Source organism: Pseudomonas segetis (assembly GCF_900188155.1).
Lineage (GTDB): Bacteria > Pseudomonadota > Gammaproteobacteria > Pseudomonadales > Pseudomonadaceae > Aquipseudomonas > Aquipseudomonas segetis.
On record NZ_FZOG01000006.1, the window covers coordinates 228869 to 286539 of the forward strand.

50 protein-coding genes, 1 tRNA gene and 2 pseudogenes (2 of these 53 running past the window's edge) are annotated in these 57671 nt (G+C 56.1%); 23 read left to right on the forward strand and 30 right to left on the reverse strand.

Going from position 1 to position 57671, the window contains the following annotated elements; genetic code table 11:
* From CHB79_RS18425 to CHB79_RS18440, 4 genes are all read left to right on the forward strand, one after another.
* Positions 1-534, forward strand: partial view of an aspartate aminotransferase family protein gene (locus CHB79_RS18425; protein WP_089360958.1) — the 3' end only. Its footprint begins 849 nt before the window's first position; the window shows 534 of its 1383 coding nt (coding positions 850-1383); the start codon falls outside the window, past its left edge; its stop codon occupies positions 532-534.
* Between the two features lie 137 nt (positions 535-671).
* Entirely contained in the window at positions 672-1655 is a 984-nt protein-coding gene (locus CHB79_RS18430; protein ID WP_089360959.1) for an ABC transporter substrate-binding protein, read from the forward strand.
* A gap of 70 nt (positions 1656-1725) precedes the next feature.
* Positions 1726-2529, forward strand: a complete 804-nt coding sequence (locus CHB79_RS18435; RefSeq protein WP_089360960.1) for an ABC transporter permease — start codon at positions 1726-1728, stop codon at positions 2527-2529.
* Positions 2517-3353, forward strand: coding sequence for an ABC transporter ATP-binding protein (locus tag CHB79_RS18440; protein WP_089360961.1), 837 nt, complete (start codon positions 2517-2519; stop codon positions 3351-3353). The genes CHB79_RS18435 and CHB79_RS18440 overlap by 13 nt, the downstream gene beginning before the upstream one ends.
* A 60-nt stretch (positions 3354-3413) precedes the next feature.
* Here CHB79_RS18440 and CHB79_RS22450 read toward each other — a convergent pair.
* From CHB79_RS22450 to CHB79_RS18495, 10 genes and pseudogenes are all read right to left on the reverse strand, one after another.
* Positions 3414-3767 (reverse strand): annotated as a pseudogene (locus CHB79_RS22450) (methyl-accepting chemotaxis protein); the annotation flags it as partial.
* Between the two features lie 186 nt (positions 3768-3953).
* Positions 3954-4733, reverse strand: a pseudogene (locus tag CHB79_RS22455) (PAS domain-containing protein); the annotation flags it as partial.
* A gap of 392 nt (positions 4734-5125) precedes the next feature.
* Positions 5126-6004 carry an ABC transporter permease subunit gene (locus tag CHB79_RS18450; RefSeq protein ID WP_089360963.1) on the reverse strand — a complete coding sequence of 293 codons (879 nt, stop codon included), beginning with the start codon at positions 6002-6004 and terminating at the stop codon, positions 5126-5128.
* Positions 6001-6882, reverse strand: coding sequence for an ABC transporter permease subunit (locus tag CHB79_RS18455; protein WP_176443225.1), 882 nt, complete (start codon positions 6880-6882; stop codon positions 6001-6003). Before CHB79_RS18455 ends, CHB79_RS18450 begins: the two co-directional genes overlap by 4 nt.
* Positions 6883-6908: 26 nt before the next feature.
* Positions 6909-8051, reverse strand: coding sequence for a polyamine ABC transporter ATP-binding protein (gene potA, locus CHB79_RS18460; RefSeq protein WP_010485552.1), 1143 nt, complete (start codon positions 8049-8051; stop codon positions 6909-6911).
* 54 nt (positions 8052-8105) lie between these two features.
* Positions 8106-9203 carry a polyamine ABC transporter substrate-binding protein gene (locus tag CHB79_RS18465; RefSeq protein ID WP_245851564.1) on the reverse strand — a complete coding sequence of 366 codons (1098 nt, stop codon included), beginning with the start codon at positions 9201-9203 and terminating at the stop codon, positions 8106-8108.
* Positions 9204-9692: 489 nt separating this feature from the next.
* Positions 9693-10787: a polyamine ABC transporter substrate-binding protein gene (locus CHB79_RS18480; protein ID WP_010485546.1), complete on the reverse strand. Its 1095-nt coding sequence runs from the start codon at positions 10785-10787 to the stop codon at positions 9693-9695.
* 162 nt (positions 10788-10949) lie between these two features.
* The gene (locus CHB79_RS18485; RefSeq protein ID WP_089360966.1) at positions 10950-12323 is read right to left on the reverse strand and encodes an aspartate aminotransferase family protein; all 1374 of its coding nucleotides are present in this window, start codon (positions 12321-12323) and stop codon (positions 10950-10952) included.
* Positions 12324-12382: 59 nt separating this feature from the next.
* A complete protein-coding gene (locus CHB79_RS18490; protein WP_010485543.1) occupies positions 12383-13741 on the reverse strand; it encodes a glutamine synthetase family protein in 1359 nt (452 codons plus the stop codon).
* A 44-nt stretch (positions 13742-13785) separates the two neighbouring features.
* Positions 13786-14538, reverse strand: a complete 753-nt coding sequence (locus CHB79_RS18495) for a gamma-glutamyl-gamma-aminobutyrate hydrolase family protein (RefSeq protein ID WP_089360967.1) — start codon at positions 14536-14538, stop codon at positions 13786-13788.
* Between the two features lie 277 nt (positions 14539-14815).
* Here CHB79_RS18495 and CHB79_RS18505 point away from each other — a divergent pair, with 277 nt between their 5' ends.
* From CHB79_RS18505 to aguA, 8 genes are all read left to right on the forward strand, one after another.
* Positions 14816-16195 (forward strand): glutamine synthetase family protein, encoded by a 1380-nt coding sequence (locus tag CHB79_RS18505; protein WP_089360969.1) that lies wholly within the window; start codon positions 14816-14818, stop codon positions 16193-16195.
* A gap of 299 nt (positions 16196-16494) precedes the next feature.
* Complete coding sequence (locus tag CHB79_RS18510; protein ID WP_089360970.1) at positions 16495-17550, forward strand: polyamine ABC transporter substrate-binding protein; 1056 nt, start codon at positions 16495-16497, stop codon at positions 17548-17550.
* A 141-nt stretch (positions 17551-17691) separates the two neighbouring features.
* Positions 17692-18303, forward strand: coding sequence for a LemA family protein (locus CHB79_RS18515; protein ID WP_089360971.1), 612 nt, complete (start codon positions 17692-17694; stop codon positions 18301-18303).
* A 1-nt stretch (position 18304) separates the two neighbouring features.
* A complete protein-coding gene (locus tag CHB79_RS22315) occupies positions 18305-19195 on the forward strand; it encodes a TPM domain-containing protein (protein WP_089360972.1) in 891 nt (296 codons plus the stop codon).
* The gene (locus CHB79_RS18525) at positions 19195-19698 is read left to right on the forward strand and encodes a TPM domain-containing protein (protein ID WP_089360973.1); all 504 of its coding nucleotides are present in this window, start codon (positions 19195-19197) and stop codon (positions 19696-19698) included. Before CHB79_RS22315 ends, CHB79_RS18525 begins: the two co-directional genes overlap by 1 nt.
* 52 nt (positions 19699-19750) lie before the next feature.
* A complete protein-coding gene (locus tag CHB79_RS18530) occupies positions 19751-20389 on the forward strand; it encodes a TetR/AcrR family transcriptional regulator (RefSeq protein WP_089360974.1) in 639 nt (212 codons plus the stop codon).
* 239 nt (positions 20390-20628) lie between these two features.
* Positions 20629-21507 (forward strand): N-carbamoylputrescine amidase, encoded by an 879-nt coding sequence (gene aguB / locus CHB79_RS18535; protein ID WP_089360975.1) that lies wholly within the window; start codon positions 20629-20631, stop codon positions 21505-21507.
* Positions 21508-21586: 79 nt separating this feature from the next.
* The gene (gene aguA / locus CHB79_RS18540) at positions 21587-22693 is read left to right on the forward strand and encodes an agmatine deiminase (protein WP_010485523.1); all 1107 of its coding nucleotides are present in this window, start codon (positions 21587-21589) and stop codon (positions 22691-22693) included.
* 84 nt (positions 22694-22777) lie between these two features.
* Here the strand turns inward: aguA and CHB79_RS18545 are convergent, their stop codons facing one another.
* The 7 genes from CHB79_RS18545 to CHB79_RS18575 form a co-directional block, all read right to left on the reverse strand.
* Positions 22778-24040 carry an OprD family porin gene (locus CHB79_RS18545; RefSeq protein ID WP_089360976.1) on the reverse strand — a complete coding sequence of 421 codons (1263 nt, stop codon included), beginning with the start codon at positions 24038-24040 and terminating at the stop codon, positions 22778-22780.
* 479 nt (positions 24041-24519) lie between these two features.
* On the reverse strand, positions 24520-25491 hold the full coding sequence (locus tag CHB79_RS18550) for a GGDEF domain-containing protein (RefSeq protein WP_089360977.1): 972 nt from the start codon (positions 25489-25491) through the stop codon (positions 24520-24522).
* Positions 25492-25613: 122 nt separating this feature from the next.
* A complete protein-coding gene (desA, locus tag CHB79_RS18555) occupies positions 25614-26798 on the reverse strand; it encodes a delta-9 fatty acid desaturase DesA (protein ID WP_089360978.1) in 1185 nt (394 codons plus the stop codon).
* Positions 26799-27109: 311 nt separating this feature from the next.
* Entirely contained in the window at positions 27110-27646 is a 537-nt protein-coding gene (locus CHB79_RS18560; RefSeq protein ID WP_089360979.1) for a chalcone isomerase family protein, read from the reverse strand.
* 86 nt (positions 27647-27732) lie between these two features.
* Entirely contained in the window at positions 27733-29085 is a 1353-nt protein-coding gene (gene chrA, locus CHB79_RS18565; RefSeq protein WP_089360980.1) for a chromate efflux transporter, read from the reverse strand.
* 63 nt (positions 29086-29148) lie between these two features.
* Positions 29149-30072 carry a polyphosphate kinase 2 gene (gene ppk2 / locus CHB79_RS18570; protein ID WP_089360981.1) on the reverse strand — a complete coding sequence of 308 codons (924 nt, stop codon included), beginning with the start codon at positions 30070-30072 and terminating at the stop codon, positions 29149-29151.
* Between the two features lie 25 nt (positions 30073-30097).
* On the reverse strand, positions 30098-31702 hold the full coding sequence (locus CHB79_RS18575) for an inorganic phosphate transporter (RefSeq protein WP_089360982.1): 1605 nt from the start codon (positions 31700-31702) through the stop codon (positions 30098-30100).
* Between the two features lie 387 nt (positions 31703-32089).
* On the opposite strand from CHB79_RS18575, the gene modA reads away from it, so the two are divergent.
* The 8 genes from modA to CHB79_RS18615 all read left to right on the forward strand — a co-directional run bounded on the left by modA (position 32090) and on the right by CHB79_RS18615 (position 39747).
* Positions 32090-32848, forward strand: a complete 759-nt coding sequence (modA, locus tag CHB79_RS18580; RefSeq protein WP_089360983.1) for a molybdate ABC transporter substrate-binding protein — start codon at positions 32090-32092, stop codon at positions 32846-32848.
* Between the two features lie 15 nt (positions 32849-32863).
* A complete protein-coding gene (modB, locus tag CHB79_RS18585) occupies positions 32864-33547 on the forward strand; it encodes a molybdate ABC transporter permease subunit (RefSeq protein WP_089360984.1) in 684 nt (227 codons plus the stop codon).
* On the forward strand, positions 33544-34677 hold the full coding sequence (modC, locus tag CHB79_RS18590; protein ID WP_425439613.1) for a molybdenum ABC transporter ATP-binding protein: 1134 nt from the start codon (positions 33544-33546) through the stop codon (positions 34675-34677). The genes modB and modC overlap by 4 nt, the downstream gene beginning before the upstream one ends.
* A 284-nt stretch (positions 34678-34961) precedes the next feature.
* Positions 34962-36938, forward strand: a complete 1977-nt coding sequence (gene siaA, locus CHB79_RS18595) for a biofilm regulation protein phosphatase SiaA (protein ID WP_089360985.1) — start codon at positions 34962-34964, stop codon at positions 36936-36938.
* 84 nt (positions 36939-37022) lie between these two features.
* The gene (gene siaB, locus CHB79_RS18600; protein WP_089360986.1) at positions 37023-37565 is read left to right on the forward strand and encodes a biofilm regulation protein kinase SiaB; all 543 of its coding nucleotides are present in this window, start codon (positions 37023-37025) and stop codon (positions 37563-37565) included.
* 24 nt (positions 37566-37589) lie between these two features.
* Positions 37590-37970 carry a biofilm regulation phosphoprotein SiaC gene (gene siaC / locus CHB79_RS18605; protein ID WP_010485501.1) on the forward strand — a complete coding sequence of 127 codons (381 nt, stop codon included), beginning with the start codon at positions 37590-37592 and terminating at the stop codon, positions 37968-37970.
* Between the two features lie 3 nt (positions 37971-37973).
* A complete protein-coding gene (gene siaD, locus CHB79_RS18610) occupies positions 37974-38798 on the forward strand; it encodes a biofilm regulation diguanylate cyclase SiaD (protein ID WP_089360987.1) in 825 nt (274 codons plus the stop codon).
* Between the two features lie 178 nt (positions 38799-38976).
* Complete coding sequence (locus tag CHB79_RS18615; RefSeq protein WP_089360988.1) at positions 38977-39747, forward strand: hypothetical protein; 771 nt, start codon at positions 38977-38979, stop codon at positions 39745-39747.
* 17 nt (positions 39748-39764) lie between these two features.
* Here CHB79_RS18615 and CHB79_RS18620 read toward each other — a convergent pair whose 3' ends face one another.
* The 5 genes from CHB79_RS18620 to CHB79_RS18640 form a co-directional block, all read right to left on the reverse strand.
* Positions 39765-40289 (reverse strand): Mpo1 family 2-hydroxy fatty acid dioxygenase, encoded by a 525-nt coding sequence (locus CHB79_RS18620; RefSeq protein ID WP_089360989.1) that lies wholly within the window; start codon positions 40287-40289, stop codon positions 39765-39767.
* Positions 40290-40346: 57 nt separating this feature from the next.
* Positions 40347-41660, reverse strand: a complete 1314-nt coding sequence (locus CHB79_RS18625) for an NAD(P)/FAD-dependent oxidoreductase (protein ID WP_089361026.1) — start codon at positions 41658-41660, stop codon at positions 40347-40349.
* 101 nt (positions 41661-41761) lie between these two features.
* Entirely contained in the window at positions 41762-43126 is a 1365-nt protein-coding gene (locus CHB79_RS18630; protein ID WP_089361027.1) for a glutamine synthetase family protein, read from the reverse strand.
* A gap of 389 nt (positions 43127-43515) precedes the next feature.
* Positions 43516-44592 (reverse strand): FAD-dependent oxidoreductase, encoded by a 1077-nt coding sequence (locus CHB79_RS18635; protein ID WP_089360990.1) that lies wholly within the window; start codon positions 44590-44592, stop codon positions 43516-43518.
* Between the two features lie 8 nt (positions 44593-44600).
* Positions 44601-45614: an AraC family transcriptional regulator gene (locus CHB79_RS18640; protein ID WP_089360991.1), complete on the reverse strand. Its 1014-nt coding sequence runs from the start codon at positions 45612-45614 to the stop codon at positions 44601-44603.
* A 120-nt stretch (positions 45615-45734) separates the two neighbouring features.
* Here CHB79_RS18640 and CHB79_RS18645 point away from each other — a divergent pair, with 120 nt between their 5' ends.
* Positions 45735-46805 (forward strand): fatty acid desaturase, encoded by a 1071-nt coding sequence (locus CHB79_RS18645; RefSeq protein ID WP_089360992.1) that lies wholly within the window; start codon positions 45735-45737, stop codon positions 46803-46805.
* A gap of 40 nt (positions 46806-46845) precedes the next feature.
* Here the strand turns inward: CHB79_RS18645 and CHB79_RS18650 are convergent, their stop codons facing one another.
* From CHB79_RS18650 to arsS, 6 genes are read right to left on the reverse strand one after another with little or no spacing between them, the layout of a single operon-like run.
* A complete protein-coding gene (locus tag CHB79_RS18650) occupies positions 46846-47574 on the reverse strand; it encodes a DUF3047 domain-containing protein (protein WP_089360993.1) in 729 nt (242 codons plus the stop codon).
* Positions 47571-49712: an FAD-dependent oxidoreductase gene (locus tag CHB79_RS18655; RefSeq protein ID WP_089360994.1), complete on the reverse strand. Its 2142-nt coding sequence runs from the start codon at positions 49710-49712 to the stop codon at positions 47571-47573. The genes CHB79_RS18650 and CHB79_RS18655 overlap by 4 nt, the downstream gene beginning before the upstream one ends.
* The gene (locus CHB79_RS18660) at positions 49712-50680 is read right to left on the reverse strand and encodes a hypothetical protein (protein WP_089360995.1); all 969 of its coding nucleotides are present in this window, start codon (positions 50678-50680) and stop codon (positions 49712-49714) included. The genes CHB79_RS18655 and CHB79_RS18660 overlap by 1 nt, the downstream gene beginning before the upstream one ends.
* Complete coding sequence (locus tag CHB79_RS18665; RefSeq protein WP_089360996.1) at positions 50680-51198, reverse strand: peroxiredoxin-like family protein; 519 nt, start codon at positions 51196-51198, stop codon at positions 50680-50682. The genes CHB79_RS18660 and CHB79_RS18665 overlap by 1 nt, the downstream gene beginning before the upstream one ends.
* Before the next feature lie 9 nt (positions 51199-51207).
* On the reverse strand, positions 51208-52608 hold the full coding sequence (locus CHB79_RS18670) for an SLC5/6 family protein (protein ID WP_089360997.1): 1401 nt from the start codon (positions 52606-52608) through the stop codon (positions 51208-51210).
* Positions 52609-52619: 11 nt separating this feature from the next.
* Positions 52620-53588, reverse strand: coding sequence for an arsenosugar biosynthesis radical SAM (seleno)protein ArsS (gene arsS, locus CHB79_RS18675; protein ID WP_217898873.1), 969 nt, complete (start codon positions 53586-53588; stop codon positions 52620-52622).
* 153 nt (positions 53589-53741) lie between these two features.
* On the opposite strand from arsS, the gene CHB79_RS18680 reads away from it, so the two are divergent.
* Entirely contained in the window at positions 53742-54158 is a 417-nt protein-coding gene (locus CHB79_RS18680; protein WP_089360999.1) for a hypothetical protein, read from the forward strand.
* Positions 54159-54315: 157 nt separating this feature from the next.
* Here the strand turns inward: CHB79_RS18680 and gabT are convergent, their stop codons facing one another.
* Both gabT and gabD read right to left on the reverse strand, forming a co-directional pair.
* The gene (gabT, locus tag CHB79_RS18685; protein ID WP_089361000.1) at positions 54316-55596 is read right to left on the reverse strand and encodes a 4-aminobutyrate--2-oxoglutarate transaminase; all 1281 of its coding nucleotides are present in this window, start codon (positions 55594-55596) and stop codon (positions 54316-54318) included.
* A gap of 192 nt (positions 55597-55788) precedes the next feature.
* The gene (gabD, locus tag CHB79_RS18690; RefSeq protein WP_089361001.1) at positions 55789-57237 is read right to left on the reverse strand and encodes an NADP-dependent succinate-semialdehyde dehydrogenase; all 1449 of its coding nucleotides are present in this window, start codon (positions 57235-57237) and stop codon (positions 55789-55791) included.
* 368 nt (positions 57238-57605) lie between these two features.
* Here gabD and CHB79_RS18695 point away from each other — a divergent pair.
* A tRNA-Arg gene (locus CHB79_RS18695) sits at positions 57606-57671 on the forward strand; it runs 11 nt beyond the window's last position.

The window sequence follows — 57671 nt, forward strand, 5'->3', positions numbered from 1 at the left end:
CCAGACACCCTGAGCATCGCCAAGGGCCTGACCTCGGGCTATATCCCGATGGGCGGCTTGGTGCTGAGCAAGCGCATGGCTGAAGTCCTGGTCGAGCAAGGCGGGGTTTTCGCCCATGGCCTGACCTACTCTGGGCACCCGGTTGCAGCCGCGGTGGCCATCGCCAACCTCAAGGCGCTGCGCGATGAGCAGATTGTCAGCCAGGTCAAGAACGACACCGGCCCCTATTTGCAAAACGCCTTGCGTGAAGTCTTTGCCGACCACCCGCTGATCGGTGAAATCCAAGGCACGGGCCTGGTCGCAGCGCTGCAGTTTTGCGAAGACAAAGCCACGCGCAAACGCTTTGCCAACGAAAGCGATATCACTTGGCAATGCCGCACATTCGGCTTTGAAGAGGGCGTCATCATTCGCTCGACCCTTGGCCGCATGATCATGGCGCCAGCACTGGTTGCCGATCACGCAACCCTGGATGAACTGGTCGAGAAAACCCGCCGCGCAGTGGATCGAACCGCGCAGCAACTGGGTTTGCTTTAACAAATAAAAGCCCCGAAGAGGGCCAGGAAATACTCCAGTGCCAGCTTCAATAGCTGGCGCAACGGACGCTTATTGGTCGCTGACCAGCCCTGCCACTAATAAACCAACAACAAGCCGACAGGCTGTGGGAGTGCTCCATGAACAAGTCCTTGCGCAATTACCTGACCCCAACCTTGCTCTGCGCTGCCTTGGCAGCCGGAGCCACAACCGCTCAGGCCGGCACCTTATCGATTGGGCACACCACCTGGGTCGGCTACGGCACCCTTTATCTGGCCCGTGACCTTGGTTACTTCAAGGAACAAGGCCTGGATGTTGAGCTGACCACCATCGAGGAAGCAGCCATGTACATGGCGGCGCAGGCTTCTGGCCAGTTGTCTGGTTCGGCTTCGACCATCGATGAAGTGCTCAAGTATCGCTCCAAGGATTTCTGCTTCAAGGCAGTTGCGGCACTCGATGAAAGCGCCGGCGGCGATGGCGTGCTCGTCGGCAATGAGGTGTCGAGCCTAAGCGACCTCAAAGGTAAGTCAGTTGCAGTCAATGATGGCTCGGTTTCACAGTTCTGGCTGTCGTATCTGCTCAAGCAACAAGGTATGAAAATGGCTGATCTGGATATCCAGAACATGACCGCTGACGACGCCGCCACCGCATTTATTGCCGGAAGAATCCCTGCTGCAGTGACCTGGGAACCTCATTTGTCGATGGTTCGCGCCAAGAAGCAAGGCAAGGTTCTGGTCGACAGCAGCCAGACGCCGGGCGTGATTGTCGATGTGGTTGCGTTGAGCTGCGATGTCATCGACAAGCAGCCTGACGACGTCAAGGCCCTGGTCAGCGGCCTGTACAAAGCCGTTGAGTACACCAAGACGCACCCAGCTGAAGCCTACAAGATCATGGCCAAAGGCGTTGGCGGTTATCTTTCCGACCCCAAGGAGCTCGCGGAAGCCGCCAAAGGGGTGCGTTTCTATGACCAGGCCATGAGTGAAAAACTGCTCGGCACCCCTGAAACCAAAGGCGACATTGCCAACATCATTACCTTGGCCAATGAAACCTGGAGCGAACTGCAAGGCAAACCGTACAACGTCAGCTATGGCGATCTGGTCGATACCCGTTTCGTCAAGCCATAGCCTCTTTACCCGCCTTTGTTAAGGCAAAGACGGGCCTTCTGACATTTGTCTATTGCTCCGGAGACGCCGAATGGCTACTCAAAAATCTACCTTGCAACGATGCCTGACGCCCAAGGTCGAGCTTCCTGCAACCCTTACCCTGACCGCCAGCATCGCCTGCTGGGTCCTGGTCTTTGGCTTGTGGGCTGCGCTCTCGTATGGCGGTGTGGTTCCTACCATGTTCTTACCTACGCCCGGCGCTGTACTCGACGCCGCAATGCGCCTCAGCACCGACGGCACACTGGGCAAGCACGTACTGGCCAGCGTCGAGGTCGTGGTCATAGGTTTTGTTGTTTCATCATTGGTTGCCGTCCCATTGGGATTGCTGATGGGCAGCTTTCGCATCGTCCAGGCATTGCTTGAACCGCTGGTGAATTTCATCCGGTATTTGCCGGTGACCTCTTTTGTACCTTTGTTCATCTTGTGGATCGGGATCGGCCTGGAACAGCGCGTCACCGTGATCATATTCGGGGTGTTCTTCCAACAGTTGGTGATGATCGCCGATGTGTCAAAAGGCATATCCAAGGACCTGATCAATGCCAGCTATACCCTCGGCTCCAGCCGCCGCGATGTGGTGATGCACGTGCTGGGGCCAGCCTCGCTGCCGGGCATACTCGACACCTTGCGCGTAACCATGGGCTGGGCCTGGACTTATCTTGTGGTTGCAGAACTGGTGGCCGCATCCAGCGGCTTGGGCTACATGAGCCTGAAAGCCATGCGCGGCTTTCAGGTCGACGTAATTTTTCTGGCGATCGCAATCATAGGCCTGCTTGGCTTGATGACCGATCAATTGTTCCGACTCTTACGCTTAAAGGTGGCTTCATGGGCGCAGTAGCTGCGGTGCGACGCGACATTCAGGTACCAGTAACAGAACCAGGAAATCCAACCGCCCGGCTGCGGGTGGATAACGTCAGCCTGCGTTACGACACACCTTCAGGTGGCGTTTTTACGGCACTTGACTCCGTTTCACTGGAAGTGCCGGACCAGCAATTTGCAGTAATCGTCGGCCCTTCGGGATGTGGCAAGTCCAGCCTGCTGTACCTCACTGCAGGGCTGGCCGAGCCAAGCAGCGGTGAAATCTATGTAGGGGGCCAGCGGGTTGACGGCCCCGGCGCCGACCGCGGCATGGTTTTCCAAAGCTACACCCTGTTTCCCTGGCTGACCGTACGCCAGAACATCGAGTTCGGTCTCAAACGCAAAGGCATGCCGGCCAGCGAACGTAAAGAGGTGGTGGATTTCTACCTCAACGAGGTTGGCCTGACGCCCTTTGCGGATAACTATCCCAAGCAGTTATCCGGCGGCATGATGCAGCGCGTGGCCATTGCACGGGCACTGGCCAACGATCCGCAAATATTGTTGATGGATGAACCCTTTGGCGCGCTCGACAGCCAAACTCGCATGCAAATGCAAAAGCTGCTGTTGCGAATCTGGGAGCACAGCAAGAAGACCGTGGTGTTTGTCACGCACGACATTGACGAAGCCATCCTGCTTGGTGACCGGGTTTATGTGATGGGCGCGCGGCCAGGCCGGATCAAGCAAACCCTGGATGTCCCCATCCAGCGCCCCCGTGACCTCGACATGGTTATGGATCATCAGTTCATCGACATGAAACGCCAGATCCTCGGCCTGCTGCACGACGAACTCGAAGACGCTCACTGATCAAGCGCTGCATCCATCGCGGCTGTACTGGCGATGGATGCAGCGGCTCATAGTTGCGTGCTATTGCAGCCGCAATGAGTTACTGAAGTGACTGATGGCATCGACCACATGCCGTGAGCCTTGCTGGATTTCGACAATCGCCTCGCCGGCTTCGTTGGCCAGCTCAACACCTTGCCCGGTCCTGCCAAGGCTCGACCGCATACTTTCCACCGCACTGAGCGATAGCTCATGGTTCTGCCGCACCACTTCGACGATCTCCAGGGTCGCCTGGCTGGTACGCGCGGCGAGGCTTCTGACTTCATCGGCGACGACCGCAAAACCACGGCCATGCTCACCCGCCCGTGCGGCCTCTATGGCAGCATTGAGGGCAAGCAAGTTGGTTTGATCGGCAATGCCACGAATGGTCTGCACAATATTGCCAATCAGTTCGGACTGCTGGTTGACCGCATCGATACTCTTGGCCGCATCATTCAAGTCATTTGAGATCGCCTCAATCACCTTGACCGTTTGCTGTATCACCGACGAACCTTTTTGCGCACAGGTATCGGTTTGCACCGAGGTGGCATGGGCAGCCTCAGCAGCACTTTGCTGGCTAATGACTTGCTCAGTGATATCGCTGGCGAACTTGACCACTTTGTAGAGGCGATTGTTCGCATCAAAGAGCGGATTGTAGGAAGCCTCAAGGTAGATTCGCTGACCACGACTGTCGACTCGTTGAAAACGTCCGGAGTGAAATTCCCCCCGGTTCAGCGAGGCCCAGAAGTTCTTGTACTCAAGCGACTCGCTTTCACTGCGGTCACAGAAAATCCGGTGATGCTGGCCCTTGACCTGGTCGAGGCTGTAGTGGGTGGTTTTCAGGAAGTTTTCGTTGGCATTGAGGATGTGTCCATCCGGGGAGAACTCGATCACCGCCATCGAGCGGCTCAGCGCATTTATCATGCTCTTGCCCTCACGCTCCCGGTGGATTTGCTGGGTGACATCGGAGGCAATCTTGATCACGCTCACGACTTGATTGTCAGCGTTCTTAACCGGCATGTAGCTGGCTTCCAGCCAAAGTTCACGACCCGATTTGTCCAGGCGCATGAAGGTATCGCTGATCGCCTCGCCCCGTGCCAAGTCGGCCCAGAGCTTGGCATAGGCCTCACTGCGGTAATAAGACTCTTCACAGAAGATGCGATGGTGCTTGCCGCGGACTTCCTCTGCGCTATAACCCATGGCCTCGCAGAAATTCTGATTGGCATCGAGAATGATGCCGTCAGGGCGAAATTCAATCATCACCATGGAACGGCTGATGGCGGCCAACTTGGCGTTGACCTCAGCCAATGCAAAGGTGGCGCGTTCTTGTTCTAGACGATCTGTTTTACGCAATGAATTAAACATGAAAAGCCCCTCACCGGCCCCGCATTAAATTAAAAGTTACAGCACCCTGTTACTGCATCACTGCGTGCACACTACTTTTGAATTAACACGTTTTAGTTAATCCTTTAATGACCTCATCAAAACAGAATTTGACGCGAACAAAACAGGCACATTCACAGCATCAAAACCTGTACAGCCTGTATAACCAAGGCTTCCAGTCAAGTGCTACTGTTTAGCCATTACCGACTATTCAACTATGCGACCTGAATTAACTTTCGTCAGCAGTACAATAGTATTAATCCAGTCAAATATTGACCAACCCCTGATGTATTGATCGACACTCAAGAACAAAGCTTTATATACAGGCATAAAAAACGGGCCCAGAAGGCCCGCTTAAATCCAGCAATTAACGATCAGCTTTTAGCACTGCTTGGTGCTTGCTGCCAGGTCGCTTTTGCCCCTTCGTCAACGGCTTGTTGAATTGCTTTCTTGCGCGCGTTTTCAGCACGTCGGGTCAGCGCCCAGGCGATGAAGGTCACCAGCGATACCGACAACAGGATCAAACTGGCAATAGCATTGATCTCAGGCTTGACCCCAAGACGCACGGCCGAGAACACTTCCATCGGCAAGGTTGTTGAACCCGGCCCGGAAACGAAGCTGGCCAGTACCAAGTCATCCAGCGACAACGCGAAGGACATCATGGCACCTGCGGCCAGCGATGGCGCAATCATCGGAATGGTGATCAAGCAGAACACCTTCAATGGTCGTGCGCCCAGGTCCATGGCCGCTTCTTCGATCGACAGGTCCAGCTCACGCAACCGCGATGACACCACCACCGCCACATAGGCAGTACAGAAGGTGGTGTGGGCAATCCAGATCGTGGCAATGCCACGCTCTGACGGCCAACCGAGCAACTGCGCCATGGCCACGAACAGCAGCAATAGCGACAGACCAGTAATCACCTCCGGCATGACCAATGGTGCGGTGACCAGGCCACCGAACATGGTGCGGCCCTTGAAGCGTGTGACGCGAGTCAGCACAAAGGCAGCCATGGTTCCCAGTATCACCGCAGAGATTGCAGTGTAGAAGGCGATTTCCAGCGAGCGCAGCACGGCATTGATCAACTGCGTGTTGTCGAGCAAGCCGACATACCACTTGACCGACCAGCCACCCCAAACGGTCACCAGGCGCGAGCTGTTGAACGAGTAGATAACCAGGATGACCATCGGCAGGTAGATGAACAAGAAGCCGAGCCACAGCATGATGTTGGAGAAACTAAAGCGCTTATTCATGCCCTGCCCTCCATTTCCTTGGCCTGGTTACGGTTGAACAGAATGATTGGCACGATCAGCAACGCCAACATCACCACAGCCAACGCAGAGGCTACCGGCCAGTCACGGTTGTTGAAGAACTCTTGCCAGAGCACTTTACCGATCATCAGGGTTTCCGGGCCGCCCAGCAGCTCTGGAATCACGAACTCGCCTACCGCCGGAATAAATACCAGCATACAGCCTGCAATGATGCCGTTCTTGGACAATGGCACGGTAATTTTCCAGAAGCTGTTGAAGGTGCTTGAACCAAGATCCGAGGCAGCTTCGAGCAGGCTATGGTCGTGTTTAACCAAGTTGGCGAACAGCGGCAGGATCATAAATGGCAAGTACGAATAGACAATACCGATATACACCGCAAAGTTGGTATTGAGTATTTGCAGCGGCTCACTGATTACACCGATAGACATCAGGAAACCATTGAGAATGCCGTTGTTGCTGAGAATCCCCATCCAGGCATAAACCCGAATCAGAATCGCAGTCCAGGTTGGCATCATCACCAACAACAAGTAGACCGTCTGCATTTCCTTATTGGCACGGGCAATGGCATATGCCATCGGATAGCCAATCAGCAGGCAGATCAGCGTACTGATAAAGGCCATCTTCAGCGAGCCCAGGTAGGCTGCCAAGTACAGCTCATCTTCCGTCAGGAAGATGTAGTTACCCAGGTTGAGGATGATCGACAACTGGCCTTCAGCCCAGGTGTAGATCTCGGTATAGGGCGGAATCGCGACATCTGCTTCGGCAAAGCTGATCTTCATCACGATGATGAAAGGCAGCAGGAAGAACAGAAATAGCCAAATGAACGGGATGCCGATTACGACATGCCGGCCCTTGGGCATCCGGCGACTGATGCTTCGGGATATGTTCATGAGCGCAATGCCACCCCGCTATCGTCCTCCCACCAGACGAAGACCTGATCGTCCCAGGTTGGCCGTGCGCCGCGACGCTCGGCGTTGGCAACGAAGGACTGGACGATCTTGCCGCTTGGTAATTGAACGTGGAAAACCGAGTGGCCACCAAGGTAGGCGATATCGTGGACAGTACCGCGTGACCAGTTGTATTCGAACGATGGCTGTTCGGTGGTCACCAGCAGTTTTTCCGGACGAATCGCATAGGTAATGCTCTTGTCCTGGACCGAAGTGCTGACACCGTGGCCGACAAATATATTGCGCTCAAGGTCCGGACTGTCGATCAGGGCATGGGCCTCATGATCTTCAACCACCTGGCCTTCGAACAGGTTGACGTTACCAATGAATTCGCAAACCAGGCGGCTGGTCGGGGTTTCATAGATATCAATCGGGCTGCCGATCTGCGCGATCCAACCCAAGTGCATGATCGCGATGCGCTGGGCCATGGTCATGGCCTCTTCCTGATCGTGGGTTACCATTACGCAGGTCACGCCTACGCGCTCGATAATCTCGACCAGCTCCAGTTGCATTTCCGAGCGCAGCTTTTTATCCAGTGCGCCCATGGGCTCATCAAGCAGCAGCAACTTCGGGCTTTTCGCAAGCGAGCGGGCCAGGGCAACACGCTGGCGCTGACCACCCGACAACTGGTGCGGCTTGCGCTTGGCATACTGGGTCATATGCACCAGCTTGAGCATCTCGGCAACACGCGTTTCGATATCAGCCTTTGGCATTTTGTCTTGCTTGAGGCCGAAGGCGATGTTTTCAGCCACTGTCATATGCGGGAACAATGCATAAGACTGAAACATCATGTTGATCGGGCGCTCGTAGGGCGGCATGTCGGTGATGTCTTCACCGTCGAGATAGATGCGCCCCTCGGTTGGTCGTTCAAAACCTGCAAGCATGCGCAGCAGGGTTGACTTACCCGAGCCAGAGCCGCCCAGCAAGGCAAAGATCTCGCCTTTATTGATAGTAAGAGAGACGTCATCAACGGCAACCGTTTCATCAAACTTCTTGGTTACACGCTCGATTTTAACCAGCACCTCTTTCGGTTGCTGATCGCCCTCAAGAACCCGTTTATAGGTACTAGAAGCAACTGCCATTACCAAAACTCCCGCAAAATCGCGCCCGCCGTCTTGACGACGGGCCGCTTAAAATTATTGTCCTGACTTGATCTTCGTCCAGCTGCGTGTCATCAGACGCTGGATCTTACGAGGCATTTCCTGCTGGATGTACAACCGATCCAGTACTTCCTGAGGAGGGTAAACCGACGGGTTGGTGCTGACCTCCTGGTCCATGAACTTGGCGGACTTGAGGTTGGGGTTGGCGTAACCCACGTAATCACTTACCCCGGCAATGACTTCAGGTTGCAGCAAGTAATTGATAAAGGCATGGGCTTGTTTGACATTCTTCGAATCCGCCGGGATTGCCATCATGTCGAACCACAGGTTGCCACCTTCCTTGGGAATCGCATAAGCGATATCAATGCCCTTGCCTGCTTCTTCTGCACGATCTGCAGCCTGCAGTACGTCTCCGGAGAAGCCGGCCGCCACGCAGATATTGCCATTGGCCAAGTCACTGATGAACTTGGAAGAGTGGAAATAGGTCACGTATGGCCGTACCGCCAAAAGCTTCTCTTCGGCTTTCTTGTAGTCATCCGGGTTCTTGCTGTTTGGATCAAGGCCCATGTAGTTGAGCACCGCTGGAATCATTTCATCGGCCGAATCCAGGAATGACACACCACAGGTGGTGAGCTTCTTCATGTTCTCAGGCTCAAACAGCACCGCCCAGGAATCAATATGGTCGACGCCCAGCACTTCCTTGACCTTCTCGACGTTATAGCCGATGCCGTTGGTACCCCACAGATAAGGCACGGCATACATGTTGCCCGGATCATTGGTCTCTAACTGCTTCATCAAGCGCGGGTCTAGATTCTTCCAGTTAGTCAGTTGGCTGCGATCCAGCTTCTGGAACGCACCAGCACGAATTTGCTTGCCCAGGAAGTTGTTGGACGGCACCACGATGTCATAACCGGTGTTGCCTGACAGCAGCTTTCCTTCAAGGGTTTCGTTGGAGTCGAATACGTCGTACACCGGCTTGATACCAGTGGCCTTCTGGAAGTCGGCCAAGGTGTTCTCGCCGATATAATCACTCCAGTTGTAGATGTGTACGGTCGACTCAGCGGCTTGAGCTGCTGCCGCAACGCCGAGTGCTAGTAAGCTGGCTGTTAGAGTTTTGCTTATTGAGAATCGCACACGTATGTCCTCTTATTTTATGGAGCGGCCAAAAAAAGGCCGGCACTGTATCGGATAAGATCGCTTCTGTTCAGTGGTCTTTTGCTTGTCAGGCTGAACAACACGGTAATTACCGCGCTCTCTGGCGACCGGAACATCAATCGCGAGACCTCAAACTGAACGCGCTTAACGGCGAACAGAAGAATTGAACAATACATGCAAGCTTTCTTTTACCAGTTGACCGGGCACACGAAGGAACCTCTGAAAAACTACTGCGCCAGGTATTACCGCATTGAAAAGCTGCTCAAATGCTCACTTAGAATAACTAAAGTCGAGCGCGACCCAAGTCGCTTTTTCACAGCTTCTACTCCCGTCGCTCGTTACCTTTTTCAGAAACTCCTTGAGACTCGGAAAACTGCATCCATTTCTGATACCACCAGCGGGTTACAACTTCTGCATCAGGCGGAGGGTTCCGCCTGATGCAGGACTACAGTCTTAAATCAACAACACTTAACGGCCCGACTTGACCTTGGTCCAGCTACGGGTCATTGCACGTTGTACCTTCGGAGACAGCTCGGAGAAGGTGTACAACTTCTTCGACGCTTCCTCGGTTGGGTAGATGCCTGGGTTGTTGCGGATTTCTTCCGACACCAGTGGTGTCGCCGCAGCATTACCGTTCGGGTAGGCCACATAGTCAGAAATAGGCGCAATAACCTCTGGCTTGAGGATGTAGTTGAGGAAGGTATAGGCCTCGTCAGCGTTTTTCGCGTCAGCCGGGATAGCCATCATGTCAAAAAATGCGGCAGCACCTTCTTTAGGAATGACATAGCTGACTGGCACGCCGTTCTTGGCTTCTTCAGCACGGGCTTCAGCCTGGAAGACATCGCCGGACCAACCCAGGGCCACGCAGATGTTGCCGTTAGCCAGGTCAGAGATGTACTTGGATGAGTGGAAGTAGGTGACATCTGGACGAACCTTGAGCAGCAGCTCTTCAGCCTTTTTCACGTCCTCGACACTTTGTGCAATCGGGTTCAGGCCAAGGTAGTGCAACGCGGCTGCATAGACTTCCTCAGGTGCGTCGAGCATGGAAACGCCGCAAGACTTCAGCTTGTCCATGTTCTCTGGTTTGAAAATGATGTCCCATGAGTCGATCTTGTCGATGCCCAGGGCCGCTTTGACTTTTTCCGGGTTGTAGCCAATGCCCGTGGTGCCCCACAGGTACGGAAATGCGTACTGGTTACCCGGATCAGCTGCTTCGAGCGACTTCATCAGGTCAGGATTGAGGTTTTTCCAGTTTGGTAGCTTGGACTTGTCCAGCTTCTGGAAAACACCAGCCTTGATCTGCTTGGCCAGAAACTGGTTGGACGGCACCACGACGTCATAGCCCGAAGTACCGGCAAGCAGCTTGGCTTCCAGAGTTTCGTTGCTGTCGAAAACGTCGTACACCACCTTGATACCGGTTTCTTTCTGGAAGTTTTCCAGTGTGTCTTCAGCGATGTAATCGGACCAGTTGTAGACGTGAAGAACTTTATCCTCAGCCTGTGCTGCTCCCACTACAGCAGCCGCCAAGGACAACGCGAGAAGGGTTTTGCCGAAAAATTTCATGCGTAAAGCTCCTGTTGTTTTATAAGTATTCCAGAAGGTAGCGCAGCCTGTTTGCACCACCTTCCGGCGAGCCTGGCCAACGCACTGGCGCAGTCTGGCAATTTCACCGACATTTTTAAACACTCAACTGATTACAGTTGCGAGTTTAATCATTGCAATGCTTTAACCCAGTACTTCGGCAGCCGTCAGATCGAGACATTGACGGGCCTTGGTTACCAGCTCATCGATTTCTGCCTTACTGATCACCAGCGGTGGTGAAATAATCATGGTGTCGCCTACGGCACGCATGATCAAACCATTGCTGAAACAGTGTGTACGGCAAATCATGCCAACACCTTTATCACTCGGGTAACGCTCGCGAGTAGCCTTGTCCTTCACCAATTCAATGGCGCCGAGCATGCCAACACCGCGAACTTCACCCACCAACGGATGGTCAGCCAGCTCACGTAGACGCTTTTGCAAATACGGTGCCGTTTCTTCTTTGACCCGTTCAACAATTTTCTCTTCGCGCAAAATACGCAAGTTTTCCAGGCCTACCGCTGCAGCAACAGGGTGGCCGGAATAGGTAAAGCCATGGTTGAAGTCGCCGCCTTGATTGAGCACCTCAACGATTTCGTCACGGACGATCAAGCCGCCCATCGGGATGTACCCGGAGGTCAGGCCCTTGGCAATGGTCATCATGTCTGGCGCATTGCCATAGAGGTCACTGCCAAACCACTCGCCGGTGCGCCCGAAGCCACAAATCACTTCGTCAGCGACAAACAGAATTTCATACTTGGCGAGGATCTCACGCACTTTCGGCCAGTAAGTATCTGGCGGGATGATCACGCCGCCAGCGCCCTGGATGGGCTCGGCGATAAATGCACCGACATTGTCGGCACCAACTTCGAGAATTTTCTTTTCCAGTTGTTCGGCCGCCCAGATACCGAACTCGTCCGGCGTCATGTCACCGCCTTCGGCGAACCAGTATGGCTGCGCGATATGCACAATGCCCGGAATCGGCAGGTCGCCCTGTTCGTGCATATAAGTCATGCCGCCCAGACTCGCACCGGCCACGGTTGAACCGTGATAGCCGTTGAGACGGCTGATAATGACCTTCTTGCTTGGCTTGCCCTTGATCGCCCAGTAATGGCGGACCATACGCAACATGGTGTCATTGCCTTCAGAGCCTGAACCGGTGAAGAACACATGATTCATGCCTTCCGGGGCCAGTTCCGCAATTTCCTTGGCCAGTTCCAGCGCTGGCGGTGTCGCGGTCATGAAGAACATGTTGTAGTAAGGCAATTCTTGCATCTGCTTGTAAGCAGCTTCGGCCAACTCTTTGCGACCATAGCCCACTGCCACACACCACAGGCCTGCCATGGCATCGAGGATTTTATGCCCCTCGCTGTCCCACAGATAAACACCTTCTGCGCGAGTGATGATGCGCGGCCCTACTTCCGCCAATTGCTTGAAGTCGCTGAACGGCGCGAGATGATGCTCGCGGCTCATCGCCTGCCATTCACGGGTTTTTGGGTTAGTCGCCTGGTTAGTCATATCCACCTCTAAAAATGCATGTAGCGTGCGCCGGACAAAACTGTCCGGCGCACGTTCAATTACACGGACAGCAGCAGGAATTCACGCTCCCAAGAGCTGATCACCCGCTTATAGTTCTCATGCTCTGCGCGCTTGACCGCCACATAGCCACTGATGAACTTGCGGCCCAGGTACTCCTCGGCCACCTTGCAGTTTTCCATTCGCTCCAGCGCGGCTTCCAACGTCAGGGGCAGACGCAGGTTGCGGCGCTCATAGCCACGCCCTTCAACTGGCGCACTTGGCTCTATACCTTCGACCATACCGATATAGCCGCACAACAGACTGGCAGCCAGCGCCAGATAAGGGTTGGCATCGGCACCGGCCAGGCGGTTTTCAACGCGGCGATTCTCTGGAGAAGCATCGGGAACACGCAAGCCAACGGTGCGATTCTCCTCGCCCCACTCAACGTTTACAGGTGCCGAGGTATCCGGCAGGAAACGGCGGAACGAATTAACGTTCGGTGCGAACAGCGGTAGCAACTCAGGAATCAGCTTCTGCAAACCACCGATGTGGTGCAAGAACAGCTCACTCATTGTGCCGTCGTCATTGGAGAAGATATTTTTGCCGGTGTTCTTGTCGATGATGCTTTGGTGCACATGCATCGCGCTGCCTGGCTGGTCGGTAATCGGCTTGGCCATAAAGGTCGCCGTTACATCATGCTTGAGCGCGGCTTCACGCATGGTGCGCTTGAACACCAAGACCTGGTCGGCCAGATGCAGTGGTTCGCCATGACGGAAGTTGATTTCCATCTGCGCCGGGCCTTCCTCGTGGATCAGGGTATCCAGGTCCAGGCCTTGAATCTCGCACCAGTCATACATGTCTTCAAACAGCGGGTCGAATTCGTTCGCCGCATCAATGGAGAACGACTGGCGACCGGTTTCCGGGCGGCCCGAACGGCCCAGCGGGGCTTCCAGCGGGAAGTCTGGGTCGGCATTGCGCTTGGTCAGGTAAAACTCCATTTCTGGCGCCATGATCGGCTGCCATCCTTTGTCGGAGTAGAGCTTGAGCACTTTCTTGAGAATGTTGCGCGGCGACAACTCAATCGGGTTGCCTTGCTTGTCATAGGTGTCGTGAATCACCTGGGCAGTCGGCTCGATCGCCCAAGGTACAAGGAATACAGCGCTCTCATCGGGACGGCAGACCATATCGATGTCCGCCGGATCGAGCAGGTCGTAATAGATGTCGTCCTCGACATAATCGCCCGTCACGGTTTGCAGCAACACACTCTCTGGGAGGCGCATGCCTTTTTCCGCAATGAACTTGTTGGTTGGCGAAATCTTGCCGCGGGCAATGCCGGTAAGATCGCTGACCAGACACTCAACTTCGGTGATTTTGCGTTCTTTCAGCCAGCTGGATAGCTGGTCTATTTTGGTACTCATAGAGACCTCAGGGTTGGTTGAGCCGACTATTGATTGAGTCGGCCTCAGCGTTGCCCCGCCCTCTTCCTGCAAGCCTCACCAAAGGCCTGGAAGATGGCGAGATAATTCGGATTAGATCGTACCTGCCATTCGGGGTGCCATTGCACCCCCAAGGCAAAGCTTTTTGCACCTTCGACGGAAAAAGCCTCGATCAACCCGTCAGGCGCCAGCGCTTCAACTCGAAGGCCCGGCGCCAGACGCTGAACGCCCTGACCATGTATGGAATTGACTTCGATCTGCGCTGGCAAGCCGATGCCAGCGAGAATGCCACCAGGCTGCACATGCAGCGCATGACGAGGTGCATATTGCACCTCAAGCGGCTCGTCCTGCGGTTCACGATGATCCATGAAGCCTTCGACTTCGTGCACTTTCTGGTGCAGCGTGCCACCGAAGACCACGTTCATTTCCTGGAAGCCGCGACACACACCGAGCACCGGAACCCCGGCCGCGATCGCAGCCTTCAACAGGGGCAAGGTGGTGCTGTCTCGCGCAGGATCGTGCAAAGTGCCAGGCTCGCTGGCCGGGCCATTGTAATGATGCGGTTCGACATTGGATGGCGAGCCGGTAAACAGCAAACCGTGCAGATTATCGAGCAGGGTAGGCTGATCCAGCAGCTCGCCGAGTGAAGGAATAATCACCGGCAAACCAGCTGCACCCAGAACCACTGCGCGAACATACTTGTCGCCGGTAACGTGGTAAGGATGAGGGCCAATCTGTTTTGTATCAGAGGTGACGCCGATTATCGGCAGGCGTGACATGGGGCACCCGTTTTATTGCTGTTAGTGGGTTTGAACCGAGCTTAGCCTTGTTCATTTTTTTTCACAATAGCCATGTAAAAAATTGAACACACCCCACTGAGCACCGCACAGGCAAAGGGCTCAAGAGGCTCTGAAACTCCCCGAAACGCCCTAAAATTGGCCGCACAGCCCTATTTTGGGGCAAAATACGCCTCTCTTGACAGCGCAAGGTGTTTAAGATTGACTCACACCTGTGCATTCGCATGATTGATATTTTTAACAAGAAAGGTGTTGCATCATGTCGGTACCCCCGCGTGCCGTTCAGCTTAATGAAGCGAACGCGTTCCTTAAGGAACATCCTGAGGTCCAGTTCGTCGACCTTCTTATTGCAGATATGAATGGCGTGGTGCGTGGCAAACGCATCGAACGCGCCAGTCTTCATAAAGTGTACGAGAAAGGTATTAACCTTCCCGCTTCTTTATTCGCACTCGATATCAATGGTTCAACGGTAGAAAGTACCGGCCTGGGCCTGGATATTGGTGATGCGGATCGTATCTGCTTCCCGATTCCCGACACACTGTGCAATGAGCCATGGCAGAAGCGCCCAACCGCGCAACTGTTGATGACCATGCACGAACTCGATGGCAAGCCATTCTTTGCCGATCCACGAGAGGTGTTGCGTCAGGTAGTACAGAAGTTCGACGAACTAGGCCTAACCATCTGCGCCGCTTTCGAATTGGAGTTTTACCTGATCGACCAGGAGAACGTGAACGGCCGTCCACAGCCACCACGCTCGCCTATTTCCGGTAAACGCCCACACTCGACCCAGGTTTACCTGATCGATGACCTCGACGAATACGTTGATTGCCTGCAAGACATGCTCGAAGCCGCGAAAGAGCAAGACTTGCCTGCTGACGCCATCGTCAAGGAAAGTGCCCCGGCGCAGTTCGAAGTCAACCTGCATCACACCAAAGACGCGATCAAGGCCTGCGACTATGCCTTGCTGCTCAAGCGCCTGATCAAGAACATTGCCTACGACCACGAAATGGACTCGACCTTCATGGCCAAGCCCTATCCAGGTCAGGCCGGCAATGGTCTGCATGTGCATATTTCCCTGCTCGACAAGAAGACTGGGCAAAACATCTTTACCTCGGAAGATCCGCTGGAAAACGATGCCTTGCGCCACTCGATTGGCGGCATTCTGGAAACCATGCCTGCGTCAATGGCGTTCCTCTGCCCTAACGTCAACTCATACCGCCGCTTTGGCGCACAGTTTTATGTGCCTAATGCGCCGAGCTGGGGGATTGATAACCGCACGGTCGCGGTTCGCGTACCTACCGGCAGTCCGGACTCGGTGCGGATCGAGCAACGCGTTGCCGGTGCCGACGCCAACCCGTACCTGATGATGGCCTCGATTCTGGCCGGTATCCACCATGGCCTGACCAACAAGATCGAACCGGGCGAGCCGATTGAAGGCAACTCCTACGAGCAGTTGGAACAGAGCCTGCCGAACAACCTGCGTGATGCCCTGCGCGAGTTGGACGACAGCGAAATCATGGCCAAGTACATCAGCCCTGAATACATCGACATCTTTGTCGCCTGTAAAGAAAGTGAGCTGGCTGAATTCGAGCACTCGATTTCAGATCTGGAATACAACTGGTATCTCCATACCGTATAAGCTCAGGTAACACCCGACGCCGGCCTTGAGCCGGCGTCTTTTTGAGTCACGCGCCAAGGCGTGAAAAAACAAGAAGACAAGCTCGACACTGGCCCTTTTGCCCGGACATTCAGCTGCAACCCCTGTACCAGCAAAAGCCCACAATAGTGAATGCCGAACTAAAGTATGTTCAGTTAAAGGCTGTGAGTAGCGTCTCAACACCGCGATACATTGCGTAGTAGCTTTCGTCCGACCTGCCAAGTACCCACTTTCCAGCCGTCGCTACTGGTACGGTTGATGATGTTTACAGGAACAGATCTATGCCTCGTTTGTACGCCCTGCTTCTACTTGCATTGACCTCGTTGTCCGTCAATGCCCAAGAAATGATTCGCGTCTACAACTGGAACGACTACATAGCACCGCAAGTGCTCAAGGACTTCGAGGCAGAAACCGGCATCAAGGTCGAGTACCACACCTTCAGCACAGCGGAAGAGCTGAGCAAAGTCATGGCCAGCGGTGAACCCATCGATGTTGCCGTGCCGTCCAACGACACCATTCCCGAACTGATCAAGGCCAAGGCCATCCTGCCCTTGGACATGAGCCTGCTGCCCAATCGCACGCACCTCGACAAACAGCTGCTGAGCAAGCTTGCAGCTGTCGACCCCGACAACCGCTACGCAGTGCCTTACCTGTGGGGCTCGGTTGGCCTGGCGATTAATACGCCCCAGGCAGAAGCGGCCTACGGAGGCCCGTTACCGGATAGCTGGAGCGTCCTGTTCGATCCGCAAAACAGTGCTCGCCTGAGCAGCTGTGGCATCAGCGTCCTGGATGCATCGGACGAAGCCTTATCCTTGGTCCTTAACTATCAAGGCCGCGATTTCTCGCGCAGCGCCCCGAGCCGCATCCGCCGCGCAGGCGAGATCCTGAAGAACATTCGCCCCAACCTGCGCTACGTCGACAGCGAGCGCTACATCGAGGACCTCAACAACGGCAAGTTGTGCATGGCCATGGCCTGGGTAGGTGATGCGCTGGCCGCCAAGCAGGCTGGCCAGCCAATCAACTTTATCGTGCCGTCCGAAGGCTCGGTGCTGTTTATCGACAATCTGGTTATTCCAAGCACAGCCCGGCGCGCCGACTTGGCACACCGATTCATCAATTACCTGATGCAACCTGAAGTTGCTGCCGAAATCACCACTGAAACCCTCTACCCGAACGCCAACAGCGACTCCAGGCAGTTCCTGGATGCCTCTTTGCAGGCGATGCCCGACCTGTATCCGAATATCGACATCAAACGCCGCCTGTACACGCTCAAAACCCTTTCTGATGAGCAAAAAGCCGTACGCGACGAGGTGTGGCAACAGTTCACCTCGCAATAGCGACAGTCAGGCTGCCGAATCGTCACGGTGACTCGGCAGCGCCATATTTCAGTTCGCCATGTCGTTCAATTGACGCAACCACTGCGACTGACCTATTGTTGACAGCTACTGTCCTGCGCAATGGAATGAACTGGAGCACTCATGAAAACCCTACATTTACTCTTGCTCATCCTGTTTGCAAGCATCCTCACAGGCTGCGGCTACAACGACATGCAGCGCCAGGATGAAGCCGTCAAGGCCGCATGGTCCGAGGTCGTCAACCAATACCAGCGCCGCGCCGACCTGGTTCCCAACCTGGTCAATACGGTCAAGGGCTACGCCCAGCACGAAGAAAAAGTCTTTGTCGAAGTAACCAATGCACGGGCCAAGGTCGGCAGCGTGCAAATCAACAGCGACTCGCTCAACGACCCACAGAAGCTCCAGCAATTCCAGGCTGCCCAAGGCGAGTTGTCCAGCGCCCTGTCGCGCTTGATGGTGGTAAGCGAGCGCTACCCTGAGTTGAAAGCCGATGGGCTGTTCCAGAATCTTCAGGCTCAACTCGAAGGCACCGAAAACCGCGTGACAGTTGCACGCAACCGCTACGTCCAGGCGGTACAGCAATACAACACCCTGATTCGCACCTTCCCAAACAACTTGACGGCGATGGCGTTGAGTTATGAAGTCAAGCCAAACTTCAGTGTCGAGAACGAGAAGGAAATCTCCACGGCACCGGCGGTAGACTTTGGCAACAGCAAAGCACCTGCCACGCAGTAACATGAAGCCATTTCATCACTGGACTCAGCGCCTTTTCCTGGCGCTGATGCTTATCGTCCCGGTTTTGGTCCATGCCGCCGAAGTACCCATGCTCAAGCGCCATGTCACCGACCAAACCGGCACCCTGACTACCGAGCAAATCGAGCAACTCGACCAGCAACTGGTTGCGCTGGAGAAACGCAAGGGCGCGCAAATGGTGGTGCTGATCGTATCGACCACCGCGCCGCAAGATATCGAGAGCTACTCATTAGCCGTTGCCGAGGCCAACAAGATTGGTCGCAAGGGCACCGATGACGGCTTGTTGCTGCTGGTCGCCAAGGATGATCGGCGTGATCGTATCGAAGTCGGTTACGGCCTTGAGGGCGCGGTGCCCGACGCAGCTGCCGCACGCATCCAACGCGAGTTCATTGCGTCACGCTTCAAACAAGGTGACTTCTTCGGCGGCATTAGTGCCGGTGTTGATGCACTGACCAAGCTGATTGATGGCGAGGCCCTGCCGCCACCAACCCAACGCAGCGAAAGCAGTGGTCTTGGCGCCATCATTGCCCTGTCTGTGTTTGCTCTATTGATGCCAGCAATCATTCTGCGCATGATCGTGGGCGCCATCATTGGCCGGCGCGGCTTGATACCCCGCATGGGCGTGGGCGCTGTACTGATGTCACTGTTTGCACTCTTCACCCAAGGCACACTGGCCGCCGTGTTGATTGGTGCAGTGATGGGCGCTGCCTTTCTCGCCATACCGCTTGGCGTAATACACATCGGCAGCGGTTCTGGACGCAGCAGTGGCGGCGGCTTCGGTGGCGGTGGTTTTAGTGGCGGCAGCGGTGGCGGCGGTGGTTTCAGCGGCGGCGGCGGCAGTTTCGGGGGCGGCGGTTCGTCGGGTAGCTGGTGATGACAGTGATAAAACGTGTATTGATCCACCTCTTCTCAGGCTGGTTCCAGCTGCGTCGCAATTTTCCGGCCCCCTTGCTGGCTGAAATCAGCCAGGCAATAAGCACTGGTGAAAAACTGCATATTGGCGAGGTGCGCTTTGCCATTGAGTCGCGCCTGCCCTTGGTTGAGGTATTGACCGGCGTCACGTCGCGCTCGCGTGCCGAACAGGTTTTCGCCGAACAAGGCGTATGGGATACCGAGCACAACAGCGGTATATTGATCTACCTGCTGCTTGCCGAACATCGCGTTGAAATCGTTGCCGACCGAGGCATTTCGCGCCACGTCGAGCAAGCGCAGTGGGACGCAATCTGTTCGCGCATGTGCGAACACTTTGCCCAGGGCCTGTGGCGCCAAGGCAGCCTTGAAGCCATTACCCAGGCCCACAGCTTGCTCGCGCAGCATTTTGCAGCGCCGAGTACAGGCAACCCTAATGAGCTGCCCGACAAGCCGATTATTCTGTAACCTGCCTGGCCAGGCGAATAAACCGCTAATGATTCCTTGACCTGAGCAGACCATGCCACGCCCGACGACTGTCCGTAAACCTCGCGCCAGCAGCCAAGCCCGTATCGCTGCGATTCTTGCGGCTGCCCGTGAGTTGCTTGCCGAACAAGGGGTGACCGGCCTGTCGATCTACAGCGTTGCCGAGCGCGCGCAGATTCCCCCGTCATCGGTTTACCACTTCTTTACCAGCGTCCCGGCTTTGCTTGAAGCCCTTACAGCAGATGTTCATGCGGCCTTTCGCGCCTGCCTGCAACAACCGATTGATCATGCGCAATTGCGCAGCTGGCGCGACCTCTCAGCCATAGTCGAACAGCGCATGCTGGCGATTTACGCGGATGATGCCGCAGCCCGCCAGTTGATTCTGGCGCAGCATGGCTTAAGCGAGATAACCCACGCCGACCGGCAACACGACATCGAACTGGGCCAGTTGATGCAATCGCTGTTCGAGCGGCACTTCGCCCTGCCAACCCTGCCCGATGATATTGATGTGTTCGCACTGGCCATGGAGCTTGGTGATCGCGTCTATGCGCGCTCAGTGCAACAGCATGGCCACATCAACCCACGGCTTGCCGAAGAAGGCATGCGCGTATTCGATGCATATCTGGGTCTGTATCTGCCCAGCTGCCTGCCCAAGCGCCCCACCGCCCTGTAATCAGCCCAAAGAACCTTGTGGCAGCCAAACGGCTGTCCATTGCATTGCTATTCCTACAATATAAATATCGATATTTATCGATTAAAAACACATAAAAATACGCTATCGATTCATATTTTTCTTTTAAAGCAGATTTTTATCGACTATAAATGCACTCACTCAAGGCTAACTCGCCCTGCTTCAAGCCACCTCGATGCGAAGGTTGAAGCTGGGCGCCGAACGTTTTTACGAGGTGTCCAATGTCACGTACCGTTACTGTCGCCGCTACGCAAATGGCTTGCTCGTGGGATCGCACAGCCAATCTCGCCACTGCCGAGAAACTGGTGCGTGAAGCAGCAGCAAAAGGCGCTCAGATCATCCTGATCCAGGAACTGTTCGAAACGCCCTACTTTTGCCAAAAGCCCAACCCGGATTTCCTGCAACTGGCGACCGCTGTCGAAGCCAACGCAGCCATTGCACACTTTCAGCAAGTCGCCAAAGAGCTGCAAGTGGTGCTGCCAATCAGCTTCTATGAACTGGCCGGTCGGGCGCGCTTTAACAGCATTGCGATTATCGATGCCGACGGTAGCAATCTGGGGATCTACCGCAAAAGCCACATTCCAGACGGTCCCGGCTATCACGAGAAGTACTATTTCAACCCAGGCGACACCGGCTTCAAGGTCTGGAATACCCGCTACGCCAAGATAGGCGTGGGCATCTGCTGGGACCAGTGGTTCCCCGAATGTGCGAGGAGCATGGCCCTGCTTGGCGCCGAGATTCTGTTTTACCCCACCGCGATTGGCAGCGAGCCGCATGACCCCAGCATCAACTCGCGCGATCACTGGCAACGCGTACAACAAGGTCATGCCGGTGCCAACCTGATGCCGCTGGTCGCCAGCAACCGTATCGGCCGAGAAGAACAAGACGGCTCCGGGATTACATTCTACGGTTCATCGTTTATTGCCGATCAATTTGGCGCTAAAGTTGAAGAACTGAATGAAACCGAAGAAGCTGTGCTGGTCCATAGCTTCGATCTCGACAAACTTGAACACATACGCAGCGCCTGGGGCTCTTTCCGTGATCGTCGCCCTAACCTGTACGGGCCATTAAAAACCCTCGACGGCGTACTCGAGTCTTAAATTAATCACACACCACTGCCGGGCGCCCACCGGGGAGCCTGCAGCGGCTGTTTCTAACGTCTATATGCAGGTGCTTGTAATGACAACCCTAAACACCAACCCTCGCGCAGATGGCTTTCGTATGCCGGCCGAATGGGAAGCCCACAGCAAGACCTGGATGGTCTGGCCGCAGCGCCCGGATAACTGGCGCCTGGGCGGCAAACCTGCACAGCAGGCATTTACTGCAGTAGCCAAGGCAATTGCCGAGTTCGAACCGGTGACGGTTTGCGTTTCGGCCCAGCAATACGAAAACGCCTGCGCGCGCCTTGATCACAGCAATATCCGCGTGGTTGAGATGAGCAGCGATGATGCCTGGGTACGCGATACCGGCCCGACATTTGTCATCAACGACAGTGGCGATGTACGCGGTGTCGACTGGCAATTTAACGCCTGGGGCGGTTTCAACGGCGGTTTGTATTCCCCCTGGAACCGTGATGACCAAGTGGCCAGCAAGATTCTGCAGATAGAAAGCTGCGCGCGTTATCGCACCGAAGGTTTTGTCCTTGAAGGCGGCTCGATTCATGTTGATGGCGAAGGCACTCTGATCACCACCGAGGAATGCCTGCTCAACCCTAACCGCAACCCGCATATGACGCGTGAGCAGACCGAGGCCGTACTCAGCCAACACTTGGCCATTGATAAAGTGATCTGGCTACCAGATGGCTTGTACAACGATGAAACCGATGGCCACGTCGACAATTTCTGCTGCTACGTGCGTCCAGGCGAAGTCATGCTGGCCTGGACCGATGACGAGCAAAATCCCAACTACCCTCGCTGCCAGAAAGCCATGCAGGTCTTGGAAAGCACCCTGGACGCCAAAGGCCGCAAACTGGTTGTGCACAAGATGCCGATTCCGGGGCCAATGTACGCAACCGAAGAGGAATGCGCCGGAGTCGATTTGGCCGATGGTTCACAGGACCGTCACCCCGAGTCGCGCCTTGCCGGCTCTTACGTGAACTTCCTGATCGTCAACGGCGGCATCATCGCCCCCAGCTTTGACGACCCGCGAGATGAAGAGGCCAAAGCCATTCTTGGCCAGGTATTCCCCGACCATCGCGTAGTCATGGTGCCTGGTCGTGAGATTCTGCTCGGCGGCGGCAATATTCACTGCATCACCCAGCAACAGCCTGCCCCGCAGACGCGATAAGCCTGGCAAATTGTTGCGGCAAAAAAAAGCCCGGCATCTGTATCCAGAGCCGGGCTTTCTATTGCTGACTAAGGCTGCTCAGGCTTACAGCAATGGCAGCGTGTAGCTCACGATCAGACGGTTCTCGTCGATGTCCTTGGCGAAGTTCGAGCGCACAGTCGCATTGCGCCAGCGCACGCCCAGGTTCTTCAAGGCGCCTTCCTGGAACACATACATCAACTCGGTATCGCGCTCCCACTCTTTGCCTTCGCTGGCATTGGCGGTTGCCAGGTCCACATTGTCGCCGTTGAGATAACGGGTCATGAAGGTCAGGCCCGGAATACCAATGGAGGCAAAGTTATAGTCGTAGCGTGCTTGCCAGGACTTTTCGTCCTTGTTGGCAAAATCGCTGATCTGTACATAGTTGACCAGGAACGGGTCAGTGTTGCCGACATAGGCGAAACCGCTGTCGCCGGTCATGCTCTGATAGCCCAGACCAAAGCTGTGGCCGCTGACACTGTATGTGGTCATGATGCCGTAAGCATCGTTGTCGATGGTGCTACGACCGTCGTCAGTGGAGTGTGCATAGCGCACATCGGTCTTCAGGGTCTGGCCTTCAGCAACCGGCCATACATGCACCAGGTTGAAAGAGTTCTGCTTATAGAAATCTTCCAGGTTGGAGTAGTAATAACCTGCAGTCAGTTCCTTGGTGACCTTGTAGGTACCGCCGATATAGTCAAATGAGTCGGTAGTGCCGCTGCCGGTTACCGCAATACCACGCGTCTTGCCGCTGGTGACCGTGATGTCTTCATAGTCATTGGAGTTACGGTTGTTCACTTCACGAATATGCGCGGCATCAAGGGTCAGGCCTTCGATTTCCTGCGAAACCAGTTGGCCACCGCTGAACACTTGCGGCAACAGACGACCATCACTCGACGCAATTGCCTGGTTCTTGTACTGCAGGCTACCGATCTTCAATACAGTCTTGGAGATCTTGGCTTTACCGGCAACGGCCAGGCCCGAGGATGTGTCCTGCGAACCGCCAGATGAGCGGTCCGGAACCAGCAAACCGCTACCTGCGGTGCCGTCGCCCGAGTCCAGCTTGAAACCGAAGGTGCCAATCGCATCAACACCAAAACCTACCGTGCCGTCGGTATAACCCGAGTTGGCGCGCAGGATGAAGCCTTGAGCCCACTCTTCAGACTTCGATTGAGGCGCACCCGAATCACGGAAATCACGGTTGAAGTAGAAGTTGCGCGCCTCAAGAGTTGCCGTGCTGTCTTTCAGGAACTCAGCATGGGCAGTTTGGCTCAAGGATAAGCCCAAAGTGCTGGCAGTAACGGCCAGCGCCAAGGAGGTTTTTCTCATTATGGTTTACTCCAGTGTTATAGGGACACACATCAACACACGCACAGCGTTCAGGGATAAAGACGCCACGCATGCCGAATCCTTAGCAAATCCACACAGCAACGCGCAGGCAGCCGGATAGGCGCCAGCAAAGCGTTAGCGGTGGGACTGAAAAATCAGGGGATTAAGGCTGCTGGCCTGAATAGCAATGTGCTACAGAGCAGTTTTTGCGAAAGACAGAAATTCTTCATGGCACGGGTCTCTTCATTTTTATTGTCAGCCGGCAAAAGGCGCCGGACTCACTTATGAAGCTGTCGTTACAGATTTTGTGCCAATTATTTAAGAAAATATTAAATTCATTATAAATCAGACAGTTACATTATTTTTCGTTGTTTAACTCAGTAAAAACAACCAGCCGCATGGGCGCTTTTTCGCCGAAACCAACCTAAAGTTAGGCGGAATACCGCCAGTTCGATTCAGGTTAATTATCAGCCTCCTCATTAGCCTATGACGACTTGATCCTTGCCCTGGTTCTTGGCCTTGTACATCGCCTCGTCAGCACGGGCAAACAAGCTGTCCAGGGTCAAATCCGCACTATTGATGCTGGTCAGCCCCTGACTGACGGTGACACCAAACTGGATATCTGCATGAGTGAATCGCAGTTGCTTGATCTCCCGCTGCAGGCGTTCGGCAATTTGCTTTGCCAAGGCCGTCTCGCAGCCCGGGAACAACGCGGCAAACTCTTCTCCTCCAACGCGCCCGAACAAGTCGCCCCGACGCAAGACAGAAACACCGCAAGCGGCCATCCGACGCAACACCTCATCCCCTACCTGGTGCCCGTACTGGTCATTGATTTGCTTGAAATTATCGATATCAAGCAACAGGAAAGACAGCGGCGTACCAAACTTGCGGGCATGCTCGAATTCTTTCTGCGCACACTCGAAAAAATGCCGGCGATTACTGCTCTCCGTCAGCACATCGGTGGTGGCCAGGCGCTGCAGCTCACCTTCAAGCTGCTTCTTCTCGGTGATGTCCTCGGCAATCCCGACAACAACCTTAGCGTCGCCCACATGGCTCAAGCGCCCCATAAAGCACTTGTCGCTGAGCCAACGTAGCTGCCCGTCCGCACGGATAATCCGATACTCGCGCGACTCGACGGAACCGGTCTGCAGCACCTTGGCCAGGCTATTGGCGGCATACTCGACATCATCTGGATAGATCGAGTTGCGCCACTCGCCGTAGTCCGCCATCAGCGAAGCCGCCGGGCGGCCAAATACGGCCTCGTATGCAGGGCTGACATAAATGACTTTTTGCGTATTCCAATCAAGCGCCCAGACCACGGCATTGATACTGCCCAACAAGGAGCTGATCAGTTGCTCGCGCTCGCGTAGGCGCGTGACCTCTGAACGGCTGTGCAGCAACGCCAGGGTCAATTCTTCAAGCTCTGTTGGCAGACGACTATTCTCATCCATGGAGTTATTCCTAGCATGGGGTTTTACTAGTAAAAGCCTAGATAAGAGATAAAACCTGTTACTTAGTTCTAATAAAACCAAAAAGCCCGCTAATTAGCGGGCTTTTTAGACGAACGAGCAGGTTAAATAGCGTTTGGGCGCAGTGAGTAGGTTTTCAGCTGTGCTGCAAATTCACGCAGGGATTGGATACCGCTGACTTCGGCTTCATGCACCCACTGCTTGATCGCTTCGAGCATTTCGTGGCCGTTAGAACTGGTCTTGGCCCAGATCAACTGCAACGCCAAACGCTTTTCATAAATCACTTTCAGTGCCTGGCTCTGCTCAAGCATCGCATCAATGCGCAACTGATGCTTTTCATTGAGCAAGCTGGTCTCACGCGACAGCAAGCGCTTGGCCCGGTGGAAACGGTCGCGCACCGATGCGTCGGCCTTGGCCAGTTCCTGCTTGACCAATGGGGCGATCACCAGCTTGCGGTACTGCGCCATGATCTGGAAGCGGTTGTTAAGGATCGCCATCGCGGTATCCATGTCGAGGTTGTGCTTGCCTTCAACACGGTGCGCGATTGGCGCGACACGCTGGACCTTGGCCAATCCCAAAAAGCTGAATAGCTTGATCCACGCCCAGCCCATATCGAACTCCCACTTCCTGACCGAAAGCTTGGCGGAGTTTGGATAGGTATGGTGATTGTTATGCAGCTCTTCGCCACCAATCAGAATGCCCCAAGGCACCAGGTTGGTCGCGGCATCCCGGCACTCGAAGTTGCGGTAGCCGACTGCATGGCCAAGGCCATTGATCACGCCTGCCGCCCATACCGGGATCCACATCATCTGCACGGCCCAGACAGTAATGCCGGCCGCGCCAAACAATGCCAAATCGATAACCGCCATGATCGCCACGCCGCCCAGCCGGAAACGCGAGTACAGGTTCCGCTCGATCCAGTCCTCCGGGCAGTTCTTACCGTAAATACGCAGCGTTTCCGGGTTGTCCGCTTCCTCGGCATACAACTCGGCGCCTTTGCGCAATACAGTGCCCAGGCCCTTGATGACCGGACTGTGCGGGTCATCCACGGTTTCACACTTGGCATGGTGTTTACGGTGGATAGCCGTCCACTCACGGGTGTTCTGCGCCGTGGTCAGCCACAGCCAGAATCGGAAGAAATGTTTGAGCGCAGGGTGCAATTCAAGAGCACGGTGCGCTGAGTAACGGTGCAGATATACCGTTACGCTGACGATCGTAATATGCGTCATCAGCAGGGTGACCGCGATCAGTTGCCAGACCGACAAGTCAAGAATACCGTTGTACCACATGCGTTAGAGAACCTCTCTGAAGGTAAGTGCCCGGTGCAGCACCGTGCTGCATTATGTCTATCTGTATACAGAAAACCAGACGGACTTTTGCATATGAATGTTACAGGGCTGCTTGCGATGTCACTACTGCCCACTTCGGCCTCTAGAGCCCGCAGCCGCCGCGGGTTTGCAGGCTGTTCGGCCCAATTAGGCGGCAATCGACAAAATGGCTAAACAGACGACCGGTCATCCTGGATGGCATCTTCGAAACTACAGCAGCACCGATAGCAACACCGATGCCAGCAGTGTATCAAGGCCAAGTCGCGACAGAATCAACGGCTGCCCAGCAACTGCTGTCGCAACCCCGGATCGCGGGTTTTCGGGTCCAGCCAGATGGCAAAGAATGCCTTGGTAAACGCACCGTCTTGCACCTCATGGTGCAAACGGCCATCAACATAGAACTGACTGCGCTGGAGCAAATTAACCCCGGTGATACGCTGACCTTCCCGGATATCGACGAACGCACTCTGCATTTCGCTGCGCCAGGCCTGCAACTGCGACTCGCTGACCTGGCCTGGGGATGTGCGGCGTATCTCGTCAAGGCTGGCATCAACAAACTCCTGACGACTGATGTCTCGATGATAAATCAGCTCAAGGGCAAAGGGTTTGCTGCTATCAAAAGGCTGCTGGGCGCTCCACAGCCGCGCCGTGTAGATGCGAAAACCCCAGATACGCAAATCGCCTTGCCCGACCAACTCTGCATCAGGCAGGACATCGCGCCAGCTGGCTGACGCCCCCAGCGGAACAATTGCAATACAACAGCTGAGCCAGAACGTTCGGCACAGGTTGGCGAGACTGGCACTGGTCATCACAAACTCTCCCTGCAAGAAAGATGGCTGTGGGTTGATAGTCCTGCGCAATCGACAACAAAGCCACTGCTAATTTGCTTGACTGCTCAACTGAGGCGCAGCAGGTGCACCAGCAAGCCACAACAGGCGCTCAGCGCAATCACCTGAATAACCCCACGCTTGTAGCGCAGCAAGGCCACGGCGGCGGCTGCGACAATTAGCGCCGAGGGCCAGTCAAAGGCTGCACTCATGCCTTGTGGCCAGAGCACGTGGTAGGCGAAAAACAACGCCAGATTGAGAATAACCCCAACCACCGCCGCCGTAATTGCCGTTAACGGCGCGGTAAATTTCAGTTGATTGTGGGTCGACTCCACCAGCGGCCCGCCCGCAAGAATAAACAGGAACGAGGGCAGGAAGGTAAACCAGCTCACGAGCACCGCTGCCACAGCTCCGGCCAGAAACAGCTGTTCAGCGCCGAAGACCTGCTGCACATAGGCACCAATGAAACCGACAAAGGCGACCACCATGATCAGCGGTCCAGGCGTGGTTTCGCCCAGCGCCAACCCGTCAATCATTTGCACGGGGGTCAACCAGCCATACTGCGCGATTGCGCCTTGATAGACGTAAGGCAACACCGCATAGGCACCACCAAAGGTCAGCAACGCAGCCTTGGTGAAGAACCAGGCCATCTGCGTCAGCGTACCCTCCCAACCAAACGCCAGCATCAATGACGCCATGGGCAGCAACCAGAGCAAGCCCCCCACCAGGAGCAACTTGACCAACCCTGCCAGGGTAAAGCGCGCATGGGCAGGCGCTGGCGTATGGTCATCGATTAACGCGTCTGTGGCTACTGGGGTGAGCGCGTCGGCACGGGCGGGCCCGCTAAACCAGTGTGGCCAGATACGCCCGGCAACGTAGCCAGTCACCGCGGCTCCCAGGACGATCAGTGGAAAAGCGATCTCAAGGGCAAAAATCGCCACAAAGGCGGCGCTGGCAATCAACCACAACCCGGGATTGGTTAGCGTCCGTGAGCCGATACGGTAGGTCGCCTGGATCACAATTGCAGTGACCGCCGGCTTGATCCCATAAAACAGTCCTACAACCAGCGGTTGGTCGCCAAAAGCGATGTATAGCCATGACAACGCAATAAGGATAAGCAGCGAAGGCAGGATGAATAAGGCGCCCGCAATAATCCCACCCCAGGTGCGGTGCATGAGCCAGCCGATGTAGGTCGCCAATTGTTGCGCTTCTGGCCCTGGCAGCATCATGCAGTAGTTCAGGGCATGCAGGAACCGGCGCTCAGACAACCAGCGACGGCGGACCACCAGCTCTTCATGCATGATCGCAATTTGCCCAGCCGGACCGCCAAAGCTGATCAGCCCCAGTTTCAGCCAGAAACGGAAGGCTTCAAGAAAACTGACAGATTGTGGCGCTTGGCCTTGTTTTTTTGAGCAGGACATAGAGCCACTGGTAATAGGGCGCCCATCACGACATTGGGGCGGGTGCAGGGCCAGATAAATACCTCAGAAGAACTGGGGCACCAGCATCTGCTGCGGAACCGGCGAGCGCAGATAGTCCGCATTATATACCCGCGCAGGCAATACCACTTCGGGCTGCTTGGTCTGGCCGTAGGGAATTTGCATCAGCAAGTGCTGGATGCAATTTAGCCGGGCACGCTTTTTGTCGTCAGCCTCGACAATCCACCAAGGCGCCTGCTCGGTGTGGGTGCGCGAGAGCATTTCTTCCTTGGCCCGGGTGTAATCTTCCCAGCGGCGGCGCGACTCCAGGTCCATGGGCGATAGCTTCCACTGCTTGAGCGGATCATGGATACGCATCAGGAAGCGTCGGTATTGCTCCTCATCGGTGATCGAGAACCAGTACTTGACCAAGATGATGCCCGAACGAATCAGCATGCGTTCAAACTCCGGCACGCTGCGATAGAACTCTTCGTACTCATCGTCAGTGCAAAACCCCATGACCCGCTCGACACCTGCGCGGTTGTACCAACTGCGGTCAAACAGGACCAATTCCCCAGCGGCGGGCAAATGCGCGACATAACGCTGGAAATACCATTGGCTGCGCTCCCGCTCACTGGGCGCGGGCAGGGCAGCAACACGGCATACGCGCGGGTTCAGGCGTTGGGTAATGCGCTTGATAGCACCGCCCTTTCCTGCCGCATCACGCCCCTCAAACAGCACTACCACCTTGAGTTTCTGTTCGACGACCCACTCCTGCAACTTGACCAGCTCGGACTGCAGGCGCAGCAGTTCACGCAAGTACAGGCGCCGGTCCATATCCACCGGTGCCGCGTGCCCCAACTCCTTGAGCACAGGGTCAAGGCGAACATCGTCGAACTCCATTTCCAGCTCTTCGTCGAAACTGTCGAGGATATCGGCATGCAAGCGTGACGCCTGCTCGGCAAAATCCAGGTTTGCGTTATCGGTCATGACAGGTCCTCAGGTTAGGCCCGCCTCAGAAGAGGCTTCGCAAGGCCAGGAAGGCAACGGCGGCAAGCACTGCCGCGGCAGGCAGGGTAATCACCCAGGCCAGGGCAATGGGTTTCATCAGCGACCAGTTGGTTTGCCGGTTGACCAGGCCAATGCCCAGCACCGCTCCAATCAGGATGTGCGTGCTCGATACCGGCAGCCCCATCACCGAGGCCAGCATCACCACCGCGGCCGCCGCAAGCTCGGCGGAAAACCCCGAGGCAGGATGCAACGCAGTGAGGTTGTGGCCCACAGTTTGAATCACCTCTTTGCCGATAAACCACAAGCCGGCAATCAGAGCGACACCGAAGGTGACCATTGCCGCAGTCGGAATGGCTGCTTCTGAACCGATAGCGCCGGTACGCAATACTTCCAGAATCGCAACAAACGGCCCGATGGCATTGGCTATATCGTTGGACCCATGACTGAAGGCAAAGCCACAAGCGGTAAAGACCTGCATCCAGCTGAACATGACAAAAGTCGCCCGGCTCAGCGATTCCCCCTTCAGGGTTTTGGCAAAGATAAAAGTCGCCAGCCAGACCAGCGCCCCGATCATCACCATGATCAAGTAGCTGTTAAGGGTGCTCAGGCCCAGGTGCATGTTCTTCAGGCCCTTGAACAGCAACATGGAGGAGATGATCACCGCCCCAATTGCCGCGATCACCGGCACCCAGGTTTCCAGTGCATTGTGGGTACGCAACTGGCCACGCTTGTTCTCGATTTTCTGCAGGTCGCGGTAGTAGTCGGACTCAAGGTCTTCGGCTTGGAAATCGCGATCGTTGATCACCTGCATGTCGCGCGTCATGGAGTGGGTGTAGGAGATTTTCTGGATCTCGGACAGCCGCTCAAATGCCTCTTTGTGCCGGCGCTGGTGATTGCGCTTTTCTTCCCGGATCTGCCTTATCTGGCTTTCCGCCTCGTCGTTGTAAGTGAGGATGTATTTTTTTATCTGCGCGTACAGCAGGTACGCCACAATCCCGCCGAGCAACGGTGACAGCACCCAGGAAATCGCGATTTGACCGATTTTGTCCCACTGCACCAGCGCCAGTGCCGTATCAGTACCGTTGAGCAGGATGCCCAAAGTGATAGAGCTACCGACAATCGCACCAATGATCGAATGGGTGGTGGAGACGGGATAGCCCTTCCTGGTCGCGTACAGTAACCAAACGCCCGCCGCGATCAGTGCCGACATCATGATGTAGACAAAGTCCATCGGCGAGACCGCCATGGCACCCAGGTCAACAATGCCGCCGCGTATGGTCGAGGTCACTTCACCGCCAGCGATTACCGCGCCGCTGACCTCAAATACCGCCGCGACCATCAGCGCCTGGCGTATGCTCAGGGTGCCCGCACCAACACTGGTTCCAAAGGAGTTGGCGACATCGTTACCGCCAATGTTGAAGGCCATGAAGATGCCAAACAAGGTCGCCAGGATAAACAACAGCGCATAGTTGTTGTGGGTGTACTCCAGCCCCCAAACCATGAAATACAAGGTGACAGCGATAAGCATCGCAGCGAAAACCAGACTGATTTTCGAGATGCCCCCTGCCGGAGTAGCCAAGACGTTACTTGAAGTTGGGGAGCCAGCCATTTGTATCCCTCCAGACTAAAGCGCAATGGCCCCATTACGGGGAGGTCGTTCTGGCTGATCATTTATTCACCAGAAGGTGACAGGCTGATTAAGAAAAAATGACCAAAGATCAAGCGCTGCGGTACTGCCAGGTACGTTGGCGTTGTAGAAAATCCGTATTCGCCTCTAAAAAGCGCTGTATATTTTCAAATACAGCGATATAAGCTAGCCTCGTATCAGCACAAGCAGCTCGAATCTGGCCGTGCGGTTTACCTGCACAGATTTTTATTGACTTAAAAGTCAGCTTTCAACAGCATGCAGCCATTATTTCGGCCAATGCTGGGCAAGCATCCGCCAAGCGCTATATACAAAAACATATACCGATTGATGCACCCAAAGGGGAAATCCATGTTTCGCCATCGCCTCAAAGCCCTCTGCGCCCTGCTCGTTGCCGGCGCACTAAGCCCTAATAGCTTCGCCGCGGATGTTAATGTCGCCGTTGCCGCCAACTTCACCGCTCCACTGAAAGCAATCGCCGCAGAATTTGAGAAAGACACCGGCCACAGGGTTATCCCGGCATTCGGCGCTACCGGCCAACTCTTTGCGCAGATCAACAATGGCGCGCCATTTGAAGTATTTCTTAGCGCCGATGACAGCACCCCGGCCAAGCTTGAACAAGCGGGCAACAGCGTTCCCGGCTCACGTTTCACCTACGCCACCGGCGCCCTGGTGCTGTGGTCGGCCAAACCCGGTTACATCGACGAACAAGGCGCCGTACTCAGGCAAAACGGGTTCAAGCACTTGGCGATGGCTAACCCCAAAGCTGCTCCATACGGCCGTGCAGCCACACAAACCCTGGAGAAACTGGGCTTGAGCACACGCCTCAAGGACAAGATCGTTGAGGGCCAAAGCATCACTCAAGCCCTGCAGTTCGTTTCCACCGGCAACGCCGAGCTGGGGTTTGTGGCACTGTCGCAAGTGTATAAAGATGGCAAGATAAGCAGCGGCTCAGCCTGGCTTGTACCGGACGCCTACTATCAACCCATTGAACAAGACGCACTGATCCTCAGCAAAGGTGCAAATAACCCAGCGGCCAAAGCCCTGACTGATTACCTCAAAGGCCCCAAAGCCCAGGCGATCATCAAGTCTTATGGCTACAAGATTTAACCCCGAGCCTGCGCAATGCCCCTGAGCAACGACGACCTAAGCGCCATCTGGCTGACCCTTGAACTGGCATCGCTGACCACCGTGCTTTTGCTGCTGATCGGCACGCCAATCGCCTGGTGGCTTGCACGCACAGACTCATGGTTGAAGCGCCCGGTTGGCGCCGTAGTCGCCCTGCCGCTGGTCCTGCCTCCCACGGTTATCGGCTTTTACCTGTTGATTGCGCTGGGGCCAAATGGCTACATCGGACAGCTCACTGAAAGCCTGGGCTGGGGAATCCTGACGTTCAGCTTCACCGGCCTGGTGATCGGCTCGGTGTTTTATTCCCTGCCCTTTGTTGTACAGCCGCTGCAAAATGCCTTCGAGTCGATTGGCAACGCCCCCCTTGAAGCCGCTGCCACCCTGCGCGCAAGTAAGCTGGATACATTCTTCAGTGTGGTCATACCGCTGGCACGGCCCGGCTTTATCACCGCTTCGATTCTAGGTTTCGCGCACACCGTCGGCGAGTTTGGCGTGGTACTGATGATTGGCGGCAACATTCCGGGCAAGACTCAGGTTGTGTCGGTGCAAATCTATAACCATGTCGAAACCCTGCAATACACCCAGGCCCATTGGCTGGCTGGCGGCATGCTGCTGTTTTCGTTTGTCGTGTTGCTCGCGCTCTACTCCAGCCGCCAGGCGAAGCAAGGCTGGCAGTCATGAACAGGCCATTGCCAATGGATAAGCCGCAAGACCCGGCTTCAGAGTCAATACAGGCACACTTCAAGCTCAGCCACGACAGCTTTACCCTGGATGTCGACCTCCAGCTGCCAGGCAAGGGTGTCAGCGGTTTCTTTGGTCACTCCGGGTCGGGCAAAACCAGTTGCCTGCGCTGCTTTGCCGGTTTGGAAAAGCCCCAAGAGGGCTACCTCAAGGTCAATGGCGAAGTCTGGCAAGACAGCCAGAACGGTCTGTTCATGCCGCCCCACAAACGCGCGATTGGCTACGTGTTTCAAGAGGCCAACCTGTTCCCGCATTTGAGTGTGCTGGGCAATCTTCAATATGGCCTCAAGCGTATCCCCAGCACATTACGCCAGGTACCTTTGCAACAGGCCGTCGAGCTGCTGGGCATTGGCCACCTCTTAAAGCGCATGCCCGACAAACTATCCGGCGGTGAGCGCCAGCGCGTGGCAATCGCTCGCGCACTGCTGTGCAGCCCCAAGCTGTTGCTGATGGATGAACCTCTGGCCGCACTCGACCCCAAGCGCAAATCTGAAGTGCTGCCCTATCTTGAGCAGTTGCATGGGCAACTGCAGATTCCGGTGATCTACGTCAGCCATAGCGCAGATGAAATCGGTCGCCTGGCCGATCACTTGGTGGTGCTCGAAGACGGCAGGGTACAGGCCACTGGGCCTCTGAAGCAGACGCTGGTCCGTGATGACTTGCCCTTTATCTTCGAAGCCGACGCCGAGGCAGTCGTTGATGGCCATGTCTGTGACTTTGACCAGCACTACCGGCTGCTGAGTATCCGCTTGAATGGCTCCGACAGCGTGCTGAAACTGCCGCACTCCATGCTGGAAAATGGCCAGCCGGTGAGAGTCAAGATCAAGGCCAGGGATGTCAGCATCAATCTGCAAAAGGCCCATGACAGTAGCATTCTCAACCTGATTCCAGCACAGGTCGTGAGCATCGTCTCGCTTGATGGGCAGGCTCAGGTGCTGATCCATGCTGCCGTGGGCGAAGAACACATAGTGGCGAGAATCACCCGCTACTCGTTCGACCGGCTCAAGCTCTTGCCACAACAGCAGGTTTGGCTGCAGATCAAATCAGTATCACTGCTCGGCACAGCCTAGCTGGCCGCCGACTTTTCCAAACCTTAGTTTGCTTGACAAAAACCAACACATGGCAATTTGCTACTGCTGGCTTAATGAAATCTAAGCTACTTTGAAGCCTTGTTTTATCCGAGTAGCTGTTGCATCTTTGCTCAAAAGCATCGTTTGTCTGTTATCCAGGGCGCTTAGACAGGCATTTTCGGCTATCTGCCTGTCTTTAAAATTGCCGATCGACTGCCATACAACTCACACAACTTATTTGTACGCAAAGCCCACAGAGGCTGCGTAGCTAAAGGACATAGCGTATGGCTGTAAAATGGGGATTACGGGGTAAGTCTGCGCTCGCAGTCCTGCTTGCGTGCGCTATTGCGCTGGTTCCGGCCGTAATGTTTGGTTGGCGGGCGCTTGGCGATATTCGTGGCCATTTTGGCGAAGCCTACGCACGTAACTTCACCCTTCTGCACCGCCAGCAAATCGCAGCCCCCTTGAGTCGGGAGCTGGCACTGTCCAAGCGCTTGGCGAACTCACTCGGCACCCGGCAATGGCTGCAAGATGAAAGCAGCTCGGTACACCGCACGCGTTTTTTTGATGAAGCAGAGGGTTTTCGCAGCGATTTCCTGGATAAATCCTACTTCATCATCGTTGACTCATCCCTGCACCTTTATCGCAATGACGAAGACAGCCCGGTCAGCCAGATCCGCCGCTACACCCTCAGCCAAACGGACCCGAAAGACGCCTGGTATTTTGCCCTGCGCGATGACCCAACCGACTACAGCCTGGGCATTGAGGTCGACGATCAGAACAATGCCAGCAAGATTCGCTTTAACGTGCGCGTACGCAATGCGCAAAACAAGCTGCTTGGAATCACCGGCAGCGAGCTGAACCTCAAGCCCTTTATTGATGAGCTGCTGAGCAAAACCGAGCCGGGTGTGATGCCGATGCTGTTCAACCACGACGGCATCATTCAAGCCCAGCTCAAGCAAGGCAATGCGCCGCACAGCAATGACATATTCGAATACCTGAGCAACCGCGACGACCGCCAGTCGTTGCGCCAGATCATGTTGCAGGCGCAAACCGAGCCGAACCGGGTCAAGACCATGGACGCCATGGTCAACGGCAAGCCGCGACTGCTGGCACTTGCCTACATCGAGCCACTGAGGTGGTACGTAATGACCTCGGTCGACCTGCAAGCAGCCAATGTAGTTGATAGCCGCTGGTTGTGGCTGCTGCTTATCAGCTTTGTCGCCTTGCTTGCCGTGCTTTTGCTGGGGTTTGCCTACGCAGTGGAAAGCCTGGTGGTAAGGCCAATCAAGGGGCTGCGCCGCTCGGCACTGGCAATTGCCGCCGGGCACTATGAAGAAACCCTGCCTGATGCCCGCAATGATGAAATAGGCGAGCTTACGCAAGCCTTCTCGAGCATGGCCGACCAGGTTCTACAGCACACCCGGGAACTGGAGGGCAAGGTACAGGAGCGAACCCAGGCGCTGGAACAGGCGAACCGGGAAATGGTCGCGGCACATAAGAAAATCGACGACTCAATTGATTACGCAAGCCTGATCCAGCGCGCCATTCTGCCCGATCGTCAACTCAGTGCATCGCTGGGCCAACAGCAGTTTGTACTTTGGCAACCGCGCGATACGGTCGGCGGTGACTTTTATGTGTATCGCCAGCACCAAGAGGGGTATTTGCTGGGCGTATTCGACTGCGCAGGCCACGGCGTGCCGGGCGCCTTGATGACCATGCTTGCCCGCGCCGCAATCGACCACGCCATTGGTGTGGCGGGGGCCGATGATCCCGCTGCAATTCTGCGTGAAACAGACATCGCCCTGCGCGGCATGCTTGCCGATGCGCAACTATCCCGCGCGCTGGCCACCAACACTGATGCGGGCTTGGTCTGGGTCAATCCCAGCCACAAAAAACTCTTGTTTGCCGGGGCCAAGATTGGCCTTTTCGCCACTGACGGCGAAGCCATCCAGGAACTGCCGGGAGGTCGCAGGGCCTTGGGTGACAAGCGCAAAGGAGAATACCAGAACATCGAGCTGGCATTGATGCCCGGCTGGACCTATTACATGTGCACCGACGGCTTCCTTGACCAGGCTGGCGGCGAACATGGCTTCGGGTTTGGTAACAGGCGATTCACCGCTATGCTGCAAAAGCACGCGAAACTACCGCTAGCCGAGCAAGCTGAGCTTTTTGCGACGAAACTCGCGGAATATCAAGGCGAGTTACCGCAACGTGATGACATCACCGTGCTGTCTTTTCGCTTTGACCAGAACAGCTAACGGCTAAATTGAAATGCTGAAGAGAAAGAATGGGGCGATACGCTCCGCTCACATTCACCAGAGCAGACAATAACAAGGGCGCCTATGGAATCGTTAGATCTACTTGCAATGCGTGAAATCTACAATCGGCAGCGTGTCATGCTCTGTTTCAATGGCCCGATATCACGCAGCCTGATCGAGGAAATCGGCAATGCTTTGCGTAACTACCTGCAGGCCGAGCAAGCCAAGCCTTCGGCGGCGATGGACGTATTTGCGGTTTACATCGAGATGACGCAAAACATCAGGCATTATGCCACCCAGAAAGGCTTCAGCGACCAGGACGCCTCTGCTACCGTAGCCATTTCTCGCGACGACGAAGGCCGCTATGTAGTATCGGCAGGCAACCTGGTGACAGAACAAGACGGCCGCGAATTAGTCGACTTTGTCGCACGGCTATCTACGCTGGACAAAGCCCAACTCAAAATCGCCTATAAAGAACAACTGCGCAAACCGCGTGAAGATGGCGCAAGCAGCGGTGCTGGTCTTGGCTTGCTGGATATCGCCCGCAAGTCCAGCTCGCCTATGCGTACCAGCTTGCAAGAGCAAAAAGACGGCCGGTTCTTTTTTAGCCTTAGTGCCGTTATTTGAAATAAGGATATTGAGAGTAAAACCATGAGCGAACTTAATATCGCCAGCACACAATCCACACCTGCCATTCATGGCGACTGGCAAGCTGGCGTGCTGGCAATGCAAGGCGATTCCTACCCGGAAAACTCATTTGAGCTGTATGACCAGGTCATCCAGTGGGTTGAACGATTCCTGGGAGAAGAACCCCGTCCCCTGGCGCTGCAACTAAAGCTGCTGTACCTCAACACCAGCTCGATCAAAGCCATGATGGATATCTTCGACCTGCTTGAAGAGGCGCACAACCAAGGACGGGAGGTCAGTGTCACCTGGTTATACGACAGCCGTAACGAACGCGTTGCAGAGCTCGCCGAAGAGTTTCGCGAAGACTGCACATTTGCGTTCACTATCAGTACCTTTGACGAGTAGCATATGAACCGCGAGCGCGATCTAGATAGCTTGATAGAGAGCTTGTTGGCTGATCCTGCGTATATGGACCATCCGCTACGCGATGCCCTGCAACGCCTGCACCAGCAGAATGTTGAGCACCTGGGTCGCATCGAACGCATTGCGCGCATCTCTGATGGCTATCAATCCCTGGCCCGCGAACAGAACCTGTCGTTGTCCGAGCGTTATCACAAGCAACTGCGCAAACTGGAAAAGGTCGCCCGTATTTCCGACCGCTATCAGCAAATGATGCGCGACCTCAACCTGGCCCTGAAAGAAGCCTCCAACCGCGACCCATTGACCGCCCTGGCCAACCGCCGCATGTTGATTGAGCGGCTCAAGGAAGAGGTTTCACGGGCCACTCGTCAGAACAAGACCTTTGTCTTGGCAATGGTTGATGTGGACCATTTCAAACAGATCAACGACAACTGGGGCCACGATATTGGCGACCGCATGCTCGAAGAGATCGCCCGGGTCTTGCAAGCAGAGGTCCGCAGCTACGATCTTTGCGGGCGTTGGGGTGGCGAAGAGTTTCTGATCTTATTACCCGACACCGACCTGGACTCGGCCGCACAGGTTATCGAGCGCGTGCGTAGCGGCCTGCGTGCCCTGGCCGTGCGGGTCAGCACGGAATTGCTGAGCGTATCCGCCAGTTTCGGCGTGGCAGAACACCGCACCGACGAAAGCTACTCGCAAACCCTCAACCGGGCAGATGCTGCCCTGCTACAGGCCAAGCGCAATGGCCGCGACCGCTGCATCTACGCGAACCATGAGTCGCTCGACAACACCGCCCCCAAGCCACAGCCCTAATATCCAGGCAGTGGCTGCCAGCAAGTGGCAAGGCAACTGCAAGGCTGATGATCAATAGTCAAAAAATCACTCTTTCGGTTAATTTAATAACGCCCCCAGAAAAGTAATCTATACCTAGCGTATTGCTGCGCAAAGTCTTATCCGCACTGCTCACAACAATAACAAGGAGCACCCCGGAATGCGTTCCAAGCTTATGATTACCCATGCTTTTATATTTTTGATTGCGCTCGCTGCGAGCTTCCCAGCGAGCACCTCAGCGGCTGCACTCAGCCCCGCCGAGCTTGCTCAGGTATATGCCTGTCGCGCGACCAGCAGCTTGCTCCTGTTACGTGGCGAAGGCTTCCAAAAGATCCATCAACAGCGCCTCGAAGCAGACCTGCAGGCTCTAAACGGCGCCCTGCAAGCCATTTCACAACCCAGCGATAACCTTCTGGCCACGCGCCAAGAGCTTGTTACCCAGCTGCGTAACGGTGTTTCCTATGGCCCCAGCGAAGACAATGTGCCGTGGCGTTATCCACAGGAGCTGAGCAAGGCGCTACGCGACTTTCTGCATGAAGCACGACAAATGCCGCAAGGCAGTGACGATGAGCTGCCCGCCGAGGTCGAATACCTTGCCGTGCAGTACCTCAGTCGTTCCTACATGGGTACCTTTGAAATTGCCCGTGAGCAGCCCGACACCTATCTGGGGCAGGACGAACGCCTGTTGCTGCCAAAGATTGACCAGCAGCTCAACACCGCAGGATTAGCCGATGATCCGGCGCTGGGCAAGCTCACCGCACGCTGGGAGTACCTGAAGAGCGCACTGGCCGACATGAACAGCAAGAGCAACACCCTGCAGAGTGTATCGGGCCGGCCCTTTGCTCCCATTACGGTTGACCGGCATTCACGCACGCTGACGCAAAACTGGATAGAACGCGAGCAGGCCTCGCCTGCCGTTGCCGCGCAGTAGCGCCCGGCAACGCAGCGTTAAATCGATTGTTGGCCGCTCCTGTGCCTTACCGGCCCGGCGCGGTCGACCACCTGCTGCTCGACTTCAGCACGCATGCCCAGCAGGAACGCAGCTTCGGCCACCACAAACAGCGGCCCGATTGCCAACCCCATGACATCGTCAACAAATGCAGGTTTGCGGCCTTCAAAATAGTGGCCAACAAACTGGATCAGCCAGCCCACGACAAACAGGCCGAGCCCCGAGCCCAACCACAGCATCGTACCTTGCTGCGCCAGCAACGCTCCGGCCCAGACACACAGCAACAGCCCGATGCTCATGGCCAGGCCGAAGCGCAGGTCAAGGCGCAGGTAAAACACGGCAGCCACAAGACTCACAAGTGCCGCGCCTGACCACCAGAGTCCAAGCCACTCAACGCCAGGGCGAGACAACAAAACCGCCACGGCCAGTACAATCATCGGAATACCGACAAAGTGACTGATGATATTTCGCTGATCGCGGTGATACGCCGCGTACTGCGCCAGGTGATCGACCAGGGTTTTCATTATTATTCTCCGCTGTAGCTAGGGTCACTAGGTCGATCATAACCCGACAAGCCCGTATCAGCGCAGCTTCTCAAGCAGTTGGTAATACCACATTCCGACCGCCAGCATCGGGTTGCCAAGCACATCGCCAAACGGCACTTTAATGTGCGAACAACCGGCAAAGGTGTCGAACTTCTCCAAACTGCCAGTCAAGGCATTGGCCATAACTTCACCCATGATATGCGTCGTGGCGATACCGTGGCCGGAGTAACCCTGGCAATACCAGACGTTATCCGAAAGCTTGCCCAGCTGCGGAATACGGTTGATCACGATGCCCATGGCGCAGCTCCACTGGAAATCGATATCAACACCTTTGAGCTTGGGGAATGTCTGCTCGATACCCGGACGCAACTCTGCCGCAATGTCACGAGAGTCACGCCCGGAGTAGTTGGCACCCCCCCCAAAGAGCAAGCGCTTGTCAGCAGTCAGGCGGAAATAGTCGAGCACAAAGCGGCAGTCATACACGGCCAGGTCATGTGGGTTGATCTGGTCGGCCAGTTCGCCAAGGGGTTCAGTGGTGACAATCCCGCCCATGGCCGGGAAGATCATGCCCTTTAGTTTTTTCGGCTCAAGCTGGTGATATACATCACCGGCCAGCAGGACCTGCTTCGCATCGATCCGGCCTTCAGCGGTCACCACTGCCGGTTTATCGCCGTGAATGATCTCCAGCACTTCGGAGTGTTCGAAAATCAGCGCGCCCAGGCTTTCAGCTGCCTTGGCCTCGCCGATACACAGGTTCAGTGGATGCAGGTGCATATTGCGCATGTTCTTGATTGCGCCATGGTACAGGTCGCTGTCCAGGTGATTGCGCACGGCACTGCGGTCAAGCAGGGTCACTTCATCACCCATGCCACGGCGCACGGCTTCTTCGTAGTCCGCTTTCAAGTCATCCATGTGAGCCGGCTTGTAGGCCGCATGCAGGTGACCGTACTTGAGATCACAGGCGATCGAATACTTCTCGATACGCTTCTTGATGATCTCGTGGCCACGCCAGCGCAGGCCCCAGATGAAATCATCAACCTCACTGCCGAGCTTATTGCGCATCTGTTTGCGCATGGCACCATCGCCCGAGAGGCTGCCGGTGACCTGGCCACCATTGCGACCGGTTGCGCCCCAGCCAATTTTCTTGGCTTCGACAATCGCAACCTTCAGGCCGCGCTCAGCCAGTTCAACCGCACTTGCGACGCCGGTAAAGCCTCCGCCAATAATCACCACATCGACACTGACCTGGCCTTGTAGCCTTGGGTAATTGGTTTCCTGATTGAGGGTGGCCGTGTAGTAAGACTTGCAGCGCTGCGCGTCCGGGGTCACAACATCTACTTGAGCATTCATACAAAATCCTTGGTTAAACGGTTTGCTGGCAGGCTTGAGCCTGAACAGGGCCGGCAGGTCCAGCACAGCGCTGGCCAGCGGTCCTTGATGGCTCAGGCTAATCAAGCGTTAGTCAGGTACCAGCGCCAATCCTGTTCGCCCACTTCAGCCATGAACTGGCGATGTTCTTCGCGCTTGACCGCGAGATACACGTCAAGAAATTCGCCATCGAGGGCTTCACGCGCCCAGCTTGAGTTTTCCAGTGCATGCAGTGAGGTCAGCCAGTCGGTTGGCAGCAGTTCCGTAGCCTGTGCATAACCATTGCCCGTGACCGGAGCGCCCGGATCAAGCTCATGGCGAATCCCGTGATGAATCGCTGCAAGAATGGCCGCAGCCGCCAGATAGGGGTTGGCGTCGGCACCACAGATACGGTGTTCGACATGGCGTGTATTGGCTGGACCGCCCGGCACACGCATGCTGACGGTACGGTTGTCCACACCCCAGGTCGGTGCCAGGGGCGCATAGCTATTGGCCTGGAAACGGCGGTATGAGTTGGCGTTGGGGCAAAACAACAGCAGTGAGTCGAGCAGTGCGCTGAGCATGCCCGCCACCGACATCGCCAGCAGTGGCGTGCCCGCCGGATCTTCGCTGGCATAGAGGTTATTGCCCTGTGCGTCCGCCAGGCTGACATGCATATGCATGCCAGTGCCGGCCAGGTGATCGTAGGGCTTGGCCATAAAGCAGGCCTGCATGCCGTGCTTGTGGGCGACTCCTTTGACGATGCGCTTATAGCGAACCGCTTGATCCATGGCCGCCAGTGCATCGCCATGCTCCAGGGTGATTTCAACCTGGCCCGGTGCATATTCGGAGATGGCCGTGCGCGCCGGAATTCCCTGGGTTTTACAGGCACTGTAGAGGTCAGCGAGAAAGGGCTCTATCTGCTCCAGTTCACGCAAACCGTAGACCTGGGTGCTGCGTGGGCGACCTCCATCGGCATCCAGCGCCGGTTGTGGACGCCCCCGCGCATCAGGCTTCTGATCGAGCAGATAAAACTCCAGTTCACAGGCCATGACCGGGTGATAACCATCCGCCTTCAGCCGTTCGATCACCTGAACCAGCAGGTGCCTTGGATCGGCAACAGTAGCGGGCAAGCCTTCAGTCGGGTGCATGCTGACCTGTACCGCAGCAGTCGGAATCTGCCGCCAAGGCATCCGGGTCAGGCTGCCGGGCAATGGATAAGCACGGCAATCTATATCGCCCACTTCCCAGACCAGGCCCGAATCCTCGACGTCGTCTCCGTTCATGGTCAAGCCGAGGATAGTGCTCGGCAATGGCCGACCGGTCTTGTACACCGCGAGCAACTCGTCGCGGTGTAACAGCTTGCCACGTGGCACACCGTTGGCGTCGAGAATGAACAGCTCGAACATCTCGATATCAGGATTGTCGGCTAGAAATTTTTCAGCTTCTTGCACTGGAGCAAATTGCATGGGATCTCGATAGCGCAGTCGCGCGAATAAGTCAGTTGCCATGTGGCAAGCGGGTAAGCAATAGCGCGGCAGTGTCAGGGGACTGCCAAGGGTCGATAACCGTCGTATGCGCTATTGCATAACGATTAACAAGTCGCGAGGAAGGCTGTATCCGGAGGGCGCGCATGTCGGCAGTGCCAAAGCGCCCAGAAGGCTAGTATTTTCGGGAAGAGAGGGTTCACCCGGTTTGCAGCAAAGCAGAGCCGTTCCCGTATAGACGGGACAAAGACAGTCTGCTTGGAAAGAAGCGCTGGCGAACTCATAGAACCAAAGACTCGCACAGCGCACAATGTTTGTTAAAGCAGATTTTTTACATGTTTAGATTATTCATGACTAAACAATCTGGCGAGCTATCCTGAAAACCGATGTCGACGAATAAAGCTCTGGTCCAGGTAGTCCTTCCAGTATCCATAGACTTGCCCACCAGCACTGATGCCGCGCCACGCCAACAGCGCGCCACCGTCCCCCGTGGCCAACAAGGCCAGGCTCTGCTTTTGCGGGCGATAGTTTTTCAAGGGTTGCTGGTGCAATGCGGCCATCAAATTGCTCGCCAATACCGGCCCCTGACGCACTGAATAAACACCGCTCTTGGCGGCACCGGGCAAACTGGCGCAATCACCCACGGCGAAGATCTGCCGATGGGAACAACTCTGCAGCGTGGGCAAGACCTGCACAAACCCACGCGCATCACAGGCCAGGCCACTTTGCTCGAGCCAGGGCAAAGCCTGCGCGCCCGTTGCCAGCAACGCCCGCTCGCCTCGCCAGACCAATTCGTCCTGGCTGAATAACTGGTCATCTTCAATACGGCTTATCGGGCTGTATTCGCGCAGGCGCACGCGGCGCTGACGCAATGCGCCTATCGCTCGCAGATGCAGCCCCGGGTTATGACCTGCAAGCAGTTTGCCCGCACAGAACAATGACAAGCGCGGCACTTTATCGGCAAGCGCCAGCGCCAGCTCAACACCCGCTGCGCCACCGCCAATAATGGCGATGGGTTTTGGTGACTGCTGCCAAGTCTGCCAACTCGCCAGGAACGATGCGAAGGGTTTGATCGCCAGGCATTGCATGGCATCACCTTGTTGCGCCAAAGGTGCAACCTGGCCACCGACATTGAGCGACAACCAATTGGCACTCAACTGGCGACCATCACTGAGTTGCACCTGGCGCTGCTCCGCCGAAAGGGATTCGACCTGCGCGGTAATTAACTCGACCTTGGCGGCGCGGCAGATCGGTTGTAGCTCGACACTGCAATCGGCTGCCGAATAACGACCCGCCAACAACCCGGGAAGCATGCCCGAATACCAGGCATGGGTGTCAGCGCTGACCAAGGCGATGCGCCCGGACGGACGCTCAAGCATGGCCCAGCGACGCAACACGCCAAGATGTGCATGGCCTGCACCGACCAAGATCAGATCGTAATCACTCATAACGCTTTCTAGTCATCCTTGAGAGTCTCGCGGTATTGGCTCGGCGTCTGTCCGGCCCAGCGCTTGAATGCGCGACTGAAGCTGCTGACATCCGAAAAACCAAGCAAGTAGGCTATCTCACTAATTGAACAATTGCCCTCGCGCATATACTGCAGGGCCAATGCCTGGCGTGTTTGCGCCAGTACAGCTTCATAGCTTGTTCCTTCTTCGGCCAAATGCCGCTGCAGGCTGCGCAAGCTCAGGTGCAAGGCTTGGGCAATGCGTTCCGCCGAGGGTTCACCCTCTGGCAACTGCGCCTCCAAACGAGCGCGCACCTTGCGTATCCAGCTGGGTGCCTGCAGCTGCTCCAGATTACGCTTGAGCGCCTCTTCGTTGTGTTCGGCCAATTCAGGATTGCCATCATCAAGCTGCTGCTCGAATGCCGGCTTGGCAAAGCGCAGTAGATTTTCTGCTGCCGCAAACACCAGGGGTGCACGAAACACCGCATGCCAGGGTTGGCTATCCTCGGGTTCGGGTCGCTGCAGATACACCGCCAAGGGCGCAAAATCGCGGCCCAGTCGATTACGGCAACTACGCACATAGATGGCCGCAAAGGCATCGAGTGCTTCAGGTGCGGGAGGCTGGCTGCCGGGCGCGGTGCGAAAGCAAAACTCATAGCAATCGGCGCATTCGCGCAGCTCGAGTTCCATCACATCACTAATGACCTGGTAATACCTGACCGTGCGCTCGAACATTTCACGCATGCTGCAGCTGGCTATCAATGCATAACCCAGCGCATGAAAGGTGGTGGGGCTGACAAACTGCGAGGTCTTGAGGCCCAGCGCCGGGTCCCCGCTGGCCTCGACAGCCAACTGCCAAAGCCGCGTGGTCAGCGACAGCGGACAACGTCCATTGGGGTCGTCCAGTGCACCGGGCTCGAAGCCTGCCTGCCGGCACAGCTGCTCACTATCAAGGCCCAGCGCATCCAGTTGCTTACGCAGGGCACGGGTCCAGCTGGCCAGGGTGGTTGCTTCATTGGTCATGCAAGTTGGCGCATCCAGTCAACAGGTTGGCGTACTCGGTCGGGCACATAAATACCAAATGACGCATGGTTATGGCACTCACCATAAGGTTTTGCAGCCGATAATTAAGAGGATGGGGTTATGTCCAACGATTCTGCAAGCGTTGACGCCATGAATGACCAGCAACGATCAGCGCATATTCGCCAAGCAGTACTGGCCCACGGCGTGGAACTGCGCCAGCGCTTCCCAATTTTATTGCACCAAGACGCATTGGGCGCTGGCATCCTCGCTTTTGCCCTGCTGGGCATGATCGGCTCTGCAGCACTGTACATGGGCGGCTATATGCCGTGGTGGGCATGCCTGTTACTGAATGCTTTCTTTGCATCCTTGACCCATGAACTTGAACACGACCTGATTCACTCAATGTACTTTCGCAAGCAGCGCATCCCCCACAACCTGATGATGGCGCTGGTGTGGCTGGCACGGCCAAGCACGATCAACCCCTGGGTCAGACGCCACCTGCACCTTAATCATCATAAGGTGTCCGGTACCGAGCAGGACATCGAGGAACGCGCCATCACCAATGGCGAACCCTGGGGCATCGCACGCTTGTTGATGGTGGGTGATAACGTCATGTCCACCGTAATTCGCGCGGCTCGCGCACCTAGCGCCGAAATCCGCAGGAAAATACTCAAACGTTCTCTGCTGGTTTATGCGCCTCTGGCACTGCTGAACTGGGGTACCTGGTACCTGTTTCTAGGCTTCCACGCCATTGACCTGCTCAGCAGTAGCCTGGGTATGCCGATCGACTGGTCCGCCAGCACCCTGCAGTTCATCAACGGCGTCAATATCGCAGTAGTGGTATTGGTCGGCCCGAACGTACTGCGCACCTTCTGCCTGCATTTCGTCAGCTCCAACATGCATTATTACGGCGATGTCGAACCGGGCAATGTGATCCAGCAAACCCAGGTGCTCAACCCATGGTGGATGTGGCCGCTGCAAGCCTTCTGCTTCAACTTTGGCAGCAGCCACGCCATCCATCATTTCGCGGTCAAGGAACCCTTCTATATTCGCCAACTGAGCGTCCCTTTCGCCCATAAGGTGATGCGTGAAGCAGGTGTACGTTTTAACGACTTTGGTACCTTCAGCCGTGCCAACCGCTGGCAACGCAAGGACCAAGCCCAGGAAGATCCAAACGCACAAACGGCCTAGGTTGCCCAACCAAGACACAGCGGCTGATGCCGCTGTGTTGTTATTGCGCCTGTAACTCCAAGCTCGGCTCGGCAAAATAGCTTTCGGCCGACTCCCCGGTATTGTCGCTATCGACGGCAAAGACCACCCCGATGATCCGTTGCGGCGCAGCGCCAAAAGCGGCAATCGCATCCGCACGCAGGTTGCGTTTCTCGCTCAGCCAGGTCGCCAAGGGTGCTTGGGGGCCGCGCAGTACGCTCATCTCGACTTGATCGGTATAGGCGCTACGCCCATGCGTGCCGGGAGCCGCCTTGTTATCCCATACATAAGCCAGTGTCGCGGCGGGCAGGTTCGGATCATAAAAAGTTCGCGCCAAACGGATCTTTTGCCGGGTCAGGAAAGGTAGGTCATCCAGCGGATAATCCAGCAGCACATACACCCGCGCAGCATAATCATCACCCTCACGGGTGGCGAATTGCGCCTTGCGCAAAGGCTTTTCCGTGCGCCACTGCCAGCTCAATATCCAGGGTTTATCACCGGCAAGGTCCAGTGGATGCAGCAAACCTCCCGCGGCGGCATCGGCCTTTATATGCAGGACCTTGCGACCCGCCTGAGTCTCCAGGGTGCGGATCGAGGGCTTGAGCTTGGGTATATCGGCCAAGCGCCAAGGTGCTGACCACTCACCCGCTGGCGGGCCGGATGTCCATGCCTGCAGCTGATTTCCGGCCTGTGCCACGGCGGCCTGCACCAAGGCACAGACCAGCACCAGCATGCCTGGCAGGCGTTTCAACCGCGCCTCCAGCCATGAAACTTCTCGACCCAGCGCAACAGGCCTTGCGGCGCATGGGCACGCTTCCACTCACCTGCCGCATACTTGTTGGCTTCAGCCATGGTTGGGTAACTGTGCGTGGTGCCCAGGATCTTGTTCAGCCCCAGGTTGTGCTTCATCGCCAACACATATTCAGCCAGCAACTCACCGGCATGCTCACCCACGATACTCACCCCGAGGATTCGGTCCTTGCCGGGCTCGGTAAGCACTTTGACAAAACCCAGGGCGGCTTCATCGGCAATCGCCCGGTCGAGATCATCAATCTCGTAGCGGGTGACTTCATAGGCAATATCCTGCGCCTGTGCTTCAGTCTCGGATAAACCCACCCGCGCGATTTCAGGAGACGTGAAGGTGCAATACGGAATCACCCGGTAATCCACCTTGAACCGCTTGAAGCCGCTAAACAGCGAGTTTACAGCCGCGTACCAAGCCTGATGCGCCGCAACGTGGGTGAACTGGTATGGCCCGGTTACATCACCCACCGCATAGATATTGGGGAAACGCGTCGCCAGGTATTCGTCGGTTTCCAGCGTACCGTTCGGGCGTACCGCCAGGTCGAGGTCTTCTGCACCGTAGCCGCTGACATTCGCCACGCGCCCCAGCGCCATCAACAGGCAATCAAAGGCGATGGTCACTTCCTCGCCGGTGTCCATACGGCGCGCAACCATACGCTGCTCACCATCGACCAATTCGAAACGTTCGGCCTTATGCAGCAAGCGCACATCGACACCATCGTTAAGCAGGCTATTGAGTACCTGCTCGCTGGCATCAGCATCTTCACGGGGCAACAAGCGATCTGCCAGCTCGACCTGAATAACCTGGCTGCCCAGGCGCTGGAAGGCTTGGGCCAGCTCACAACCAATGGGCCCGCCGCCCAGCACCAGCATCCAGCGCGGTTGTTGGCGTAGATCCCAGATGCTATCGGAGGTGTACACCTGAACCTGGTCAAGGCCCGGAATATTGGGCACCAAGGGCCGGGCACCGGCGGCGATAATCATGCTCCGTGCGCTTAACGCCTGGCCGTTGACCTCAACCGTCCAGGGCGAGGTGATTTTCGCCTCGCCGGTAATCACCTCGACGCCCAGGCCGGTGTAGCGTTCAACCGAGTCATGGGGCTCGATGTCACTGATAACCCGCTGTACACGCTCCATCACCGCAGGGAAATCAATCTCGGCACGTGCCGCGCGAAAGCCCAGGGCATCGGCTTTTTTCAGCTCGCCGGCAAACTTTGCCGAGCGCAGTAAGGCCTTGGAGGGTACGCAACCTGTGTTGAGACAATCGCCGCCCATTTTGTGCTTTTCAATCAAGCTGACCTTGGCTTTGACCGCCGCCGCAATATATGCGCTGACCAAGCCACCGGAACCCGCTCCGATGACAATCAGGTTGCGGTCAAAATTGTCCGGGCGAATCCAGTTCTTGTAGATGCGTCGTGCCTGGATCAGGCCGAGCAGCTTGCGCGCGATAATCGGGAATATGCCCAGCAGTACAAATGCACCAATCAAGCCCGGCGACAGAATGCCACTGAGTGATTCCAGCTGGCCCAGCTCGCGACCAGCATTCACGTACACCAGGGTGCCCGGCAACATGCCCAGTTGGCTGACCCACCAGAAGGTACGCACCGGCAAGCGGGTAAGCCCCATCGCCAGGTTGATCAGGAAGAACGGAAACAAAGGCACCAGGCGCAATGCGAACAGGTAGAACGCGCCTTCGCGCTCAACGCCCTGGTCAATGCTGGCCAAGCGCTTGCCGAAGCGCTCCTGTACCCAGTCACGCAACAAAAAGCGGCTGCTGAGCATGGCCAGGGTGGCGCCCATGGTCGAGGCAAATGAAACCAGCAGGAAACCTTCGCCAAGACCAAACAGCGCTCCGCCGAGCAAGGTCATCAGCGCGGCGCCAGGCAGCGACAACGCGGTCACGGCCACGTAGATGACAAAGAATATCCCGGCGGCCAGCAAGGGTTGCGCCGAGACCTGTGCATTCAAGGAGGCTTGCTGGGCCTTGAGCGCCTCAAGGTTGAGGTATTGGCCCAGGTCAAAAACAAAGAAACTGGCAATTAGCGCCAGAATCACACCCATCAACAATATTTTACGGCTGTTCATTAAGTAAGCGCCTCCATGGCGCATAGGCTCTGGCACAAGCTGAAGCCTTTCAGCAGAGCGCTGGACACCGCTGGCAGTGCCTGCCCCTGGATACGTGGACGATAGGACAGCGCAGCCGGACTGGAAGACGGCCACTGGCGGTCGAAGTCATTGAGAAATTGCGGGTGATCGTAGTTCAAGGCCAAGGCCTCGATAAACAAACCGTTGCGCTCGGCGCGATACAGCGCTGCCGCATGTGGCGTGGTCGCAATCCGCGTGATGACGCCATAGCGCCCGCCACTGAAGTTAGGCATGCCAGCGGCGCCGTTGTTGATCAGGGTGCCATGCTCCAGGTTCAACGCAACCGCCGCGCAACTGTGGCTGGTGGCCAATACTTCGCACTGATGATGCTCAAGCCATTGGTCAAGCTCCAGCTGCCGCGCCGGCTCATCCAGCGCCTCACGCGAGCACTGCCAACCCGCCAGCGATTGCTCGTCGCCATGGCTGATTGCTATGCGCCGTCCGCCAACCGCTACCACAGCCGTTGCGGGCCGCGCGGCCAATTGTTCAGCCACGCCAGGCAGGCCTTGAACGGTTTGCTTGAGTCGTTGCTGCATGGCGTTCGAACGTTCGACCACCTGCTCATCAACCGTCATCGGGTAGGCGCAACCACAACCTGCACCGCTATCACTGGCGCGCCCAAGTTCGGTCTCCACATTGCCGCGCAGCAAGGTGTAGGCACTCAGGCCTTGCTCGACCTGCAAGAATACCTGCGGATCGCAATCGAACCAGTGCACATCGCCATTGAGCACGACACGAGCACCTGGCTCGGACTGGACCCTGCGCTGCAGCGCCGCCATGGCCTGACGATTACCGTACAAGCCACCGACCACATAAAGCGTGTCGCAGCCAAACAGTGGCTGCGCAGCGAACGCCTGCGCGGGCAAGCGGTAATCCAGGGGACAGTCACGGCCCGCGCGCAGTGGCATCAGGCTTCGCCGCGCGCTGGGTAGTTGTTGTTGATCACGTACTCGACCGCACCGAGCAACTCGTCGAAGTGCGGACGGGCAAACGGCATGCTGTTGACCGAAGACATATACAAGGTACCGTCCGGGCGAACCAGGAACACGCCCGGCTCGGCGAAAATCTCCGGCTCCGGCGAACCAGGCTTGCCTTCGGAAACGAACAACCCCCAGCTACGCGCTGCCTCGATGCTCAGGTCGTAACCCAAGGGCACATTGGCGATGGTCCAGGTGGCCTGGGTCTTCTGCGCGCGTTCATGGTTGTCGGTCGACAATGCAATCACCTCGACACCCAACGCTGCAAAGCGCTCAACCAAGCCGTTGAGTTCTTGCAGTGACTTGCGGCACAGCGGGCAATGCATGCCGCGATAGAACACCAGCATGGTGAAGTTCTTCGGCGTATTGGCATTCAAGGTCCATTGGCCTTCCGGCATCAGCTTGACGCTCAGTTCGGGCACAGCCTGGCGCGGGATCAATTGGCTCATGTTCAGCTCCTAGGTTGAGGCGGATGATGCGTTGGGCGCCGAGCACAGAAGCCCCGGCAATGCATAGCCCAGTGTGCAAAGAATAAGGCCATAGAGGTTGGTGCCCAGCAACAATGCGTAGTTACCGTCGCCGATTGCCCAGCTTTGCGGTATCCAGCCGATGCTCAATGCAAGGCCCAACAGCAAGCCGCACCAAAAGCTCAGATGAAACCCAAGGCGAGTTGGCCTGACGATGCCGTGGAGGACAAATACCGGTGCCAGGCCAATCACCATGGTGCCGCTGATAGTCGTGGCTTTGAGAATGTCAGTGCCCGCCAGCATTGGCAGGTTGCCGAGCAGGGCAAACACCACCATCACCGCCATGCCCACGCCAATTGCCTTCTGACCCAGGTCGCGCCCGGCCAGATTGGGCAGTTCACGACCCGCCAACTTGGCCAGACTGGAAAAGGTTGAATCCAAAGTGGAACCGGCAGCCGAGACCATGACCACCGTCATGACCATCAAGGCTGCGACGCCCATGGATTTGGCAAGGTCAGCCGGCACGTTACCTGATGCGGCCAACCCCGTGAGCTGCGCATGGACCCCAATCAGGCTGAAGGCGAGAATCGCGAAAAACCCCAGTACGCCCGCAATCACAAAGGCACGACGCATGGTTTTCTCTTCGCTGATAAAGCCACGATCGGTCAACACCGGATCATGAAAGCCATAGCTGAACACCTGCAAGCCCGCGACCAATAGTAAATCCACGCCACCACTGAAAGCCCAATGGCTGGTGCTGGTCAATTCGGCGGCTGAGTGCCGTGGCAATACCAGCCCGAGCACCCACACCAGGGCCACGACAAAGATTGCCGCTTGCGCCGCGTCGGTCAGGATCGAACTGCGCAAGCCACCGCGCAGGCTGTAGGCCAGAGTCACCGCAGTAAACAGCAAGGCGGCCGTGATAAACCCGGTGCTGCCCGAGTCACCGTAATAACCGCCGACCACTGCGGTATTACTCCAGACCTCGTTAAACAGGCGAATCAGGATCGCCGCGGTAAAGGCCAATGCCGCGCCGCGCCCGTAATTTGAACTCAGAAAGCTGACCAGCCCGGTTGCCGCAAACTTGCGCCGCAACCGGTAGATCACAAAGCCGGTCAATGGGATCGCCAGCCAATAGGTGGCGTAGGCCAAGCCACCAATCAAGCCGTAGCTAGCGCCAAGGTTGGCCGCATTGGTTACCGACTTGGCGAAGATCCAGCTAATGAAAATACTGGAGGTCAGCAGCCATGGCGCAGCGCTACGCCCCTGGTTGTCTTCACCATGGAAAAACCCACCGATGGTGACGGCGCGTGGCGACAACATCACCATCAACACCCCATAGAGCACCAGAAATCCCCAAAAAAACAGGCCAAGAGCACTGTTGGGTTGCATAGGCTACTTCCTCAGGAATTAAGCGCACCGCCGCAACTGGAACCTTGTCCAGCCGTGCAAGCGAAGCAATGGTCACGGGTAACTATGGGATTGCCAGCCAGTGTCGCATTGAGCAGATCACTCAAGTGCGGACGCTGGCGGCTGATTACCTGGCTTTGCAGCTCCAGGGGCAAATCGAGCATCTGGTTGAAGTCGCAGTCGTACAGATAGCCTTGCCAGTCGACACTGATCAACGAACGGCACATCAAGCCCGCCACGTTCTCGGCACGGTAACTGTCACGCAGTAGCTGCATATAGCTATTGAACTGGCCCTTGCTCACCAGCGTGCTGCCAAAGCGCGCAATCGGCTGGTTGGTGATGGTCAGCAAGTGATTGAAGACGATGCCAAAGTCTTCCAGCAAGTGGCGCTTATAGTCAGTTTCCAGGGCTTGCTGGGGCGGTGGCAGACTGGCGCCCTGCGGGTTGTACACCAGGTTCAGGACCAGGCCGCTGCCCTCTTTACCGTAGCCCAGCGCATTGAGTTTTTGCAGGCCGATGATGCTGGCATCGAAAACACCATCACCGCGCTGCTTGTCCACGTTGTCACGGGAATAACAGGGCAGTGATGCGCTGATTTCAACCTGGTGCTCGGCAAGAAACTGGGCCAGATCCTCATAACCGGGCTCGCTCAGGATAGTCAGGTTGCAGCGGTCAATGACCCGCAAGCCTTCGCGCCGTGCATGCATGACGATTTCACGGAAACGCGGGTGCATTTCAGGTGCACCACCGGTCAAATCAAGCGTATGCACGGGATGAGCATCAATCACCTGATGCAGCAGCGCAAGGCTTTCATCGGTCATTGATTCTTTACGCGTAGGCCCCGCGTTGACATGGCAATGCAGGCAACGTTGATTGCACACATAGGTTAGATTGACCTGCAAAGCCTCAAGCTCGCCGCGATTCAGCGCGGGAAATGCCAAGCGATCGAGCAGCGGTAACATCGCGTGCACAGTGGGCTCCTATGAAAAGTATGATTTATAGAGCTATTTGCCCAACCTTTGTTACAGCCAGCGCCCAGCAAAAACTTGCGGTATTGTTATACAAAGTTTGTACAAAGTCCGCGCTGGTTAATAAAGCTATCCTGGGAGCTTCGCATGACGCGTATTGCCTTGTTCTTTCTCGCCGGTTTTCTTGCAGTACCTTTCTTCCATCAACCCGTTCTGGGCATATTACACGGCATTGGCATCGTACCCTTTGCACCTTTCAATATGAGCGCCACACTGCCGCTTGGGGTGCCGGCGTTGATCTCAGCCTCATTCTGGGGCGGGGTTTGGGCGATAGTGATGCTGAGTGTATTGCGTTGGGATGCACAAAAACCGCAGCCCTGGATTAAAGGCTTGCTGTTTGGCGGCATCGCTTTAACTCTAGTCGCCCTGCTGGTGGTTTTCCCGCTAAAGGGCATGGGCTTCGATATGGCCCAGTTGCCAGGCCGTTTCCTGATCGGTTTCCTGGTCAACGCGGCATGGGGTGTGGGTACGCTGGTGTTTGCGAAAACCTTTATCAGCCGTTGAACGGCAGGGTGTGACAAGGCGAAGCTTGCCCACCCGTTCGACCCGCAAGCGGAGCTTGAACCAATACAACTACAGACGGATAAAGCGTTGCCCTTCCTCCAGATGCAAAAAAGCCCGCTTCGGCATTTCGCCAAAGCGGGCTTTTTTGCACTATGGCTTACGCCAGCTCGTCAAAGCACTCAGCGATAATCGCCAGGCCCTTGTCCAGCAATGCATCTTCCGCAGTCAGCGGCACCAGCACGCGCAACACGTTACCGTAAGTACCGCACGACAGCAGGATCAGACCCTTGTCGCGAGCCTTTGCCACCACTTGGCCAACCAGCGCTGCTGCTGGCTTGTGGTGATCGCCGCCTTCGAACAACTCAACGGCAATCATCGAGCCCAGCGCACGCACATCGCCGATGGAGTTGTGCTTGGCCTGGATGGCCTTGAGACCAGTCACCAGACGCTCGCCAACAGCCTTGCTGCGATCAAGCAGGTTTTCTTCTTCAAACACGTCCATGACAGCAAGAGCCGCCGCGCAAGCAATCGGGCTACCGGCATAAGTGCCGCCCAAACCGCCAGGAGCAATAGCGTCCATGTATTCAGCCTTGCCGCACACACCCGCCAACGGGAAACCGCCGGCGATCGACTTGGCGAACGTGGTCAGGTCAGGCACAACGCCCATCTGCTCCATGGCGAAGAAAGTACCGGTACGGCCAGCGCCAGTCTGGACTTCGTCGGCGATCAACAGAATGCCGTGCTGGTCGCACAGGGCGCGCAGACGCTTCATGAAATCCTTCGGCGCAACGTAGAAACCACCTTCACCCTGGACAGGTTCGATGATGATTGCCGCGATGTCTTTCGGCTCGGCGTCGTTCTTGAAGATGCGCTCGATACTGGCGATTGCATCATCGGTGCTAACACCGTGGAGCTCGCAAGGATACTGCGCACGGAATACACCACCCGGCATCAGGCCCATGCCTGCCGAATAAGGTACGACCTTGCCGGTCAGGCCCAGGGTCATCATTGTGCGACCGTGGTAACCGCCAGTGAAAGCAATAACGCCCGCACGACCGGTTGCGGCGCGCGCAATCTTCACCGCGTTCTCAACGGCTTCGGAACCGGTGGTAACCAGCAGGGTTTTCTTGTCGAAATCACCTGGCACCTTGGCATTGATCTTCTCGCACACCTCAACGTATGGCTCGTAAGCCAATACCTGGAAGCAAGTGTGGGAAAGCTTGGTCAGTTGCTCTTGAACAGCCGCAACGATTTTGGGATGCAGATGGCCAGTGTTAAGCACCGCAATACCGCCCGCGAAGTCGATAAACTCGCGGCCTTCAACATCGGTTACCGTCGCATTTTCCGCTTTTGCAGCGAAAATCGGATGGATCTGGCCAACGCCACGTGGAACAGCGGCGGTGCGGCGTTGCATCAATGATTCGTTAGTCTTGCTCATGTCTTCCTCATTCACCGCTCATCGTGCGGCGTGGTTCAAGGACTGCGCGACCGGTGACAAACGCAGCAGCATACGATGATCGACTGCCGCGTCCTCCCCAGTCACAGGGTTACTTAAAACTAAGGGCAATGGCCAAAAAACCGGGCTGGCTCTTGCCAGTTGGTTCCTCAGCCATCACCAGGCATTAAGGATTTATACGCTCAGGCACAGGTACTTGATTTCCAGATAGTCCTCAATACCGTACTTGGAGCCTTCACGGCCCAGGCCAGAGGCCTTGATGCCACCAAACGGCGCAACTTCGTTCGAGATCAAGCCAGTGTTGACGCCGACCATGCCGTACTCCAGGGCCTCGGCCACACGGAACACACGGCTCATATCACGGGCATAGAAGTACGAAGCCAGGCCGAACTCGGTGTCATTGGACATGGCAATCACTTCAGCTTCATCTTTAAAGCGGAACAGTGGCGCCAACGGGCCAAATGTTTCCTCTTTGGCGACGGCAGCGTTAAGTGGTACGTCAACCAGAATGGTTGGCTCAAAGAAAGTACCGCCCTTGCTGTGGGGCTTGCCGCCAGTCAACACCTTGGCGCCTTTGCCGACGGCATCTTCGATGTGCTCTTGCACCTTGGCCACGGCTTTATCGTCAATCAACGGGCCAGTTGTGGTGCCTTCGCTCAAACCATCACCAATATTGAGCTTGGCAACGGCAGCCTTGAGCTTGTCGGCGAAGGCATCGTAGACGCTGTCCTGAACATACAAACGGTTGGCGCAGACACAGGTCTGGCCGTTGTTGCGGTACTTGGAAACAATCGCACCTTCGACTGCAGCGTCGAGATCAGCGTCATCAAATACGATAAACGGCGCGTTACCGCCCAGCTCCAGCGACACCTTCTTGATGTCCTTGGCGCACTCAGCCATCAGTTGACGACCAATTTCGGTCGAACCGGTGAACGACAACTTGCGCACGATTGGGTTGCTGGTCAGCTCGCCACCGATATCGCCAGCACTGCCGGTGACCACGCTCAGCACCCCTTTAGGGATACCCGCGCGCTCGGCCAACTCCACCAAGGCCAGGGCCGAGAATGGAGTCTGCGACGCAGGCTTGATCACCATGGTGCAGCCTGCCGCCAATGCTGGACCGGCTTTACGGGTGATCATCGCAGCAGGGAAGTTCCACGGGGTAATTGCCGCAGTCACGCCAATTGGCTGCTTGATCACAATCAGGCGCTTGTCAGGCTGATGGCCAGGAATCACATCGCCATATACACGCTTGGCTTCTTCTGCGAACCACTCGATAAACGAAGCTGCATAAGCAATCTCACCCTTGGCTTCCGCCAGCGGCTTGCCCTGCTCCAGCGTCATCAGGCGACCCAGGTCGTCCTGGTTTTCGATCAGCAGCTCAAACCAGCGGCGCAGCTTGTTTGCGCGTTCCTTGGCAGTCAGTGCACGCCAGGCCGGCAGCGCACGGTCAGCCGCTTCGATCGCACGACGCGTTTCTACTGCGCCCATCTTTGGCACAGTACCCAAGGTCTCGCCGGTCGCGGGGTTGGTCACCTTGATAGTCTGGCCGCTGTCGGCGTCCAACCAGGCACCATCGATATAAGCCTGCTGACGAAATAGCTGAGTGTCTTGCAATTGCATGGCAGTCTCCTGAATACCGGCGCTAAAACCGGGAGGTTGTTATGGGAGCCTAGGCGTGTGCCCAATATGAAAATATGTCGGTCGAATGGCCGCGCGGATCAAGCATCAACCTGGCCTGTAAGGGTTTCGAGCAGCAGGGGGCTGTCGAGTTCCGATCAGTTTCAGGGCGTGTGTTTGAAATCTCAAACGAATCCTAGGGTCGTAAGGGGTAAAGGGCAATAGTCTGTTCGAAAAAATTAACGATTTAAGCCGTTATTTATTCTTTTGATAGACGAGTGACTGCCAGCCGTTCATATTTTGTGCAGAATCACGAACAAACCATGCCCATGGACGCCCGCGAACTAGATGCGTATCATTGCGCCCGCAACGCACCAGTAGCTCAGCTGGATAGAGTACTGCCCTCCGAAGGCAGGGGTCGTGGGTTCGAATCCCGC

Excerpts from the sequence above, each read along its gene's own strand:
- aguB (WP_089360975.1), top strand. The coding sequence starts at position 20,629 with ATGTCACGTACCGTTACTGTCGCCGCTACGCAAATGGCTTGCTCGTGG.
- CHB79_RS18510 (WP_089360970.1), top strand. The coding sequence starts at position 16,495 with ATGCCTCGTTTGTACGCCCTGCTTCTACTTGCATTGACCTCGTTGTCC.
- ppk2 (WP_089360981.1), bottom strand. The coding sequence starts at position 30,072 with ATGACCGATAACGCAAACCTGGATTTTGCCGAGCAGGCGTCACGCTTG.
- CHB79_RS18615 (WP_089360988.1), top strand. The coding sequence starts at position 38,977 with ATGCGTTCCAAGCTTATGATTACCCATGCTTTTATATTTTTGATTGCG.
- CHB79_RS18440 (WP_089360961.1), top strand. The coding sequence starts at position 2,517 with ATGGGCGCAGTAGCTGCGGTGCGACGCGACATTCAGGTACCAGTAACA.
- aguA (WP_010485523.1), top strand. The coding sequence starts at position 21,587 with ATGACAACCCTAAACACCAACCCTCGCGCAGATGGCTTTCGTATGCCG.
- CHB79_RS18435 (WP_089360960.1), top strand. The coding sequence starts at position 1,726 with ATGGCTACTCAAAAATCTACCTTGCAACGATGCCTGACGCCCAAGGTC.
- modC (WP_425439613.1), top strand. The coding sequence starts at position 33,544 with ATGAACAGGCCATTGCCAATGGATAAGCCGCAAGACCCGGCTTCAGAG.
- CHB79_RS22315 (WP_089360972.1), top strand. The coding sequence starts at position 18,305 with ATGAAGCCATTTCATCACTGGACTCAGCGCCTTTTCCTGGCGCTGATG.
- CHB79_RS18635 (WP_089360990.1), bottom strand. The coding sequence starts at position 44,592 with ATGAGTGATTACGATCTGATCTTGGTCGGTGCAGGCCATGCACATCTT.
- CHB79_RS18455 (WP_176443225.1), bottom strand. The coding sequence starts at position 6,882 with ATGCCCAAGGGCCGGCATGTCGTAATCGGCATCCCGTTCATTTGGCTA.
- CHB79_RS18525 (WP_089360973.1), top strand. The coding sequence starts at position 19,195 with ATGACAGTGATAAAACGTGTATTGATCCACCTCTTCTCAGGCTGGTTC.
- CHB79_RS18575 (WP_089360982.1), bottom strand. The coding sequence starts at position 31,702 with ATGGCTGGCTCCCCAACTTCAAGTAACGTCTTGGCTACTCCGGCAGGG.
- potA (WP_010485552.1), bottom strand. The coding sequence starts at position 8,051 with ATGGCAGTTGCTTCTAGTACCTATAAACGGGTTCTTGAGGGCGATCAG.
- CHB79_RS18655 (WP_089360994.1), bottom strand. The coding sequence starts at position 49,712 with ATGAACAGCCGTAAAATATTGTTGATGGGTGTGATTCTGGCGCTAATT.
- siaB (WP_089360986.1), top strand. The coding sequence starts at position 37,023 with ATGGAATCGTTAGATCTACTTGCAATGCGTGAAATCTACAATCGGCAG.
- siaD (WP_089360987.1), top strand. The coding sequence starts at position 37,974 with ATGAACCGCGAGCGCGATCTAGATAGCTTGATAGAGAGCTTGTTGGCT.
- modA (WP_089360983.1), top strand. The coding sequence starts at position 32,090 with ATGTTTCGCCATCGCCTCAAAGCCCTCTGCGCCCTGCTCGTTGCCGGC.
- CHB79_RS18450 (WP_089360963.1), bottom strand. The coding sequence starts at position 6,004 with ATGAATAAGCGCTTTAGTTTCTCCAACATCATGCTGTGGCTCGGCTTC.
- desA (WP_089360978.1), bottom strand. The coding sequence starts at position 26,798 with ATGTGGTACAACGGTATTCTTGACTTGTCGGTCTGGCAACTGATCGCG.
- CHB79_RS18480 (WP_010485546.1), bottom strand. The coding sequence starts at position 10,787 with ATGAAATTTTTCGGCAAAACCCTTCTCGCGTTGTCCTTGGCGGCTGCT.
- modB (WP_089360984.1), top strand. The coding sequence starts at position 32,864 with ATGCCCCTGAGCAACGACGACCTAAGCGCCATCTGGCTGACCCTTGAA.
- gabT (WP_089361000.1), bottom strand. The coding sequence starts at position 55,596 with ATGAGCAAGACTAACGAATCATTGATGCAACGCCGCACCGCCGCTGTT.
- CHB79_RS18645 (WP_089360992.1), top strand. The coding sequence starts at position 45,735 with ATGTCCAACGATTCTGCAAGCGTTGACGCCATGAATGACCAGCAACGA.
- siaA (WP_089360985.1), top strand. The coding sequence starts at position 34,962 with ATGGCTGTAAAATGGGGATTACGGGGTAAGTCTGCGCTCGCAGTCCTG.
- CHB79_RS18490 (WP_010485543.1), bottom strand. The coding sequence starts at position 13,741 with ATGAGTACCAAAATAGACCAGCTATCCAGCTGGCTGAAAGAACGCAAA.
- CHB79_RS18660 (WP_089360995.1), bottom strand. The coding sequence starts at position 50,680 with ATGCCACTGCGCGCGGGCCGTGACTGTCCCCTGGATTACCGCTTGCCC.
- CHB79_RS18560 (WP_089360979.1), bottom strand. The coding sequence starts at position 27,646 with ATGACCAGTGCCAGTCTCGCCAACCTGTGCCGAACGTTCTGGCTCAGC.
- CHB79_RS18630 (WP_089361027.1), bottom strand. The coding sequence starts at position 43,126 with ATGCAATTTGCTCCAGTGCAAGAAGCTGAAAAATTTCTAGCCGACAAT.
- CHB79_RS18495 (WP_089360967.1), bottom strand. The coding sequence starts at position 14,538 with ATGTCACGCCTGCCGATAATCGGCGTCACCTCTGATACAAAACAGATT.
- CHB79_RS18665 (WP_089360996.1), bottom strand. The coding sequence starts at position 51,198 with ATGAGCCAATTGATCCCGCGCCAGGCTGTGCCCGAACTGAGCGTCAAG.
- CHB79_RS18620 (WP_089360989.1), bottom strand. The coding sequence starts at position 40,289 with ATGAAAACCCTGGTCGATCACCTGGCGCAGTACGCGGCGTATCACCGC.
- CHB79_RS18680 (WP_089360999.1), top strand. The coding sequence starts at position 53,742 with ATGACGCGTATTGCCTTGTTCTTTCTCGCCGGTTTTCTTGCAGTACCT.
- CHB79_RS18430 (WP_089360959.1), top strand. The coding sequence starts at position 672 with ATGAACAAGTCCTTGCGCAATTACCTGACCCCAACCTTGCTCTGCGCT.
- CHB79_RS18485 (WP_089360966.1), bottom strand. The coding sequence starts at position 12,323 with ATGACTAACCAGGCGACTAACCCAAAAACCCGTGAATGGCAGGCGATG.
- CHB79_RS18625 (WP_089361026.1), bottom strand. The coding sequence starts at position 41,660 with ATGAATGCTCAAGTAGATGTTGTGACCCCGGACGCGCAGCGCTGCAAG.
- CHB79_RS18530 (WP_089360974.1), top strand. The coding sequence starts at position 19,751 with ATGCCACGCCCGACGACTGTCCGTAAACCTCGCGCCAGCAGCCAAGCC.
- CHB79_RS18515 (WP_089360971.1), top strand. The coding sequence starts at position 17,692 with ATGAAAACCCTACATTTACTCTTGCTCATCCTGTTTGCAAGCATCCTC.
- siaC (WP_010485501.1), top strand. The coding sequence starts at position 37,590 with ATGAGCGAACTTAATATCGCCAGCACACAATCCACACCTGCCATTCAT.
- CHB79_RS18505 (WP_089360969.1), top strand. The coding sequence starts at position 14,816 with ATGTCGGTACCCCCGCGTGCCGTTCAGCTTAATGAAGCGAACGCGTTC.
- CHB79_RS18640 (WP_089360991.1), bottom strand. The coding sequence starts at position 45,614 with ATGACCAATGAAGCAACCACCCTGGCCAGCTGGACCCGTGCCCTGCGT.
- CHB79_RS18670 (WP_089360997.1), bottom strand. The coding sequence starts at position 52,608 with ATGCAACCCAACAGTGCTCTTGGCCTGTTTTTTTGGGGATTTCTGGTG.
- chrA (WP_089360980.1), bottom strand. The coding sequence starts at position 29,085 with ATGTCCTGCTCAAAAAAACAAGGCCAAGCGCCACAATCTGTCAGTTTT.
- gabD (WP_089361001.1), bottom strand. The coding sequence starts at position 57,237 with ATGCAATTGCAAGACACTCAGCTATTTCGTCAGCAGGCTTATATCGAT.
- CHB79_RS18550 (WP_089360977.1), bottom strand. The coding sequence starts at position 25,491 with ATGGATGAGAATAGTCGTCTGCCAACAGAGCTTGAAGAATTGACCCTG.
- arsS (WP_217898873.1), bottom strand. The coding sequence starts at position 53,588 with ATGTTACCGCTGCTCGATCGCTTGGCATTTCCCGCGCTGAATCGCGGC.
- CHB79_RS18545 (WP_089360976.1), bottom strand. The coding sequence starts at position 24,040 with ATGAGAAAAACCTCCTTGGCGCTGGCCGTTACTGCCAGCACTTTGGGC.